Raw genomic sequence first — 57,459 nt, 5'->3', positions numbered from 1 at the left:
GTGAGCCGCGATCTGTTCAGCCTGATCACTGAAGCCGCTGTCACTATACATCAGCGCGCGGGTGACGGGGGCCAGCGCGGCGTCGGTCAGAACCAGACTGCCAGACGTGCCATCGACGCCTATGCGTGTGATATCTGAAGCCTTGTACCCCGTGCGCGCCAATTCCGTCATCTGAGCGCCCAGGCAGGTGACAGTCGCGGCCCACCAGCATTCTGGGTCACGGTAATCGTCTGGTGCAGGGCCATAATCGGCGCGCGCTTGGGCCAGAACCGCTCCCGTCGCGTCCAGCACAGCAGAACGGACACCGGATGTGCCCAGATCAATCCCCAGGGCCAGCGCCGTCATGCCCGCGCCGCCAGCGCCTGACGGTATTTCTCGGCGTCCCAGTTCAGCAATTCGGCCTCGGCCGCGGTCCCGATGGGCTGGGGCGTCCAGTCGTCGGGCAGGCGGGCCATCAGGTCGGACAGGCAGCGCAGCATGGCCTTTTGGGATGGGGTCGCCCCGTCGCGCAAGGCCACGCCCTCGCCCTCGATCACGATGGCGGGCGGGTTGCCTGCATGGTCGGACCGGGGCAGTGCAGGGCCAAGGAAAACGACGTGATCGGGGTAGTATGAGCCGCCCGTGACCAGCCGAAGGGCCGTTGCATCACGGGCGATCCAGCTTTCATCGGCCCAGTCGAACCCGGTCGGGGGAGTGCTGTCCGGTTTATGGGCGGTATCGTGCGCAGGCAGGGCAAGGCGCGCTTCGACGTCCTCCATCAGGTCGGACGTGGCCTGAACATCGGCCCCGCAGACCACCAGCCCGTGATTGGCCAGGATGATGACCTGCGTGCGCGGATCAATCCGCGCGAGGATTTCGCGCGTCAGCGGCAGGCCCGGCTTGGCATAGGGCACGCAGACACAGGGCAGACCCGAAAGTTTGTCGCGTGCAGCATCCAGCCCCTCTGGACTGACGGCATGGGCCAGCGTGGCGATGGAATGGGTATGCGCCACCACAGGCCAGTCAAGAGCTGCGTGAAATGTGGTCTCGATGGACGGGCGTAGCGTGCATGACGGGTCCAGCACAGTCGCCTTGCACGACCCGTCCCCACTTTTGCCATGAGCCTCTGCCAAAGCTGCGGCACGGTCTACGGCAAGGAAAATATCCGCTTCCTCTGCCTGCGCCAGTTCGGTGCCCGAGGCCTTGATCCACATCACACTTCCGTCTTTCAGCGAAGTGTTCCCGCCGGGTCCCTGAACCCGCAGCCGGTTCTGGCCAAGCTGGGCAGAGAGGGTGCGGAAAACATCGAAATCGGTTGGGGTTTTCATGATCACCTCAGGGTTGGAAGCGTGAAATTGGGCAAAGAGCAGCCCTGCGTGCTGCACAGCGCCTGAACCGTCTGGAGTGGATCAGCCGGATCGGCGAAGGCCGCAGCGTGCAGTCCGCCCTCGACAAAAGCCGTGGACCATCCTGCAGATGCCGCGCCATCAATGTCATGTTCAAAGCTGTCACCCACCATCAACAGGCGAGCGGGCGCAACATCCAGCGCCAATGCGACGGCGGCAAAGACCAGCCGATGTGGCTTGCCGTAGAAGATAACCCGCCCTCCAGCCTGCGCATAATCATGCGCCAGTGCGCCCGGAGAGGCGACCGTCACCCCGCCTGCACGCGGCGACGCGCGGTCGGGATTGGTGCAATAGACCGGGAGCCCTCGCCTTAGCGCGTCTTGCATCAAGGTTGCGGCGCGCGGGCTTACCTGATCAGGCAGTCCCATCAACAGCATGGCCTGAGCGTGGGAAGGGTCATCGACCAGCATGATATCCAACCCTTCGGCCCAGCGTCGCGCGTCGCCAACTGCCGCTTCTACCGGGCAGAACACCCGTTCGGGCACGGCATCGCTGTGAATATCGCGCCACAGCGCCTCGCCCGAGGTCATGATCAGATCGAACAAGTCTGGCGAGAAACCCATGCCGGCAATCCGACAGCTGTTCGGTTCTGCGCGTTTGCCGGAATTCGACAAGACTGCAAGCCGCACGCCAGACTGACGCAACTCCGACAGTGCATGGATCGCACCGGGATAGGGCGTGGTGCCATCATGCAGCACGCCCCACTGATCCAACACGATGGCATCAAACCGAGGCGCGATATCCAGCAGGGAGTCGATCCGCGCTACCACAGCTTAATTCTCCGCCATGTCCTTCGGGTGCTTCAGACCCGCAAGATAGGCCTCGACCTCGTCAGGTTTCATCGCTGGGGCGGCTTTTGCGGCCGTGCCGGGTGGCATGTCGCCGAAATAGAATTTGAACCCTGGAATATGCTGCCGCCGCTTGCGCAGGGGCATTCCGTCATAGGGGAAAACGTCCGAACGCGCATTCGCCTCGTAGTCATGGCAAGGCAGGACGTAATCGGCGCGCTTGTCGATCTCCTCGACCGATTTCCAGCCTTCGTAACTGTTCACGAATCGCGCGGGAACCCAGTATCGCCAGCCTTCATCGGGGTTGGGTTCCAGATTGCGCTCCACGAAGATCGCATCGCCTGCAATGACGATATCGCCCATTGCCGTGGCGACCGTTACGCCCATATGGCCGACTGAATGGCCCGGTGTGTGGAACATGGTGATGCCGGGCAGGACTTCGCATTCATCCGCCACGGCTTCGAACACGCAGCCGGTATAGGCGGGCTCGATCCCCAGATAGCCGGATTCATAGGTGCGATAATACAGCGGCAGCGGGTTGAACGCCATTTCGATTTCTGCCTTGGGCGCGATGTAACGGGCGTTCTTGAACTCCTTCATGTTCTGCACGTGATCCCAGTGCAGATGGGTGAAGACGATGGCGTCGATTTCATCGGGATGCACGCCCAGTTTCTGCTGCAGATGTTCATGCACCTGCAGGCAGCCGCGCTTGTCGCATTTGTGGTGGTATTTCGATGCGCGTTCCGAATCGCACAGGCCAGTGTCGATCAGGATCTTGTGCGTGCCGGTATCGACATAATGACAATAGACCGGGTTCCAGTATTTCCTGCCCGCGGGGCCTTTCCAGAAGATATAGGTTCCCAGATCGGCTTCGAGCCAACCTGTGTTGATCGGATAAATTTTTGTTTCCTGCACGCCCATGCGACTCTCCGTATGCGAGATGTAATCTTTGCATACAAAGATATCAGATTGCATCCAAATGCAAGTGATTTTGGTGCGTCGACGTCAGTTCAATGCAAGGGTTTGAAGGAAGCTTGCGGTCATATGTTCGCGCATCCCGTCGACTGCGGCCTTTGAATCCTCGGAAAAAATGCCTGCGATCAGCGCTTCGTGGTTTTCGGCAGAGGCGACCAGATCGGCCTTGGTGGCGAATTTCTTGGCCCGAAATGGCCCGGTCCGCCGCCGGAAATCTGATGCGAGTTCGGCCATGTAGGTGTTTCCGGTGGCGCGGTAGATGGCCATGTGAAAGGCTTCGTTCGCACGCATATAGGCTTGCAGATCGCCTTTCTGGGCGGCAGCCACGCATCTGTCCTGCGCTGCCCGAATTTCACCACGCACCAGCAGCGTCAGGCGTTGGGCGGCCATCCGGGCGCAGGCGGCTTCGATTTCATGCATGGTTTCAAAGATTTGCGATAACTCTTCGCGGGTGTAACTTGCTACCCGGACGCCGCGCTTTTCGCCTGGAACTAGAATGCCCTGCGCGGTCAGCCGCCCCAAGGCTTCGCGCACGGGCGTTCGGGATACGCCGAATCGTTCGGTCAATGTCACTTCGTCCAGCCGTTCGCCCGGAGCAAGGGCGCCTACGGCGATGTCATCCATCAAGGCCGCCTCGATGCGCTGGACCATCGAACTGCGTGCCTGTGTCTTGTCGTCCATGACCGCTTCCCGTCACTGTTCCCTGACCTCAGATATATATAATTTCATCCTGAAAGGCAATTTTGGATATTTACATTTATTCCTGTATACATAAAGTCTGACGGACTGGGAGAGAGGGAATCAATGCCGCGTATTCGTCTTGAAGGTCTTGTCAAACGCTATGGCGCGGTTGAAGTGCTGCACGGCATCAACCTTGATATGGCCGAGCATGAATTCACCGTGCTTGTGGGGCCGTCCGGCTGTGGCAAGTCCACGACATTGCGGATGATCGCGGGGTTGGAGGATGTCTCGGAAGGCGAAGTCTGGATGGGTGACCGGGCGATTTCACGGCTGGACCCCAAGGATCGCGACATCGCGATGGTGTTTCAGGACTATGCGCTTTACCCGCATATGAATGTTGCGAAAAATATGTCGTTTTCGCTTCGCTTACAGAAGCGCCCCACCGCTGAGATCGACCGCAAAGTGCGTGACGTTGCCGACATGCTTGGTCTGTCGCCGTTTCTGAACCGCAAGCCGGGTGAATTGTCGGGCGGACAGCGCCAGAGGGTCGCGATGGGGCGCGCACTGTGCCGCGATGCCAGCACGTTTTTGTTCGATGAACCGCTGTCCAATCTGGATGCGAAACTGCGCGGGCAGATGCGCGCGGAACTGGCGCTGATGCGCCAGGCCGTACAGAAGAATATGATCTATGTGACCCATGACCAGATCGAGGCGATGACGCTGGCTGATCGGATCGTGGTGATGCATGGTGGCCATATCCAGCAACAAGGCACACCGTCGGAACTGTTCCGCCGCCCCGCGAACAAGTTTGTCGCGGGCTTTCTGGGTGCGCCGCCGATGAATTTCCTGGAGGCGGAACTGGCGCAGTCGGATGACGCCTTGTTCGCGCAGGGCCGTGATTTTTCGCTGCGGCTGCCGGATGATCTGGCTGCGCGCGCCTCACGGTTGGCGCACAGCAAGGTCACGCTGGGCCTTCGCCCGTCCGATCTGGAATTTGCCGCCGACGCCCCCGATGGCGGGGGGCTGAACCTGAACGTGATCGTGTCGGAATATGTCGGCGCGCAATCCGTGTTGATCTGCACCTGTGGCGATGCGCGGGTGACGGTCGAAATCAAGTCGGAAACGCCGATCGCATTGGGCGAGACATTGCGTTTCGCTGTGCGCCCTGAAGGGCTGCACCTGTTCGATCCGGCAAGTGAAGAGGCCATCTGACAACTGCAATAATAGACTAGCAACCGGGAGGAAACGGACATGCTGACTACTCTGAGAAACAGCACCATCATCGCCACATTGGCGTTGGGGACGGCTGCACTGGCACAGGATGGGCCTTATGCGCCCTATGCGGGCACGACGCTGGTCGTGAACTTCCCTTCACATCCCCATTACAATGCGGTGATGGAGGTGTTGCCGGAATTCACCGCGCAGACCGGCATCAATGTCGAAGTGGACATGCTGCCCTATCTGGACATGCGCGAGCGTCAGACGCTGGAATTGACCTTGAATGAGGGGGCGTATGACCTGATCGCCTATGTTGTGTTTTCCAAGGCTGATTACGTCTATGCTGACCAGTTGGAAAATTTGGCGAAATATTTCATGAACCCACGCTTGGCAGATCCCAATTTCGACGCAAAGGACATAATCGACGGCTATCTGCAAAATATAGGTGTTGCCGGGGGCGAGAAGGGTTATCTGCCGGGACCGACCGGATCGCTGTTCGGGCTGCCGTTCGGGTCTGAAACCTCGGTTCTGTTCTACCGCAGCGACATCTTCGAAAAGCATGGGCTGAGCGTACCGGACACCTATGATGAGCTGCTGGAACTGGCCTGCAGCATCCCGGAACTGGAACCGGGTATGGGTGGTGTCGCCAGCCGCGCAGCATCCGGCCATCAGGCAGCGCATGCGTTCCTTCTGCACCTTGCCCCACTGGGTGGGCGCGTGTTCGATGACGCGTGGCAGCCGCGCATAAACGACGCGCAGGGTGTGGCAGCAGCTGAGGCACTGAAACGGATCGTGGATTGTGGCCCCGAGGGCTCGTCCGCCTTTGGCCCAGCTGAAGCGGCCAACGCCTTTTCGCAGGGGCAGGCGGCAATGTTCCTCGACACCATCGCCTACGCACCAAATTTGGAAGATTCGAGCCGGTCAGCGGTTGCGGGTAATGTCGGCTATGCGATGCACCCGATGGGTGTAACCCGCGCCAGCCAAACGGGTGGTTTCGGTCTGGGCATCCCCGCCAATGCCGAAAACAAGGAAGCAGCGTTCCTGCTGATGCAGTGGCTGACCTCGAAAGAAGGCGATCTGGCAGTGGCCATGGCGGGCGGCAACCCGTCGCGGTTCTCAACCTATGCCAATGAAGAGCTGAACGCGCAATATCCATGGTCGGCCACCTTTGGCGCGGCGCTGGAATATGCTGATCCTGACTGGCGTCCGATCATTCCAGCATGGGGCCGTATCAATGCCGATATTGGCACGACCCTCAGCCAGGTTCTAACTCAAGGCGTTGATATTCAGGAAGCACTGGACGGGATCGCAGCCCGTACCCAGACGCTGATGGAAGAACAGGGCTATTACATCTGGGACTGATACGATTTTAAGCTTTGCGTCGCGCGGTATCCTCTGCCGCGCGCCGCCCTATTTCGCACGTAAGCCGGGGGCATTCGCTCGTGAACCGATTTTCAGCCAATCGCCTGACACCATACCTATTCATGGCCCCGGCGGCCTTGGTCATGCTGCTCGCGCTATTTTATCCCATCGCCTATATGATCTGGGGCAGCTTCCGCTCTTGGGACCCAAGTCAGAGCATCACAGAAACCGACTTTGTGGGGCTGGCAAATTATATGAAGCTGCTGGCGGACCCTGCCTTTCATGAAAGCTTCTGGGTTACACTGGTCTTTGCTTTCAGTGTGGTCAGCGTCGAGATGGTTCTGGGAGTCGGCCTTGCCCTTCTGCTAGACCGCAAAATTCGGGGCATGTCTTTGCTCCGGACACTGTTCATCTTGCCCATGATGATCGCGCCCGTCGTGGTCGGTCTGGTCTGGCGTTACATGTTCCACCAGACCTACGGCACGTTCAACCGGATGCTGGACGCGGTCGGCCTGCCACGGGTAGACTGGCTGGGCCAGAATCCGCTCTTGTCAGTCATCATTGCCGATATCTGGCAATGGACACCGTTCATCTTCATCCTGTCACTTGCAGCGCTGCAATCACTGCCCCGTTCCGCGCTGGAAGCGGCGCGGATTGACGGCGCGACACCCCTGCAACAGATCTGGCATGTGAAGCTGCCGCTGATGGCCCCTGTTCTGATCGTGACGTTACTGCTGCGGCTGATCGACGCCTTCAAGGTTCTGGAGGTGATCCTCGTGCTGACCGGCGGCGGGCCGGGCTTGCAGACCGAAATCCTGGCGCTGCGCATTGCCCGCACGGCTCGCGAATTCCGCGAACTGGGCGAAGCGGCAGCTATGTCCAACATGCTGTTAATGCTGTTGATGGTGCTGACATTAGGCATGTTCGCCTTTACCCGCTGGCAGGAAGCCCGCGCCCGCCGCTTGCGATTCACCAATCAGGAAGAGAGCTGAGCGATGTCGAATACAACCTATGAGCGGCAAAACCCGGCCTTCTATGTTCTGATCGCGATGCTGATCTTCATGTCCATAGGACCGGTCGGCATCCTCCTGATCAATTCCCTTAAACTGGATGTGAATATCACCAGCGGGGCGGGTGGCCTGCTGTTCATGCCGACGATCCGAAATTATGAAACCGCGCTTTGCGATCTGCTGTGGTATCAGCCCGATCACCTGCGCTTCTGCCGCATCCGTTTTGGCGGAGCCTTCATCAACTCGCTGATCATTGCGCTGATCTCGACTGCGCTCACATTGGTCATGGGAACAATGGCGGCCTACGCGTTGGTGCGATTCCGCTTCATGGGCAGGGATACCATGTCGTTGTCCACCCTTGCCGTGCGGATGATCCCGCCTGCTGTGCTGCTGGTTCCCGTGTTCGGGCTGTGGAACAACACGTTCTGTATCGGGCGCACGACCATGCTGGGCGAATTTATTCGCGACACCTTTGGTGGGCGTGGGGATATTTGCCTTGCGGGCACGCATTCCGGTATCATCCTGATTTATGTCGCGATGAACCTGCCATTTGTCATCTGGATTCTGCAAAGCTTCATCGTGCAGGTCCCCTACTCATTGGAAGAGGCGGCGCGCGTCGATGGCGCGGGGCCGTTCCAGACCTTCTTCATGGTGGTGCTGCCGCTGATCAAGCCGGGGCTGGCGGCGGCCGCGATCTTTACTTTCCGGATTGCATGGAACGAATATCTGCTGGCGTCGGCGCTGGCCGATCGCAATACGATGACCGTGCCCATCCTGATCGTAAACAATGCCAGCGAATTCGACGGGTTGGGGACGATATTCGCGACCGGAATGTTGCTGGCCATTCCGCCGATCCTGTTCACGCTGTTCGCATCGCGCCAGATCATCACCGGCATGACGGCAGGCGCGGTCAAGGGATAAGGCAATGGCGCGTGTCCTGCTGATCGGCACGAAGGAGACAAAGGGCGCAGAACTTGCCGCCCTGACCAAAGCCTTGCAAGCGCATGGGCTGACGGTTGCATTGATCGATATCTCGCTCGGAGCAGGCGGTGTGGTGCTTCCAAGCGCTGATAAGCTGGCACTGATGTCGCAGCGCACCGCCGAGGTCGCAGTGAAGGCGCGCGCCCTCGCACCCGAAAGCATTGCCGCCTTGGGGATCGGTGGCGGCACAGGTGGTGAAATTGCGCTGGATGTCTTGTGTGGCTTGCCGTCAGATCTGCCACGCATGCTGATCACAACACTTGCCTTTGATCCTCGTGCCCGTTTGGCTGACAGTGCGATCACGCTGGTTCCGACCTTATGCGATATCGAGGGTATGAACCCAACACTCGCCCGGGTCTTTGCGCAGTCCGCCGCAATGATCGCAGGGGTTCAGAATATCCGCCCAGTGGCCCCCAGTGACCGCCCCGCGATTGCTGTCTCCACACTGGGGGCAACCGGCCCCGCTGGAATTGCCATCGCACGGACGCTGGCCGGGTATGGGCTGGAATCAACCATGTTTCATTCCAACGGCTATGGCGGTGCAGCCTTCGCTCGGTTTGTCCGCGAAGGCAACGCTTCCGGCGTGATCGACATGAACCTGCATGAACTTGGCCGCATGAACCTTGCAGGGGTCTGTGTGCCCATGGCTGACAGGTTTACCGTGGCAGGTGGTCTGCCGCGGGTCGTGCTGCCTGGGGCGCTGAACTTCCTGGGTTTAGGTGCCATCGAGACCATCGACGCTACCTATCTGGCCCGCCCGCATTATCGCCATTCGGGGTATTTCACCCATGTCAAGTTGACCCAGCCCGAGATGGAGCATCAAGCGCTGGCCTTGGCAAACGCGCTCAATCAAGCAACCGGGCCGACCTGTGTTCTGGTTCCCATGGGCGGATTCAGCCATGAAGACCGCCCTGGTGGTGCGATCGAGGATCTGGCTTTGCGCGAGATTACCGCTGACACTCTGCAAAGCAATGGTCGTGCGTTCGACGTGGAACGCCTGCCCTATCATATCAATGCCCCTGAGACGGCCCGCTCCGCCGTGGATGCCCTGTTACAAAGGATGCCTGATGTCTGACCTTTCCCGTTTTCCCGATCTGCCCGAAAAGATGGATGCGCTGATTGCCAGCGCCCGTCGCTGCTTCGATCTGCGTTTGCAAACCAACGCTGGCGGCAATCTATCGATGCGATTGGCGACAGGGGACGCAATTGTCATCAAACCCTCTGGTGTGGGTTTTGCAGAATGCACCCGAGATAATCTGCAGGTTGTGCTTCTGGATGGCACAGTTTTGTCCTCAAGCCACAAGCCATCCAAGGACCTTGGATTTCATCTGGACCTGTATCGCATTCGCCCTGACATCAATGCGATTGTCCACTGTCACAGCCCTTGGGCTACTGGCTATGCCAGTGCAGGAATAGAAATCCCTTGTTTGACAGTTCAGACCATCGAAAAGATCGGGCGGATGCCCCTGATACCGCTGTCTGCAGCAGGCGGGCCACAAACCGAGGAAGATATTTCGCCAGTGTTCCGTGACCCGTCCATCTGCGCTGCTGTTCTAGCTAATCACGGTACAATCGGGGTTGGCAAAACAATAATGGCCGCACAATATCTGGCGGAAATTATAGAAGAGACGGCTCAGATCGCATTTCTGCGTGATACGCTGTTGACTACACATAGCAAAGCGACGGTTAGTCTGCCGCGCTTCGGAACCGCTGCAGATGCGACGTCGTCGAACTAAATTTCGAACGGCGGCTTTCATAAGTCTCTGAAGGAGCAACGCTGCGGGACCTACAGGCAGCGTCCCGTCCCAAACGTCAGGGGCAGAAGACATGCTGCGCTCAATATGACCGTCCGCAAAGAGGCTGTCTGCTGTCGTATGCTGCGGCATTCCTGAGCGACCGCTTTGACGAACCCTATGCAAAAGGCCGACCGGTCGGTTTGGGCCGGGCACGTCGTTCGCCCGCGACGCCTTCGCAAGGGGCGGAGAGCCGCCTGTGACCTTGCAGCATTGCGTGCGCAGCATTTTAGGAAAGCGGCCAGTCGTCGTGTCGCCCTACGCAGCCAGATCGCCAGATCGGCGCTCTGATCGACGATGGCGGCAGTACGATCGAGGCCCTGGACATCGACCGATCCACCAAGGCACATCTGATCGAATTTGAGAGCCTTGCGGGCCGCAGTGCCCAGAATGCTATCGAGCAGATGGAATGGGAATGACCGTCTAATTACATTGCCATGATCGAAGCCGTTAGGAATGTCGCAAGGTACTGCTCGCTAAACAGGGCAGAAGGGCTGAAATTGCACCAGCGCGCCAGTGGGAAGATACTCAACCTCGGCGGGCAGATATATCAGCCCGTGTGCAATCGGCAGGCGGCTTACACACCCGGAAAGAGTCGCGGCTTCGAAATCAACTATCTCGCGGCCATCGGCATCTATCCCGCATAGGGTCGCCAGCCTGAGTTCAACACGCCCCGGCTTGCGGTGGATGGGCGCGTTTGTGATGACATGGCGGCGTGCCGATACGGGCGCTGTCTCGCCGATCAATCCCTTCACAAGTGCTCTGCCAAAGACGTTCCACGTGACATAGGCCGATAGCGGATTTCCGGGCAAGCCAAGCCAGAATATGGTTCCAATGCGCCCAAAGGACACCGGCTTTCCCGGCTTGATCGCCACGCGGCTGAATATCATCTCACCGTCCAGACCGGCGAACGCTGGAATGACATGATCCTCTTCCCCGACCGAGATCCCGCCAGTGGTGACGATTAGGTCGGCCTGCTCTGCCAGTTCTTTCATTTGCGAAGCGAGCCGCGCACAGTTGTCGGCACCCTGCACAGTTGCGACAATCTCAAGGGCCTTTGAGTCCATGGCTGCCGCAAGCATCGGCGTATTCACATCCCATATCTGGGCGGCCGCCCGCTCCCCCCCGGCCTCGCGAACCTCGTCACCTGTGACAATAAGTGCGACCCGAAGCCTGCGCTGGACATGGACGGTGCCCGCACCGGCGGCGGCACCGGCGGCGATTTCACCTGGACCGAGCCTGTGGCCCTTGTCCAGTATGGTCGCGCCCTTTTCCATATCACTTCCTGCTCGCCGGATATTCTGTCCAGCCGCAGGCCGTCTGTGAAGCTGAACAGTATCACCGACACGCGTGACGTCTTCCTGCATGACAACTGCATCAGCGCCATCAGGAACCGGAGCGCCGGTAAAAATACGCACAGCGCACGGACCCGAAAGCTTCTGCGTCGCTTCATGCCCCGCAGGAACACGCGCTATGACCTTCAGCATCCACGGCCCGTCCCCCGTCAAGGAAGTGGTTGCAACCGCGTAGCCGTCCATTGCGGCGTTGTCGAAAGAGGGCGCGCGGCCTTGTGCGCGAACTGGCTGCGCGAGGATGCGACCCAAACCCTTACTCAACGGAACTGTGTTGGCTTCATCAATCGGGGTGACATGCGCTGCAATGCGCGCAAGGGCTTCGTCAATGCTGATAATGGCTTTCAGCATGTCCTGCGCGTCGCAGTCGCATCCAGATCCCTCCTTGGGACGATGGATATCCATGATGCTTCCCCTCTCAATGCGTTGCAGCACTCATTTCGGGCAGAGGCCAAAAACCATCAGCCAAATGGGCGCCATACTCAGTCTTCCTGCGCCTTGTTCTCTGCCGCCTCGATCAGCCGCGCGGCAAGTTTGCCGTAGATCACCGCAATAGCGTCATCCCCCAGCGCAATGGGCCTGCCTTCATCCCCGGACAGGCGCACATCGAGGCTGATCGGGATTTCCGCAAGAAGTGGCATGCCCAGTTTCGCAGCCTCGGCGCGCACACCGCCCTGACCAAAGATATGCGCCTCATGCCCACATTCGGGGCAGATATAGCCGGACATGTTCTCGATCAGGCCAATCACCTCGGTCCCCAGTTTGCTAAACGCCACCAGCGCCTTTTGCGCATCCAGCATCGCCACGTCTTGGGGGGTAGAGACGACAATCGCACCCGTCACGTCGAAATAGGTGCAAAGCGTCAGTTGAATATCGCCTGTTCCCGGCGGCATATCGACAATCAGCACATCCAGACTGCCCCAGCGCACATCGTTCAGAAGCTGCTGCAACGCGCCCATCAGCATCGGACCGCGCCAGATCACGGCTTCATCCTTGGGCAACAGCACACCAATCGACATGAACTTCACCCCATGCGATTCCAGCGGGATGATCTGCTTGCCATCGGGCGACATGGGCGGGCGATCCAGCCCCATCATGCGCGGCTGGCTGGGTCCGTAGATATCGGCATCAAGCAGGCCCACCTTCCAGCCCTGCCGCGCCATCGCCACTGCAAGGTTCGATGACACCGTAGACTTGCCGACGCCGCCCTTGCCCGAACCGATGGCAAGGATGCGCTTGACGCCGGGAATGGTTTTCGGTTCCGGCTTGCCTGTGGGGTGGCGGCCGATTTCCAGCTGTGGCGGCGCGCCTTGCCCGGCAGGGGGTTGTCCTTTGGACTGATGCGCGGTGATGGCGATCTGCACTTCATCCACACCATCCAGCGCGCGCAACGCGGCAGTGGCGGCTTGTTGCACGGGGCCAAGCCTTTGCGCGCTGACTGTATCCGGCGCTTCCAGCACGAAACGCACCTTGCCGCCTTCGATCTGCAACGCACGCACCATGTCGGCGCTGATCAGGTTGCCGCCATCGGGCAATGGCACGGTTTGTAACTGCGCAAGGATGGTATCTTTGGTGACGGACATGCAGAGTTCCCTTGTCGGTTTCAGGTTTTGTGTTTCCGGCGCCGCCAGAGCGCAAATGGCAGCGGCAAAGCCACTGCCGCGAACAGAAGCGCCAGCCATTCCAGTGCCGCGCGCGCACCTGTCGGTGGGTGCTGCGCGTATAGCCAGTCGGCAATCACCCCGTGTTCACCGGCTTCGACGCCTGCGCCGTTGAGCAGATCCATGCGCCAGACCGTAGCACGCCAGCCCAGCCAGCCCAGATCGGCTTGCCTGTAGGTGTCTGCGCTGTGGCACGTCGCGCAGCGCAAATCGACCAACTGTTCTCCCACGGGGCGCGCAGCAAGACGCGAGGCTTCGGCCTCTTCGGCGGCGCGGCGGGCTTCGGCTTCTGCCTCAGCACGGGCGCGGTCTGCCGCGATCTCGGCGGCAATGCGCGCGCGCAGGGCTTCGGCCTCTTCGGGTGTCAGGTCAGCGGGCGGAACTTCGTAGTCGGAAGGGTCCATTTCGGCCTGCGTGGGAGCGGCCAGAAGACACAGCAGAAAGACAAGGCTCAGGCGGGTCATCAGCCCCTCAGGCCGCGCGGTCGCGGCATTGCGCGACAGCCCATGACGCAATGACATCCGGGTCAGCGGGCAGATCCTGCGCCATACCGTCCGCGAATGCGTGAAACGCTCCGTGGTTGAGCGGATTGACCCCGACCAGAACCGGCAGCTCCCGCGCCAGGGCTTCTGCGATCACGGGCACGAAGCCACGTCCTTCGGCCTCTTGCTTGCCGAATTTGTTGACCACCAGCAATTCCGCTTGCTCAAGCCTGGCCAGCGTTGCCACCACGGCCGCTTCCAGCACCCCTGCATCCAACCGGCATCCGCGCGCATGTGGGCCACGATCCTCGCTGATGCGCAGCACCGGCCCATCGGGCAGGACATGCACGTCCATATCGCATTTGGGCCGATCCGCGCGCTGCGGATTCGATTGCACCGTACCTGCCAGCCGCAGACCCCGCGCCTGCATCAGCGCCACGGCCTGCGCAAGGCAGGCGTCGGTCAGTCCCTTCCCCGCAATGGACACACAGGCGAGGGTCATGCCCGCACCGTGTCCGTGTCGCCTTGCGCGCAGCGGGCGGTGAAGACGTCTTGGTCCCAAGCCTCGTTTGCGGCGACATGATCCCAGGCCAGCCCTGCCTGCTCCAGCCGGTAGGCGACTTCGGCCAGATCTTGCGCGGTTACCTCACCCAGGCCCCGCGACGAGCCTTGTGGCAAGTCTGCGCCCGCGGGCAATGCCTCGATCGGGGCGCCAGCGCGGGCCTGCTCGATCGCGAGCCACAGGATGCGGGCCAGATGCGCATAGGCGCGGTTCAGGCCATGCTCGGCACAGGCCTTGTCCAACTCACGCAAGAAAGGACTGCACCAGCGCACCGGATAGCGGGCGATGAAGCTCTCGGCCTCGGCGATATAGGCGCGCGCTTCCATGTTTTGCGCGGCCTTGGCGTAATCGCCTGCGCGACCGTAAAGAAAGGACAGGAATTCAAGTTGCAGTGGCACGGCATCGTGAAAATCGCGCATGGTGTCGTTTTTTGTGATCCCGTGGCGGGTATAAAGCGCACGCAGATCCTGTTCGATATGACCGGTCTTGCCGCCCTCCATGTAAAAACCCGCATTCAGCACCACAGGCGCAGGCGGTGCGATGAAGAGCTTGGAATAGAGGCGTAGCAGATCCATGCCTTTTCCCAGCCTGGCGGCGTCGATGCGCAGCGCGGCGATGTCCTCATGCGCAACCAGCCCGGTTTCCTCGGCAATCGCTTGCAGGTCATCCGCCAGATCCTGCGCGAATACATCACGGAAACCGTCGCCTTCGGGCTTGTCGAAGGCGCGTGCCAGACACAGCCACAGGTCGCGGCGTGAATATGCGTCAGTGGCAGTCGTATCGGTCATCTCAAAATCTCCCCAGCGCCTGACATACGACAGGGCGGCATGGTGCCGCCCTGGCTTGCGTTGTGTCAACGGTTCATGCCGCAGCAGTTGCACCCTCGGGCGCGGGTTCGGCGGGCATGTCCGACAGGTTCAGGAACCGCTCTCCAGCCGCATAAAGCGCGAACAGCATGGCAGATCCCATGATCGTGAGCGCCCATTCGGTCATTGACGGCGTGTACTGGATCAGGCCCCATTCCCACGTGCCCCGGAACAGCGGCACGACCTGCCCGCCGACCACGAAGAAGTAGCGCTCAGCAAACAGCCCCGCGAATACCGCTATAGAGACCAGCACCTGCATGGAAGGATTGCTGCGCAGCCCTGCGATCATCATGATCACGAAGGGCGCAACAATGCCGAGCCAGAGCGACGCCTGATAGACCGGCGAGGCGAACAGGAACTCGCGCCAGACCACGCTGATTTCGGGATTGTTGGTGTAAACGCCTGTCACGGCGCGCACGGCGATGAACAGCACCGTCCCGCCCAGCACTGCGGCGAACAGCTTGGGCATAGGCCCTTCAAACATCGCTCGCGTACGTTCGGGCATGGCAGCGCGGTTGAAACCGTAGGCGAAATAGGTGAAGAACACCACTGCTGCCAGTCCGCTGGCCACTGCCGTCAGGTAGAAGTAGATCGGCATCAGCCCGTCAAACCAGAAGGGACGCATGCTCATCATCCCGAAGATCAGCGCCAGATTGCCGCTGGCCAAGAGCACGGCCAGAAACGAAGCGATCCCGATCTGCTTGCTGGTCTTGCTGTCCCATTCCTGTCCTTCCATCTTCTGGAACTTCCACAAAAGGAAGATCAGATCAGCGACATAGAACACACCCATCCAGAACATGGCCGACTGGATCTGCATGTTCAGCGGGATCACCCAGAGCATGCGGAACACATAACCCAACTCCATTGCCAGCACTGCCATGCCCGCGATCAGGATGACAAAGGACAGAAAGATCGCGCGCTTGGCGATGGGCAGAAATTGCTTGAACCCGAACACCAGCGAAAGTGCCGCGATCATGCCCAGCCCCGATGAGGCCAGCGCAAAGTAGAGATAGGTCGCAATGGGTTGGCCCCATGGGATTTGCGAAGTGGTGTTGAAGCTGCGGTGACCCACGGACGAAAGGTCCATAAAGGCGTAGCCGAAAGCGGCGAGTGCCACGATGGCTGATACGACCATCAGCCCCAGCCCCATCGGCCCTTGCAGGATGTTACCCTTGTTCATCTCTCAGCCCTCCTCAGCTTTTCTTTGGGGATTGGTAGGCTGGCACATCCGCGCCAGAGCCAAGGTAATAGACCTGCGGGCGGTTGCCGGTATGGTCTTTCAGTCGGACCCCGCGCTGGTCCGCGATCAGGCGGTTTACCTCGGATTCGGGATTGTCCAGATCGCCAAAGTAGCGCGCCTTGGGTGGGCAGGTGCGCACACAGGCGGGCGTGTATTCCTTGGTTTCCGGGTTGTCCTCATCCAGATCGGCCACGCCTTCGGGGGCTTTGGACACCTTGTGGTAGCAGAAGGTGCATTTCGATACGACGCCCTTGGGCTGGATGCCGATCCCGCGCACCGAGTCGCTATCCGGCCCCTGATAGGGTGGCGCGTGCAACTGTCCGGTGCCCGGGAACACATCGCGCACATCGGGCTCCACAACCGGCTTTTCATCGGCATAGAAGCGCACGCCGTAAGGGCAGGCGATCATGCAGTATTTGCAACCGATGCATTTGTTCCAGTCCACGAACACGATGCCGCCTGCATCCATGTCCTTGTAGGTCGCCTTGGTCGGGCAGACCGCCACGCAGGACGGGTTTTCGCATTGCATGCACGGGCGCGGCAACCATGTCAGCTTGGCGGTCGGATAGCTGCCTTCGCTGTAGTACAGCACATCCTGCCAGTTTTCACCGGGCAGCGTGTTGTTTTCCATAGCACATGCGGTCGTGCAGGCCTGACAGCCGGTGCATTTGTCGAGGTCAATGACCATTCCCCATTTCGTCATGTCGTATATCCTTTTCGATGCTGGGGATCAGACCCGTTCCAGTTTGACCTTGCCAGTGTAGTAGCTGGCCAGCCCTGAAATCGGATCGGATACATTTGCAGTGACATCGCCGGAATGGCCCGGCAAGCGGCCTCGAGCCCAGCGGCCATGCGCCCAGTGGCCATGCTCCATCGGCAGAACGATGGTGTCGCGGCGGTGGCCGGGCATGAAGCGGCAATAGGCCTCGATCGACGCCACATCAGAGGTGATGCGCACACGGTCGCCGTCCCGAATGCCGCGCGCACGGCCAGTGTCGGGGTGGATTTCCAGATAGACCGTGTTCTTGCCGCCGACGATGGGCTGGTGAATGGCAATCCCGTGGGGGATGTTGCCGCTGCGACCTTCGGCGTGCATCGGCGTCTTGGGGCTGACGAAATACAAATCCCCGCCACCACCAGTATGCACAGGCGGCACCCACTGGATCAGCCCCGCGCGATCTGCCGGAACGCCCATTTCGCGCTCGATATAATCGGCGTGGGCTTCCAGAAAGCCCGACGCGAATTCGAACTTGCCCGATGGGGTTTTCAAGAGTTTCGCCTTCACATCCTCGGGCGTCATCTCGACATTGTAGCCTTCGCCATCCCATTCGTAGAATTTGCCGCGACGGTGGTGCCAGTGATAGGGCTTCTTGTACCACACGCCCTTTTCGGCCCAGCTCTCGAAACTGTTCACCCCATTGTCGCCGGGATTGGCCTCGAATCCCTTGGCGCGGTGGCGCAGGATGTTTTCGACATTGTCGATCTCGCGATAATAATCGCCCATCGGCCCGTTGATGCGCTTGCCGATCTCGATCAGCATGTCTCCGAAATGCTTGGTGTCATAGATCGGCTCTACTGCAGGGACGCGCAGCGCCGTCATTGGCCAGCCCTCGAACGGATAGGTCGGGCTGTCCTGCCAGCGTTCCAGATAGGTGTGCTCTGGCATGATAATATCGGCATACATCGCGGTTTCGCTGGGGAAGGGCGATGTTTCGATGATGAACACATCCTTCAGCGCCTCTTCCCAGACTTGTGGGTTCGGGGCCGTCCAGATCGGGTTGGTGTAGTAGAACATGGCCGTGTCCATCTTGTAGGGATCGCCCTTCAAGTGGTTTGGCCCGGCTTCCTGCATCATATGCGATGCCATCGGCCATTCTTCGGTGCGCGCCTTGTCGATCCGCGGATAGTCCTTCCACGCGCCGTTTTTCGCCCAGTCATCCATGTAGTCATCGGCATTCACCGGCAAGCCGCCATAGGGCACGCCCATCTGGTAGAACATCCCGCCCTTTTCGGCATAAAGGCTGCCCACCAGCGCATTGAGCGCGTGAATCGCCATGCCCGCATAGGTGCCGTTGGTGTGCGAGGTCGGGCCGCGCTCCATGATTGCCATGGCAGGGCGTGTGGTGCCGAATTCTCGCGCAACCGCGCGGATGGTAGATGCGGGCACTTCAGTGATTTCCTCGGCCCATTCCGGCGTGCGGTCCTTCAGCTCCTCGTTCCACCAGCGGGCGATGCCATGGGTCCACAACTCGACAAACCCGCTGCCCTCAGGCGCAGCCTGCGTGACCTCGCCGGTTTCAGGGTCGGTGACAGGCTCGGGCATGACGGCCGCTTCAATCGGCTGGCCAGTCACGAAATGGTTGCGGCCATCGGCGAAGTCACCGACGAATTCGCGGTCCCAAAGTCCCTCGGTCAGGATCACATGCGCCACGGCCAACGCCATTGCGCCATCGGTGGCCGGCTTGATGTAGACCGCCCGGTCTGACGCGGCCATGGTCGGGCTCATGCGCACATCGATCGAGGTGATGCGCGTCTGTGGGCTTTTTGACCGCATCTTGCCCCACATCTGCATCAGATAGTTATAGGGGCGGAAGGCCTCGAGGAAGCTCGCGCCAAAGTTCAGGATATAGTTGGTATTGGCGTAATCATAAGAGTTGTAGGAGTTATTCCCGTCGGTCGCCTGTTTCGCACGTTTCGACCCTTCGGCACACATGGACGCGTGGCCAATCGCCGAATTGGGCGTGCCATAGAGCTTGCCCCAGTCACCATAAAGCCCCGCATCGGTCGGGCCCCAACCACGGCCATAGAAATGCGCAAAACGGTGGCTTTCGCCGCGATCGCGCAGATCGTTGAGGCGATTGGCGACAATGTCCAGCGCCTCGTCCCAGCTGATCGGCACGAAACCGGGGTCTTCATTGCGGCCTTTCTTGGGATTGGTGCGCTTCATTGGCCCCTTGAAGCGGTCGGGATCATACAGGAAGTAGGTACCCAGATGCATTTTCGGGCAACCCTTGCCGTTGGCAATCGGGTTCCCAGTGTCGCCATAAATGGCATGGACGCGGCCATCGGTGGTATAGACATCGATCCCGCAGCGGGCGGGGCATTGCGCGCAGATATTCTTGGTGATCTTGGTATTGGGCATCGCAGCCTGTGCCTGCGCAGCAGTGTTTTCCACCCCTGTGCCTGGCAGGCCGACTGTCACCGCCGAAACGGTCAACGCGCCGGTTCCGGTCGTGGCCAGAAACCGCCTGCGGCTGATCCCGGTGTTTATTTTGTCCATTTCTGGCTCCTCCCTTTCTCAAGTCGTGCTGCAACGCCCGCCTGGGCGCGTAAGGGTCAGGCCCCGTAGGGCACTTGGGTACGCCGCATCAGCCCAAAGGCCGAGGCAGCAAGATCGTTGTCTTTATGGCAGCCATCACAAATCCGCTGGTCGTCGCGCGGGGCGAAGCGGCGCAGACATTTGGGGCAATCAGCCATCGCCTGGCGGGCCAGTGTGACCGGCCCTGTGTAGTGGCCCTCACCCTGCGCATGCAGGCGGATCGCGCCTGCTTTCTCGCAATCGCCACAGGCCAGACACAGCGCCGCGTCAAAAATCAGCGCATCCGCGTCAGGCATCTGGGACAGGCTGAGCGCATGGGTCGGGCACAGGCTTGCCGCAAGGCGCATGTCGGGGGTGCCAGTGCAGTCAAGCGCAGGGAACAGCGCGGCGGGCAACGTGTCGGTGCCATGCAACCTGCGCAAAGCGTCACGCCGTTGGATCAGCGCGGGTGCGTTCACCTTCCCGCTGAAGGGCTGATCTGCCGTCACGCTGCGGCGATCCGGGGTCGGTGTCGGAGTGGTCAGCCTTTGAAACAACTGGCGGCGGGAATAGGATTGTTGCCGGGGACGGCGTGGTTGTGGCGCGGGCCGCGCGCGGGATTCGGGTATGGGTGCCGCAATGACCTGCAGGGCCGCCGCGTGATCGCCCAGATCGGATTCCACCGATTGAACCGCATTCGCCCAGGGTTCCGCGCAACCGCCAGAAGGGCATATTGCGCACCAGCCACGATCAACCAACGCGATCTTCCCATGACCGACAAGGCTTTCCAGAAGCTGGCTGGCGGTCAGGCCACCCAGACAAGGAACAATCTGCGTGTCGCACTGGCGGTCGGCCTGAGCGACACGGCTGCAATCAAAGGTCAGGACATCTTCGGCTTTGGGGTGCGGCGCAGGCAGCGCCATGGCCCCTGTCGGACACGCTGCCACACACCGCGCGCACCCTGTGCAGAGATCATGATCCAACTCGATATCGCGGGCATCAATTGTGATGGCTTGCGCGGGGCAGATATCCGCGCAGGCGCTGCAGGCCGCATCGGGGCGGCGGATCGTCAGGCAGGCCATCGTATCCAGCGACAGCTTGTCTTGCAGATCGGTCTCTGCACTCTGTGTCACAAGGCCCCCCCTTGGCTGGAATTGCTGCAAGATGCGCGCGATGCGACCATGCAGCAGATTCTGGCTCTCCTGCTTGACGATACCGCAGCCGGCATACCAAAGCATGCGACGGAGGCGGAAAAATGCGCCGCGCAAGTATCTGTTTTTATGATATTTTATTTCCTGTTCGGATTTCCGGACAGGCTACTGCCTGCCTTGTTCGGGTTTCCGAACATCCTCATCAGGCCGCGCGATACCCAGCTTTTGCATCTTTTCCCAAAGCGTTGTGCGCCCCACACCCAGCAGCTTTGCAGCTGCCATCATGCTGCCTGCGCACTGGTCCAGTGCGCGCTGGATCTGCACACGCTCAGCCTGGTCTCGCGCCTCCGCCAGGGTGGCAAAGGCTGTCTCTGATGTCGCTGCCATATCAGGGAACAGATCGGCAGGCATTATCATGTCGCCCTGTGCGAGTGCCATGGCCTGCGCCAGCCTCGCGCGGATTTCACGGCCATTGCCGCGCCAGTCATGGCGCAACGCGATGGCTTCGGCCTGTGTTGATATCCCCTTGAGTGGTTTGTCGCGGCGGCGGTTCATACCGTCAAACATACGGGTCATCATCCAGAGCGCATCCTCTGGCCGTTCGCGCAAGGGCGGAATGGTCAAGGTCAACGGGCTTAGGTGAAAGTACAGATCGGGCCGCAGCTTCTCGTGCGCGTTGTTGTCTTCGGTTGCGACGAGGCGCATACCGTCCCTGCCTGCCTCCCAGATCGAGGTTAGAAGCTGTGCCTGAACCGCGTCACTGGCCTCACCCAGACGTTCAAGCAACACGATCCCCTGTCCCGCCTGTTCCATGGCCCCGCCTTGGTCAAACAGGCGCGCGGCGTGCTGGTCGCCCGCAATACGCGACAGATCGACACTTATGAAAGGCGCTGCCGACCGTTCAGAGCGTGCATGAAGACGCTCCGCCGCCGCCCTCTTGCCCGTGCCGCTTTCGCCAAGGATCAGCACTGGCCCCTCTGCCTGCGCAAGCCGCACGATCATTTCGTCAATCTGGCGCGCCGGTTTTGACGGGCCAAATTCTGGCCCATCCCCTTCAAATCCCGGCGCAATCAGCAGCGACAGGCGTTCCAGCAATTGCCCCATGTCAAAGGGCTTGGTCAGATAGTCGGCTGCGCCGGAGCGCAACAGCCGCACCGCCTGATCAGCGCTGGCCTGCCCGGTCATGAACAGAAACGGCGGCGGAACGGTCGTTTCGGCCAGCTTCAGGAACAGGTCCTCGCCCGAGCCATCGCCCAGGCGGATGTCGCAGATGACCGCATCAAACGGGCGGTGTGGTGTTCGCAGCCCGCCAAGCGCACGCTGATACCCCTTGAACCAGACCACGCGTGCGCCCTCTAGCCGCAAGCGTTGTTCGAGTGAACCGCCCATGATCTCATCATCTTCAACCAGGGCTATGGTGCGGCCCTCAAGCATCCTGCCCCCTAATACCCGAGCAGGGTAGATGCACCTGAACTTCCTGCAGGCCCTGCGCCGATTGCCCCAGTGTTATGCGCCCGTCAGCGCCCTGAACCAACTCGCGCACAAGCCGCAATCCGACGCCCCCGCCTGGCTCCAGGGGCGCATCGGATAACAGGCGCGATTGCAGATGCTCGGGCAATCCAGGCCCACTGTCTTGCACGGCCAGCAAGGCAGAATTGCCTGCGCGATCCAGCGTTAGCCCTATTTCACCACCATAACCGGCGACCGACGACGCGTTCAGTAGCAGGTTCAGAACAATCTGGCGCACCGGCCCTGCGGGCAGATGGGCCACGCAGTCTTCAGGAAGGATGATATCCCAATGCAGTTTCTGACCGCGCCGTTCGGCCTCTGGACGGATCAACAGGTTGAGATCCTCCAGATCGGCCATTGATAACGGCCTGCGTTCAGGCGCATCGCGGTGAACGTCCAATGTCGCGCGCACCACATCGCGCATGTGGCGTAACCCGCGATCCAGCAAATCCGCCGCGCTTTTAACCACATCGGCGCGATCGGGATAGGTGCGCAGCGTATCCACAGTGTTCAGCAAGCCACCAAGCGGGTTGTTGACTTCATGCGCCAGCGTGCCGGCAAGCCGCCCAAGACTGACAAAACGCTCGCGGTCCGCCAGACGTCTTGTCGTGGCGTCACGCTCTGCAACCGCGCGGATCAATCCGTTATAGGTGTCATAGAGTTTCGCTACTTCGGGGTTTCGGCGCGGGATCGCAGCATCTGGAATGGGTGTGAGCGCATCACTGCTGCGTCCCATCTCATCGGTCAGCCGCGCGACAGGGCGCAGCACGCGACGCATGAGCCAGAAGCCCAGAAGTGCGGCAATCAGTGTTGCGCCCGCGTTCCCGGCAATCAGAAAGCCTGTGGTGCGCGCGCGTTCGGCAACAAATCCTGTTGTATCGAAGGCGATGACCAGTTGCCCCAGCGGTCGGCCCTGATACTGCAAAACCTTCGAGAGCGCGATCTCGCCGCCGCTCAGGTCATAATGGTCAGCCGCAACCGGGGTCGCGGTCGCGATCATGTTGGCCTTCTGCGTGCCAATGGGGTTCACTTCGGGTGCGGTTGAGACGATGACGCGCCCCAGCGGATCAATAAGTGTTGCCTGCAAGGGTTGCAGTGCGCCCTCGCGTTGGGTGACGCGATCCAGCAGGTCGAACATTTCCCAGATATCATCGCGCACCACGAAAGGGCCGATTGTCGCCTCGACGCCAGCGAATTCCAGCAGCGCCATTTCGCGCAAATGGCGTTCCTGTGTATTCACCAGCGCGCGCAACACCAGATGCGATGCCAGAATGCCCACCAGCACCAAAAGCCCGGCCGCCAGAAGCGGCCCCTTGACCATAACAGGAAGGTGAAACCCGCGCACCCGCTCAGCCCCGCTCTGCCACAATCCGCATCCGCGCGGCGATCTGATCAAAGCTGTTGGCGTCAGGCGCAGCAAACCCGTCAAGCTGCAGCATATGCAGCGCGGCCTGCCCTGCATCGCTGTCTTGCATGGTGGTCAGCGCGGAAAAGAAGCCTTGCACGGATTCGCTATCCATGGCCTCTCGGGCCACCACGATTGGCGGAAACCCGAAGAGTTCCGATTCCCACACGACACCCGTATTCGCCACCAGTTCGGGCTCTGCCCGTTGCATGGCATCATAGACATAGCCGTCCACGCTACCCGATTGTGCTAAACCACGCGCGACCGCACGCACGACATTGCGGTGCCCATAGGTGAAGAAGCTGCGGGCAAAGAACGCTTCTGGGCGATGGTTCTTTCGCAAAAGTTCCGAAACAGTGACGAGATGTCCGGAATTGGAATCCGGGTCGGAATATGCATGGATATCACCACGCAGATCTTCCAATTCCTGTACCGCGCGCCCAGTGCGCGTGATGATCTTTGCGCTGTAATTCGGTTGCCCTCGCCAAAGCGGCAGCGCCAGCGCAGCCAGGCGATCGATATTCTGAAGCAACGGATACCCACACAGCCACGCTGCATCAATCTCACCCATCAACAATAGGGCAGTCACTTCCTTGTAAGTGCGGCGCTGAAGGAACTCGACCGGGCGCCCCATTTTTGTGCTGAGATGTGTGCGCAGCAAGTCCAGCAACTGCCAGTCATTGTCGAGAAACACTGGGGTCAGTCCAAACCGGAAGGGCATAGGCTGCGCGCGCAGTACAATGGGCGTCGCCAGCAGCGCCGCGCCTGCACCGACCAAGACCTTGCGTCGTTGAAGCCGCATCATTTAACAACGTCCCCCCAGATCAAACTATCCTTTGCCGTAGCGCACTGTAAAGCTGCGTTGCATATAGGCGCGAAGCGCCTACGCCGTCGGAGACCTCAAAGCTCTAAACGCGCGATCTTGTCCCTGATCTGATCGCGTGCGGTACGGAAGGCCGCGATATTGCCAGACGCTGCGGGGTCGGTGACAGGCCAGTGCAAGCGTTGAACAGTGCCGGGCACATACGGACAGACCTCTTCCGCACAGAGCGTCACGATCAGATCGGCGGATTCCGGTGCGACATCTTCCAGTGGTTTTGACCACTGCCCAGAGATGTCGATATCGATCTCCGCAAGCGCCTGTACCGCCAGCGGGTTCACCTGAACGGGTGCGGAGCCAGCGCTGGCGATCTCGACATTCTTGGGCAGCATCGCGCGTGCCAGGCCTTCGGCCATCTGGCTACGCGCAGAATTGGCAACGCAGAGAAACAGGATCTTCATGATATTACGCCTTCTTGTTTTGCAGGGGCACCACCAACACCGGACGGCGCGCGATTTCGCACAGGTTGGTTGCGGTCGATCCGATGGTCCGGCTTTCGACCCAGCCCTGTCCCTGCTTGCCGATGACGATCAGATCGGCATCACGATCTGCCGCGGCCTTTGCGATCTGCTCTGACGGCTTGCCCTCTGCCAGATGCACCTCGACCTTGCCACCAGCGGCGGCAATCTCTTGCGCAATACTGCTCAAGGCGGCACGCGCCATCACGGGCCAGCGCGTGTATCGGGCAGTTTCTTCCGAGCTTGTGACATGCAACAGATCTACACTACCCGCATGGATGGCCAGTTTGGTGGCGGCCAGTTCTGCTGACTGTGCTTGCGGCGAGAAATCCGTGGCAACAAGCAACCTGCGCAGACCCGCATGACACGTGCGCACGCAGGCGTCTTCGCCATCCTTGTCGGTGGCTTCAATCCATTCCAGCCGCACGGCCAAGGGGCTGAGGCGGATCACCTCGCGCGCGACCGAACCGAGGAACAGGCCCCGGATCATGTTCTGCCCGCGAGAACCGATCACGATCAGGTCCGCGCCATGCTCAAAGGCGGCGTCAACGATGTCCCTGGCGACCTTACCAGCCGCACGAATGTCGATTTCAACATCCAGACCCGCGTCGCGCAGCGGGGTCGCGCGGGATGTAAGCCAGTCTTGCAGAATATCTTTGTTGCCAAAGCCCGCACCCTGGCTATAGCCAATCTGCACCACATGGATCAGGATCACGCGCGAGACCCCCATATCGCGCAGGTCAGACAGACAGTCGAGCAGCGGGCCCTGGGCGGCGGAATGGTCAAGTGCAATCAATGCTGTTTGTGACATCAGCTCTGCTCCTTCGTTTTGGCTGTGCGGATCGGCGTCTCCTCAGCCGGAAACCAGTGCTTGGTGCGGTTGGCGAACCACACGAGACTGAGCATCACCGGCACCTCAACCAGCACGCCGACCACAGTGACAAGGGCCGCAATAGAGTTCAGACCGAACAGGCCAATCGCCACTGCCACTGCCAATTCAAAGAAATTCGACGTACCGATCATCGCGCAGGGGGCCGCGACCTTATGCGGCACGCGCCACGCCTTCGCCGCCCAATAGGCGACTGCGAACATCCCGTAAGACTGGATCAAAAGCGGGATCGCGATGATCAAAATGATCAGCGGCCGATCAAGGATCACCTCGCCCTGAAACCCGAACAAGAGCACCACCGTCGCCAGCAACCCGATGATCGAGAAGGGCTTGATCTGTGCCGTGAAGGCGGCCACCGTCGCCTCTCCTTCGGCCACGTTCCGCGCGTCGCGTGTCATGTACATCCGCGTGATCACACCTGCGGTCAGCGGAACGACGATATACAGCACCACTGACAGCACCAGCGTTTCCCAGGGCACGGTGATATCCGTCACACCCAGCAGCAAGGCCACGATCGGCGCATAGGCGAAGATCATGATCACATCGTTCAGCGACACCTGCACCAGCGTGTAATTCGGATCACCCTTGGTCAGTTGCGACCACACAAACACCATCGCGGTGCAGGGGGCCGCCCCCAGCAGGATCATGCCCGCGATATACTGGCCTGCGGTGCCCGGCTCGATAAACGGCGCAAAGACATACTCGAAAAACAGCACGCCAAGGGCGGCCATGGTGAAAGGCTTGATCAGCCAGTTGACGGTCAGGGTGATGATCAGCCCCTTGGGGCGTTCATGCACGCGCCTCAGCGAGGTGAAATCCACCCCCACCATCATCGGATAGACCATGAACCAGATTAGCACTGCGACCACGAAATTGATCGAGCCGTATTCGAGGCTTGCAAGGAAGTTCACGAATGCGGGCGCGATCTGGCCAAGCCCCAGCCCCGCGATTATGGCAAGGGCGACCCAGACCGACAGATAGCGTTCAAAGATAGGCATGTTTGGTGTCTTCCTTAAGTGTTCAGACCAGTACGGGTTCCGGGCGGACAAGAGCGCGCAGACGCGCAGCACCCACTGGGTCTTTGGCTTGCATCGGCACCACGGCATAGCGTGTGGCAAGATTTTCGCGGACGGAAGCGATTTCAGGCGCCTCGGAAGCGGCGCGGGCGGCGAGAATGGGATGCGTGGTTCCTGTTGCCGCAAGACTGGCGTTGACCACCCAGCCATAGGGCTCGATCCCCGCGCGACGCAGGTCATCCTGCAGGTGCGCGGCTTCCAGAACCGGCGTGGTTTCGGCCAGAGTGACGATCAGCACCTTGGTTTTGTCCGCGTCCTGCAGCCGCATCATCGGCGTGGTCATATGGCTGGCCTGCTCGCCCGCGTGGCGCAGCACGTCGCGGTGGTAAGACCCGGTGGCATCCAGCAGCAAGAGGGTGTGGCCCGTGGGGGCCGTATCCATCACCACGAATTTGCGGCCCGCTTCGCGGATAACCTTTGAGAAGGCCTGAAACACAGCGATTTCCTCGGTACAAGGCGAGCGCAGGTCTTCCTCCAGCATCGCGCGACCTTGCGCGTCGAGGCTCGCGCCCTTGGTGGCAAGGATATGGTCGCTGTAGGCTGCCGTCTCTGCGGCTGGGTCGATCCGGCTGACGCTCAGGTTCGGCACATCCCCCGCCAGCGTCTCGGTCAGATGGGCGGCAGGGTCGGTCGTGGTTAGCAGCACCTCATGCCCGCGCGCGGCAAGCTCAACGGCAATAGCGGCGGCAATTGTGGTCTTGCCGACGCCGCCCTTGCCCATCGTCATGACCAGCCCATTTCCAGCGGCTTCGATCCCGTCCACCACTGCGGACAGTGGCGGCAGGTCGCGGACAGCGGTGCGCGGCGCGGCCCGTTCAAGCGCTACAGGCGCGTTCACCCGGCGCAGTGCCGCAAGGCCCACAAGGTTCTCGGGTCTTAGCGCAAAGCGGCTTTGTGGAAGGGCCGCCAGATGACTGTCCATTCCGTCGATTGCCGCAGTGTCGCGCTTAATCAAGGCTGCTGCCAAATCATCGCCCAGATCCTTGTCCGGCATCAGCCCGTTGATGGCCAGATGCTGGTTGCCGATGCCGATATCTGCCAGTTCCCGGCTGGTGCGCGCGGCCTCGGTCAGCGAACTGGCACGCGGGCGCGTGACAAGAATCAGGCGCGTGCGGACACCGTCAGACAGGCTGTCCACAGCGGCTGCATAGCGGGCACGGCTTTGCTCCAACCCGGTCAGCGGGCCAAGACAGGACGCATCGCCGCCTGATTCCAGAAAGCCCGACCACGCACCCGGCAGTTTCAACATGCGGATAGTGTGGCCGGTGGGCGCGGTGTCGAAAATTATGTGATCGTAGCTGGTTGTCACCGCATCGTCGGTCAGAAGCGCCGTGAACTCGTCAAAGGCCGCGATCTCGGTCGTGCAGGCCCCGGAAAGTTGTTCTTCGATCCCTTTCAGTGCCTTCTCCGGCAGCACACCACGCATCGGCCCGACGATCCGCTCGCGGTATTCTGCCGCGGCGCCCTCTGGGTCAATCTCCAGGGCGCTCAGCCCCGGAACCGTGGCGATAGGTGTGATGTGATTGCCAATTTCAACACCAAACACCTGGCCTACGTTCGAGGCAGGGTCGGTCGAGACAAGCAGAACCTTTTTGCCCGCATCGGCAAGGCTCACGGCAGTGGCGCAGGCCAGCGAGGTTTTACCAACACCGCCCTTGCCGGTTAGAAACACATACTTCGGAAGGTCGGTGAACATGATCTCTCCTGTCGCCGCGCAGAGTCTGCGGGCGTTGTCTTTGCGCAGCATTGCGCAAGTATCTTAGTAAATCAGCAACGCTGGCTTAGCAGCACGCGCCCTGTTTCGGCTCTGCGTTGGCAGGGCCACAGCAACAGCCGCCTGGTTTTGAACGCCGCATCTCTTGGGCGAGTGCGACACCTGCCCACGCTGCCAGCTCTGTACGATCGGGATAATGCGCTTTTGCAACGAGTTTGCCATCCACCACAAACGCTGGCAAATCATCGCCGCCCGACGCCTGCATCAGATCGCGGATCTGGTCATTTACAACGAATTCAGCAGGTTCCCGGCTTAGCCCGAAGCGCTGAACCTGAACGCCTTGGGCGCGCAGCCAGTCCAGATCGGCTGCCAGAGTAATCAGCTTCTGGTCAATATCAGTACCACAAATGCCCGTTGAGCAGCACATGGCAGGATCATAAACAGTGAGTGTGGTCATTGCGTGACGTCCTTTGGAATGCAGCCGGTGGGGGTATAACAGCAAGGTGCCTCAGCGCTGTCTGGCCCCCGCGCTTCGATTTGTCCTATCAAAATGTGGAGAGGGCCGAGCGCGCTCGGGTCGAGTGAATAGCAAATACGGGGCCGTTCAATTGTGCCGACAACCAGACCTGACGCTTTCAAGATGCGCAAATGCTCTGACACAGTGGATTGCGCCAGCCCAACCTCGTCGACGATATCGCCCCCTATGCAACCGGGCCGCGACAGCAGAAATTCGATGATCCGCACACGGGCCGGATGGGAAAGTGCCTTGGCAACCCGCGCGATCTGCTCGGCATCGGTATCGGCGATTGTGCTTGTTCTCTGATCCAGCATACTAACCTCTGTAGATCGTCGATATACGATATAACAATCGTTGATTGACGACGCAAGCATATATTGCCTCCAAGGGTAAAGAAGTTCGTACCTGAAAGTTGCACAATCCGGATGGGCAGCGGCATCAAGGCTGCTGCGGTTCTACGCTGCACTTGGCCTGAGTGGCTGCTTCGGAGCAAGCAGCACGACTTTCCGACCGACTGTTATGGGCCGATATGGGCCGTGGCTACTTTGCGCCAAACTTACCAAACATTGGGCGCGACCTTGCCCAGAGGGCATCCTCAACGTCTTGAACCAACGATGCTTCCGCCACTCCGCGAACAGGAGTGACTTCTACATTTATCCTGTTCTCTGCATCCGGACACCATAGATGCAATTTTAGCGCATACGTGCCGTCGGCACTGGTGTGCAGATGTTGATGAAGCCTCGACCCGATATCTCTTGAACTGCCAACATAGACGGTTCTGCTATCAACGACATTATTGTTTCGTGTAAGCTTGAGCCCGGCTGGTGGCCTGAACTGTTCGAAAGCCAGTCGTAGCATATCCGCTGCAGCCTGGTCATTCACGGTGAGGCGGTAGATGGCCGCACAGCTGATGTCATCGCCGAGCAATGGCCTGATCAAGTCGCGAATCTCTCCGGGCTCGAACCCCGCTCTTATCTTGTGGAACGAGAAGGCTTGCTCGATCACGTCCCCGAACGCCGCATTATTGAGAGCGGAAACTCGTCTCTCGAGATCATTGCGAGCGAAACCCAGCAGTTCATCATCAATCAAATTGCCGACCTTTCGTCTGATGGATCAGGAGTTTCAATTATCCGAACTTCCGAAGGAACACTAGGGTCTGTGGACATTCATCGTGAAGCGATGATGGCAGCCGCGAGATGCCAATTGGCGGCGTAGCTGGACGCTGTCTTTTCGTAGCGGGTCGCTATGGCTCTGAATTCCTTGATCTTTGCGAAGAAATTTTCGATCAGGTGTCGCCACTTGTAGGCGTGTTTATCGTAATCACGCAGGAACTTGCGGTTCGCTTTCGGTGGGATGATCGCGGTGGCACCGCGCGCATCGAGTTCTGTGAGAAGCCAATCGGCATCGAACGCCTTGTCGGCCAAGAGAGCATCGAAGGCAACTCCATCGATGAGCGGTTCGACGCCCTTCATGTCGTGAGCTTGACCGGGCAGGAGAACGAAGTTGGCCAGGTTTCCGAGCGCGTCGACCAAAGCAACGATCTTGGTGGTCAATCCGCCGCGCGAGCGCCCGATGGCTTGATTTTGAGTCCCCCTTTTGCGCCGCTCGCCTTCTGGTGAACCTGAACAATCGTGCCGTCGATCATTGCGTATTCGAAATCAGGAATGCCACTGATTTCCTTGAAAATTCGCTCGAATACGCCACCGTCAGCCCATCTGCGAAACCGTCGGAACACGCTGTTCCAGTTGCCGAAATCAGCAGGCAGGTCGCGCCACGGTAACCCAGTCCGCACACGCCATAGAACTGCTTCCAGAAACAGACGATTATCCTTGCCCGACGCACCTGCATCGCCCTGCTTGCCAGGCAAGTGTGGCGCAAGGCGGACCCAGACCTCATCTGTCAAAACAAACCGCTCTTCGTTCATTCAAACCTCCATTTTGGAAGCTTGAATCAGACTTCAGCGAGCTTGGGAATCCTGAATGTCCACGGGCCCTACTCAAGCCTTAGAATTGGTGCTCCTCTGAGGGTCCGGAATGCGGGCTGCAACTGCAGCATCTTGTTGGCCCCGCGAATGTCCGCAGAGGGCCGGGCACGTCGAACAGAATGTCGCCTTCGCACCGGGCGGGATGCGGCCTGACTGCAGGAGCTATGCTTGAATTTGGGTGACGCGCATTTTCAGGCGGCGCGGCTTGGTGCGTCAAAAATCACTTCGACGCCGTCGTTGAATGTGATTCCTTCGATGACTTTTGGCAACTGATTTCTGCCATTGAGGCGCAACCATTTCTTGGACGCGGCCTGAATGAGGGTAAAGACCATCAGTTTCGCGGTCTTTTGCGAGAGCGCACCCTTTGTGCGAACCGTTCTGTGCCGAACCGTGGCGAAGACGCTCTCAATGGGGTTCGTCGTGCGCAGATGGCCCCAGTGATCAGCCGGGAAGTCGAAGAAAGCCAGCAAGGCGTCACTGTCCTTGGTCAGGCAATTCACGCCTTTTTCGTATTTCTGCTTATATTTCTCACTGAACAGATCCATTGCGGCCTTCGCTTCCGCTTTCGTAGCGGCATGCTGGATATCATCGAGATCAGATTTCACGGCTGCGGCCATCTGCTTGGGAAAACAGTTCAGCACATTCTTCACCTTATGAACCCAGCAGCGCTGGTGCTTCGTGCTGCCAAATGCCTTGTCCAATGCATTCCAGAACCCCAAGGCGCCATCGCCCACCGCGATCTTGGGGGCGACAGACAGGCCCCGAGCCTTGAGATCGCTCAGCAATTCATGCCAGCTCTGCGAGCTTTCCCGAAGCCCAACCTGAAAGCCGATCAGTTCCTTCTTGCCCTCCGGTGTGGCTCCGATGATCACCAGCATGCATTCGGCATTTTCTTCCATGCGCGCCTGCAGATAGACGCCATCTGCCCATATGTAGACGTAATTGCGCGCAGACAAATCACGCCGCGCCCAGGCATCATATTCTGCCTGCCAACCTGCGGTCAGGCGGGATATGACACTCGGAGACAGGTTGGGTGCATCGGGGCCCATAATGGCTGACAGCGCTTCCTGGAAATCGCCCGTGGAAATGCCCTTCAGGTAGAGAACGGGCAACAGCGCGTCCAAGCTGACCGAGCGGCGCGCCCATTTCGGCAGTATATTCGAGGTGAAGCGGATCTTTTGCGCAGGATCGAGTGCCGCCATCCGGTCACGCACTTTGGGGCGCTGCACATTCAGAGCGCCAATGCCCGTCTGGATCTGACGTTCAGGGCCAAGTCCATGGCGGACGATCCGCTGGCGGCCATCGTCCAGCTTCTCGTCCGCAAAGCTGGCCACAAATGCATCAGCTTCGGCTTTCAGCGCTTCCGCCAGCATCCGGCGTGCGCCTTCCCGTGCCAGTTCTGTCAGCGGGTCGACGATAGTTTCTGATTGGCGAAACGGTAGAATGGTTGTATCGTTCTTCATAGGCGTATTGCTCCTCGTGAGGTTCTGGCTGGCTTTGACACCCGCCACAATACGCCGCCTTTCAATTCATGCCATCACCCAAATTCCCGCATAGCTCTGACTGCAGTGCGGCAAGGCACCTGCGGCAGGCCTCGGAAAGCGGTCTTCACCTTTTCGAAGCTCTCTCGAGCGTGAGAAGTAGATCGGCAGCCAGATCGGCTCGAACAGCGCCTTGATTTCGTGTTTGATTATTGAGCGTGGGTGATAGACGGTAAGCCTATGATGGTTGATATTTCTTCGGCGCGGTGAACAGCGATGCATATTAAGACAAGCGGGACTGCCATCATTCGGCATAAGGACACCGGTCAGGTGTTCGAAATCGAAGCCAATGAAATTTCAGACCTCTGGGATAGTGTCGGAGCCGATGAGGAGCCAATGGGCACTCGCACTACCTGGGAGGCATCCATCGAACTCCCCGAGCTGGGCACCTTGACTTGGCAACTGTGGGAATACCCCAATGGTGCATTAAATGACACCGATACAGACGTCGATGGCCACGAACTGGTGTCGGACTTCCAGATCACCTTGGAGCACGATCCGGAAGACAGCGACAATCGAGAAGCTGACGAAGCTGCAATCGAGGAAATGATCGAGTGGTTCTACCAGAGGTATGAGGATCCGGCGAACCGTGTGCCCTACGAGTCAGCAGAAGGCGGCTATCAGTGGATATATGGTGGGCCGGAGACGCCAGAAGAGGCACTCGGTGAAAACTTTGGCTCTGTGTATCGCGACGACCTAATCGACCAAGCAGCTACAAAAATCACAGACGATTCCGGGATATACGACTGGAGTCCTATTCCGGGTGCCGACTGGGGTGGCGACGATCAGCCCGAAGACGACGCTCATGTGGAAAGGCGGAAGAGGCTGGCAGCTGAGATTGCGGCAGACGCCGCGAGCATCCTGCAAACCCTGCGCCCCCTAGTAGAAATCGAGGAGAATGCTCGCGAAGATCGTGGGGATGGATTAGCCGGTATCGGCCACAACAATCCTCCCGAACCAATTGAGGAGCTGGGCTTCCCACCCGCTTTCTTCGCTGAAATGTCGAGGGCAACGTCGGAAATCGCCGCCGGCGTTGCGGAGGTTGACGCGGCTGCTGAACAAAGCGCCGGAACAGCTGAGGCACTTCGTGAAGTTGCTGCAGCGCAACGAGAAAATACGGCTGCGATCAATGCGAACACAGAGGCCCTGCAGAAGCAAAGCGAGGAGATCGCCAAGGCAGCAACGACCGGGAAGTATGCGGTTGGTATTTACGTTGCAGACAAGGTCTTGGGCGAGGTTCTTGCAAAGATCGGTGAAGGGCTCGCGTCTTGGAGCTTTCCAGTGATGAGAAGTGCAGCGGAAGGCCTTGGGGGCTATCTCCTCGATGTCGCTGCTTCGGTTGGAGCTTTCGCAGGAAAGGTGATTGAATACCTTTCTATGTTTATGTGATTGCGGCATGCGGCCCGACAAATCACCAGTGTTCGCAGGCTATCCTGCAGGCGAGTGCGCAGGGGGGGCAGGATGCCTGCCTATAATCCGTCATTCCACGCCAAGCGAAATGGTCAAGTTGCGCGCACAGTCCCGGAGCGCAAAGTCATCGGTATTGTTCTTCGCGGCAAAATAATCGCAAATGGTGTCGGCTTCGCCATATTGATTCACGAAAGTGGTGAGGCTGTGGCTCATCCTTTTTCCCATCAGTGGTGCGGCTTAGAAATATCAGCATTGCCCACATAGCCAACATTTTACACGTAGCAATGTTGCACCGAAGACTGAACGACCGCTTCTAGGATGCTGCATCGCGGCGCAGCGCCGTGAACGTACGGCGGCTTCGGGCCGGGTGTGTCGATGGTCGAGCTTGAAGAGTCGACGGGCCATGCTGCACCGCCGCAGGGCGGCTTGACTTGTAGGTTAGCGATCGCTAACTTTACTGTTATGACCCAAGACCAACCATTTGTTCATGCCACAGACGCTCCTGGGAAGGCGCTCATCCTTCAAGAGGGGCTACGTCTTTTCGCACGAAAAGGGCTGTCTGCGACATCAATCAGAGACATTGCCCAAGCCAGCGGGTTAAGCAATCCGGCACTATACAAGCACTTTGCTACAAAGGACCAACTGGCCTTGGTCTTGTTCGAACGGCTGTACCGCGCCCAGTTGCAGCGCGTTTCGCTTACAACAGGGCAATCGTCTACATTCCGCCTCAAGTTTCGGGCATTTCTTGAAACCGGGTTACGCGCAGTCGATGAACATCCCGAAGCGACAGTATTTGTAGCGGACAATCTAAGGACGCTTTGGCCCCATATGCCGGACGGCCTAAAGTCCCGAACAATTCTTTCTATACTGCGGGACATTATTCAGCTGGGTCGATCAGAAGGAGACGTGGAGTCCTGCGTTGACGAGAACATGCAGCTGGCTTTGGTCGTTGGCATGCTTGAGAACATCACGCGTCAGATATTCTTTGGGTCACTGGCGCACCCAGCTTTGGCGCAACTGCACGACGCGGAGCATCTTCTCCGTAAGGCTCTTCGGTAAGTTTTTTGCATTGCAGGTTAGCGATTGCTAACCGTTTAGTCTGGCACTATGCGCACAACGCAACCACCCAATAGGAGATCCATCATGAAAATCCACGGAATCGAGACAGGGCGAGTCAAAGTCACTGAACGCTGGCGGGAGGGTGAGGGCAAAGGAATAAAACGTCTTCTGAATGCGGTATTCGACAAGAACATGACGGGCTGGCTGCCAATCCATGTCTGGATTATCGAGCATCCTGAAGGCCTCATTGTTATAGACACTGGTGTTCCATCTGACGCCAATAAGCCGCGATATTTCCCTCCCTACATGCCACTGTTGCAACGGGCAGCCATCTTTGATGTCTCGCCAGAGGATGAGATCGGTCCCCAAATACAAAGGCTTGGCTTGAATCCAGACGACGTGCGTTGGGTTGTGATGACCCATCTACATCAGGATCATGACGGAGGCTTGCACCATTTCCCGAACGCCGAGTTCGTTGTTTCGCGAGATGAATGGAACTTCGCCTCTGGGTTCAAAGGACGTATGAACGGCTACCTCAATCAACGCTGGCCTCGGAGTTTTAGTCCAACACTCGTGGATTTTCAGAAGACGCCATTCGGGCCGTTCGCAAGCCATGCAAAACTCACCCATGCGGGTGACGTCACGCTTGTTCCAACGCCCGGCCATTCACCAGGGCATTTATCCGTACTTTTGAATGAGGGCGACACGACTATTATGTTTGCTGGTGATACGTCTTATACGGAACGTCATCTGGTTCAGCTGATGGCCGACGGGGTCGGAACTGACATTGCTGCGGAAATAGAAACACACCGCAAAATCCTTGCGTATGCCGCTGAAAACCCCACGGTGTATCTGCCCAGCCATGATCCGGATGCGCTTCAACGATTGGCTGACCGCGCTATAATCAAGATGCAAGAATAGGCGACCGAGGGTATTGCATTGAAAGCAGCCCTTCGCGCAGCCGCAGCCAATGAACCCTTTGTCCGCATCAGCGACGTTCAATAGCAAAAAATGCTGCGCGATGCACGATTGGCCGGTTTGGTGAAGCCGCACTGCAGCGTGCCACCGACGCTGACTGACCGCAAAGGGCCGGGCACGTCGAGGCTGCCCTCGCCGTCGCACAGGGCGGAGCCGACCGTGACCTTGCGGCATTGCAAACGCAGCATCTTGCAATAGCGGCCGGTCGCCGTGCCGCCTTCGACCGAGCAGCCGGCCTCGCGAACGGACTATTCATCTAGCCCGGGCCGAGTATTCCAAAAATGACCATGACTTCACAGGAAAGCAGCCAATCAACGTTCGATAATCTGCGTTCAACCCAAGCTTTGGCGATTCAATTAAGATAAGGGTCAAATACCAGTGGCTTGGACCATCGCAACGAGGCGGCCCTGAAACTCCCTGCAGATTGGACTGGGATTGCCGCCTCGCCGTAAGGCAAAGCCGACCGTCCGAAGTGCCGAGGCATCATCCAGCTCAACTGCGCACAGCTCCGAATCAATCGTGCGCGTTGCAAGTGCGGGCAAGATCGCTGCGCCAGCCCCGGCACGCACCAAGGCCAGAAGCGAAATGACATTGCGCGCGCTCAGCGCCGACACGCCATCTGGAGCATCCGCATCAAAGCCGGAAATGCCTGCGGTCGAGTTGTTGCTGATCAATCGATGCGGACGCAAATCTTGTCGGGTCAGTGGCCGTTCGTGTCGGGCAAGCGGATGGTCCTTGCGGCACACCAGCCGGAACGGGTCATTGAACAGCGCGTCAAAATGCAGGCCACTATTCGCTGCGGGCCTGCCGCCGATCCCGACTTCGACTTCGCCAGTCTCGACCAGTGCATGCATGCTGGCGCTGTCGGTATCCACAAGTTCGATTCTGATGCCAGGGAATTCGCCCAGCATCGCGCTGAGTATCTCGGGCAAAAGCTGCGCCGCGACCGACGGGACTGCCGCGACGCGTAACACGCCCTCGCGTCCGGCTGCCAGTGCATGGATGCGCTCGATGGTGCGGTCATGTTCGCGCAGCAGGTCGCGCGCCAGTTTGCGAACCTCGAGGCCAAGCGCAGTCAAGCTGTGCTTGCGGTCGCTTTCGAACAGAGGTGCGCCCAATGTGGCTTCGAGCTGTTTAAGCGTCATCGACACCGCAGAGTCGGTCCGACCCAGCGATTTGGCCGCGTCCCGGATATTGCCACAATCGGCGGTGGTGACGAAAACGCGCAGGGCTTGGGTGCGGATCATGTTGGCTCACTACAGAACTTCTGAAGTTAAATCAAAGTAAATTCGATTGCATTGAAGGTGTCACCTCTTAACCTGTCGAAAAGGGGAAAGCATGACGGACACAACACTGACACTGGGCGAAGTCGAAGCGCTTGCCTTCAGCACATTGCAGGGCGCGGGGGCTGCGGCGCATCAGGCGGCGGCGGTGGCGCGCTCGACACGTCTGGCCGAGCGCGATGGCATTCGCAGTCATGGGCTGATGTATGTGCCGATCTATGCCGAGCATTTGCGCTGCGGCAAGGTTCTGGGCGCGGCTGTGCCCACAGTCGCACGCCCGCGCCCTGCGGCGGTTCAGGTCGATGCGGCACATGGGTTTGCCCATGCCGCGATTGATGCAGGCTGGGCGCAGTTCGACGCAGCCGTGCGCGAACAGGGCGTTGCTGCCATGGCCGTTTCGCGATCCTATAATTGCGGCGTTCTGGGGCATCATGCCGAACGGCTGGCCGAAGCCGGGCTTGTCGGCCTGTGCTTTACCAATGCGCCCGCGTCCATGGCCCCGATTGGCGGAACAAAGCCGGTGATCGGCACCAACCCTTTCGCGCTCGCGGTGCCCGATGGCGCAGGTCACGCGCGGTTGGTCATCGATCAATCAGCCAGCGCGATTGCGAAATCCGAGATCATCCTGCGCGCCCGCAAGGGCGAGCTGATTAAACCGGGCTGGGCGCTCGACGCGGATGGCCAGCCCACCGAGGATGCAGAGGCCGCCCTTGCGGGCTCGATGCTGCCTGCGGGCGGGAAAAAGGGTTTCGGCATGGGCTTGATGGTCGAGATTTTCGCGGCCGCACTGTCAGGGGGCAATCTGGGGCTGGAAGCCAGCCCCTTTTCCGGCCCCAAAGGCGGGCCACCGGGGACGGGGCAGTTTTTCGTTGGTATCGATCCTGCTGCGTTTTCAGGTGACGGGTTCCACGCCGCGATTCTGCGCCTGACGGGCGCAATCACCGCTCAGGACGGGGCGCGGCTGCCCGGTGCGCGCCGCGCTGCCAATCGCCTACGCATAGAGAGAGAGGGTGTGCAACTCGATGCCGCCCTGATGAACAGGATCAAAACCGCCTGAATGGCGCAAAGGAATAACATGCAACTTGAAACGCGCAATTATATCGCTGGTGAATGGCTGAACGGGGCGGATGCTGTGGAAAACCGCAATCCGTCAGACCTGTCCGATGTGATCGGTCATTTCGCGCAGGCCGATGCCGCCCAGCTTGGCGTTGCGCTGGATTCCGCGCGCCATGCACAGGTCGAATGGCGCGCAACTGGCCCGCAAAAGCGCCATGATGTGCTCATGGCCATCGGCACCGAAATGATGGCCCGCGCCGGGGAAATTGGCGCGGTGATCGCCCGCGAAGAGGGCAAGCCGCTGGCCGAGGGCAAGGGAGAGGTCTACCGCGCAGGCCAGTTCTTTACCTATTTCGCGGCTGAGGCGCTGCGCCAACTGGGCCAGACCGCTGACAGCGTTCGACCTTACATCGAAATCGATGTGCGCCGCGAACCTGTGGGCGTCGTGGCGATCATCAGCCCGTGGAATTTCCCCGTGGCAACGCCCGCATGGAAAATCGCGCCCGCGCTGGCCTTTGGCAATGCTGTGATCTTGAAGCCCGCGAACCAGACCCCCGCCAGCGCCGTGGCGCTGACGCAGATCATCGCCAAGCAGGACTTGCCCAGGGGGCTGTTCAATCTGGTCATGGGCGCGGGGCGTGAAATCGGGCAGGCTTTGGCGGAAAGCGCGCGCGTCGATGCGATCAGCTTCACCGGATCGGTGCCCGTGGGGCGCGGTATTGCGCTCGCGGCGATTCCCAACATGACCAAGCTGCAGATGGAAATGGGGTCAAAAAACCCCATGGTCATCATGGAAGATTGCGACCTCGATCTGGCCGTGGCCCACGCCACCAACGCAGCTTTCGGCGGCACAGGTCAGAAATGCACCGCCGCCAGCCGCTTGATCGTGCATGAGCGCATCCATGATGCCTTTGTCGAGAAACTGGTTGCAAGCGCTCAGGCCTTGAAAGTCGGTCACGCGCTGGAAGAGGGCACCCAGATCGGCCCGGTGGTGAGCCGCGATCAGCTTGCCGTTAATCTGGACTATATCGAGACTGGCAAGCGCGAAGGGGCGGACCTCCTGTGCGGCGGCACAAGGCTGGAGCGCGCGACGGAAGGCTATTTCATGGCCCCTGCGGTTTTTGCGAACACCCGCAACGATATGGTCATCAACCGCGAGGAAATGTTCGCGCCGATTACCTGCATCCTCAAGGCTGGCAGCTATGACGAAGCGCTGCACATCGCCAATGACACCGAGTTTGGCCTGACTGCGGGCATCATGACCCGCGATCTGGCGCGCGCCACGCATTTCCGCCGCCATGCGCGCGCGGGCTGTGTCATGGTCAATCTGCCGACCGCAGGCACGGATTATCATGTCCCCTTTGGTGGTCGTGGTGCTTCCAGCTACGGCCCGCGCGAGCAAGGCCGCTATGCGGAAGAATTCTATACCATCGTAAAGACCTCCTATATCCATTCGGGGGCGCCCGCATGAGCCCGCGCATCGACGCGCTGCAATATGCCAACTGGTCGGAAAAAATCTTCCGCCAGATGCGCGCGGGCGGGGTTGATGCGGTGCATGTCACGATCACCTATCACGAGAATTTCCGCGAAACGGTGCTGAATATCGAGCGCTGGAATCGCTGGTTTGAACGTCACCCGGACCTGATCTTTCAGGGCTACACCGCAGATGACATTGAACTTGCGCGCGCGACCGGCCGCACGGCGATCTTCTTCGGGTCGCAGAACCCCTCCTGCATCGAGGATGATATCGGCCTTATCGAAGTGCTGCACCGGCTTGGCCTGCGCTTCATGCAACTGACCTATAACAACCAGTCGCTTCTCGCCTCTGGCTGTTATGAGGCCGAAGACACCGGCCTGACCCGCATGGGCCTCGAGGTGGTGGCGGAAATGAACCGTGTCGGCATGGTCATCGACATGAGCCATTCGGGCGAACGCTCGACGCTGGACGCCATCGCCCATTCCGCCCGCCCGATTGCCATCACCCATGCCAACTCGGCAAGCTGGCATCCGGCCCTGCGCAACAAATCTGACCGCGTGCTGCGCGCATTGGCGGAAAGCGGCGGGATACTGGGCTTCTCGGTCTATCCGCACCACCTGCGCGGCGGCGGCGATTGCACTCTGGTTGATTTCTGCACGATGGTCGCGCGCACCGCCGATCTGATGGGCGTGGATCATATCGGCATCGGCACGGATCTGTGTCAGGACCAGCCCGACTCCGTGGTCGACTGGATGCGCGCAGGCCGCTGGACCAAAGCGCGCGATTATGGCGAGGGCAGCGCCGACAATCCCGGCTTTCCACCCATGCCCGACTGGTTCCACGACAACCGCGATTTCGGGACAATCGAACAAGGCTTGCGCGCCGTCGGCTTCTCTGCCGCAGATGTCGCCGCCGTCATGGGCGGCAACTGGGCACGGTTCTTTGCGCAGAGCTTCGGCGCTCTGGAAACCGCACAGCAAGAGGCCGCGCAATGAGTTGCGAGGGTCTGAACCCCATGCCGCAGGCCCGCGCCTTCCGCCGCAGCCCCGACGAGGTGATGCGCCTTGCCCGCATGGGGTGCAGCCACCCCACCCGCCTGTCCTTCTTGCGCCAACTCTTGCGGCGGATGCAGGCCGAGGGCTGGCGCTTTGACCGGCCCGTCTGGGAGATCGACGCCAAGGGCGTCGGCCGCGCCGTTTACCGCGCCATCGGCCCCGAGCGGACCTACAGCCTTGTGGTCTTCGCCCATGACTTGCCGCCAGAGGCGCGCTCGGATCGGGTGATCGCGACCGCATGGGACGCCACATTCGCGCTGTTTGACGGCACGCCCGATGCTGCCGGTCTGGACCGACTGGCCGCCAATGTGCCGCTGCAGGAAGCCGGGCGCATTTCCCCGCGCGAACTCAGCTTAAGCCGCGCCAATCGCTCGGTGCGGCTGTTCGATCATGTCGTGGAACGGCTGGCGGCCGGGGCGCAACCCGATGTCGCGTTGCTGCTGGAAACCGGCTATCTGATGCGCACCACGGCTGTATACGGCTCTGGCAAATTCGGCGCGGCGGATCGCGCCGCGATTGCACAGCGCCCCGAACTGAGCGCGCCGTTTCAGGCCGAAATGCTGTCCGTCTGGCTGACGCGGGCCTTCACTGTCGATCTGGTCGAACATCTGGCCCGCGCGCGCGGCGGCGACAAAGCTGCGCGGCTTGCGCCAGACCTGAAACGCGGCCTTGGCGTTGGCAATTCCACCGGGCTTGGCATGGCCCCTTTCGTGATCCGCCATCCGGTGCTTCTGAACAACTGGATGCTGGCGCGCGAAGAGGCTTTGGCGCGGGTGCGTGCCCAAACCGGCGCGGCGGAACTGGCGGGGTTTCAGGCGGCGCTGGATGCGGCGCGCCACAATGCGGACCTCTGGACCAGCGCGCATGACATCCAGCGCGCGAAACTTGCCGATCTGCGCGATGGCCTTACGCGCCTTGCTGCCCATGTCGCGCAAGGGTGGGATAAGAACGCCGCTCATCCCTGGGATGACCTCTGGCGCTGGGGGCAGGACGCCTTGCCGCTGGAAGCACAGGAAGCCCTGCTCGCCGCGATGCTCGAGCCGCATGGCGATCTGATCGACGGGCTTGGCGATTGCATGGATGCCGATGAGGACGCCTATTTCCCGATTAACGGAGCCATGAAGCTGGGCGAATTGCGCGCCATAATGCAGGCGCATTACGGCTGGGCGCTTGGCGTTGACTACAGCACGCGCAACCAATGCGCCCGCTTCTGGTATGTGTCCGAGGACAAGCTGGAGCCGCGCCTTGGCGAGCGCCATGAAGAGCCGGGTGCCGAGCGGGAGTTGCCGCTCGATACCGGACGGCAGGCCGCAGCACTCTGGCAGGCGTTGCAGGGCCAGCCCGATGATCTGCCGGTCGCGCATCTGCTGCTGGCCGCGCCAGAGCATCGCCCGGCGGTCAGGCGCGCGCAGATCACCGCGCGCCACCCGTTTGCGGAAATCCGCGACAATCTGATCGCGGATGACATGCTGCCCATCGACATATTGCGCTGCAAGCTCGCGTTTTTCGGGGCGACGCGCTTTGATCCGCGCTCGGATCGCTGGGTGCGCATCAGCCTGTTTCAGGGCGCACCCTATCCCGATCAATTGGGGGGGATATCCGCGAAGATGCCGAAAGGGCGTATCACTCCGACAGGACAGTCACGGCGTGTGAATGGCCAGCTGACGACCGGGCTGTCATTGTCCGAGACCGAGGCACTATGTGCCAAGGCTGTTCGCGGCGCAGGGTTCGAATGGGGATTCGCGCAAGAGGCCGCGCGCGCTGCAACCTGGCTGACCGCGCATGGCGTCGCAGGCTGCACCCTGCTGCTGCGGTGGTTGCAGATGAACCCAATCAACACGGCATCGCCGCGACCGGATGACTGGCAGTCCAGTTCATTGAAATGCCCTTTGCACGTCGGTGTCGCACTTGTTGATCATGTCAACCTGCCGGAACTGACGATGCAAGACAGGCTTTGTGTGATGAATGTTGTCCTGCCCGGCTTGCTGTTGCCACTGATAGCGCTTTCTGCGCAGCGACGCGGAGGCGGCGGGGTAACGGTTGCCATGCAGGACACATCTATTCAGCTGCATGCACTTGGGACTATCGCATCGGCTGCGGCATTGGCGTCATTTTGCGCCAAGCCAGTCGGCGACCTGACCCTGACATTCGACCACAGCACACCTGCGCCAGACACGATAGCGCCACGCTTGCTCAGCGCGCCAGTGAATGACGCACATGCGCTGAAAGAACTGGAAGCGTTGGCGCTTCGGGTGACCGTACCGTCATCGGGCCGGTCCTTAGGTGGCGCCGGCGGACAAGGTGGCGACAATGACTGAACAGGTGACCACGCCAGCTTGCGCCCCCTCTATGTGTCGCAAATCGGCAAATAGAGGGCGCTTTCACCCCCCCCCCCTTGCCGCCAATGCTTCGCAAGGATGTTGCAATGTGTTTGAACACATCAATGGCGCGGAAGACGCCAATCACAATTATCGACCAAGGGATCAGGAATTTCCGCTGACCCGAAACACAACAGAGAGGGACAATCATGGCCATAAAGCCACCGTTTACGGATGTTGATATTCCAACAGCCGAGCAGGGTTTCTATGAGGGGCATTCGATCCCCATCGCGACCATCTCCAAGGCCATCATGGTCGGGATCGTGCTTTGGGCACTGATCTGGCCATTATCAGCCGGTGCGCAGCTTTCCAGCTTCAAATGGACGTTACTCGAAGGGTTCAACACATTCTACGTGCTTTCTGTCGGCATGTTCACCTTCTTTCTGTTTGTGATCGCGCTTATCCCGCAAACAGGAAAGCGCGTGCTCGGAGAGGAAGGTGAAAAACCCGAATTCTCGACCTTTTCATGGTTCGCGATGATGTTCGGGGCCGGTCTCGGTGTCGGGCTGATGGTTTTTGCCACCGCCGAGCCATTGGGGCTTTGGGGGTCGAACCCCGAAACCGTGACTGGCAATGTCGAAGGCAACACGGTCGAAGGCCTGCAAGCAGGATACCGCTACACGTTCCTGCATTATGGCTTTCACGCATGGGCCATCTATGTCGCCACTGGCCTGAGCCTGTGCTACTACGCCTACACACGGGGCATGCCGCTGACTATCCGCACTGCCCTGACACCGCTGTTTGGTCGTTTCATCAACAGTCCGTTTGGCCATGTGGTCGATGTGGTCGGGGTCGTTGCCACGATCCTGGGGGTGTCCGTGACTATCGGCTTCGGGGTCAGTCAATTCGTGGACGGGCTGTATGCGATCACCGGTATGGAATGGATGATGAACATGACCGGGGATGCACCTGCACCCGCGACAGTCGGGCTGATCGCTGGATTGGTCGTCATCATGGGCCTGTCTATTCTGTCTGCCGTCTCGGGCGTAGGGCGCGGGATCAAGTGGTTGTCGAACGCCAATCTGGTGATGTCATTCATCCTGATCATGACTTTCGTCATCTTCGGGTCGTTCGTTTTTGCCATGACAACCTATGGCACCGCGCTGGTCGACTATATTCTGAACTTCCTGTACCTGAGCTTTGGTGCCCACGCCCCGCAATCTCTGGAAGCCTTTGCCGCCGCACCTGCTGTGCTGCAATCGGGCCTGAGCGGTGAGGATCTTGCTGCGGTATATGGCGGGGCAACCAATGCCTGGGGCTCGCTTGACGGCTTCCGCGACAGCCTGCCAGCCTCAATGGCAGAACTACCCGCCGAAACTTCGGCGGCGCTTTATGCCGCAGGCACCGATGGCCGCCTGTTCGGATGGCAGGCCGGCTGGACCACCTTCTACTGGGCATGGTGGATTGCATTTGCGCCATTCGTGGGCCTGTTTCTGGCGCGCATTTCCCGTGGCCGGACGATTCGCGAGTTTGTGCTCGGTGCCGTCATCGCGCCATCACTGGTTTGCTTTGCCTGGATGACCATTCTGGGTGGCACTGCAATTGATCTGGAATTGTCAGGCGTCGCCGATGGCAGCATCATCGCTGCCTCCAACACGGCAAAGCTGTTTGTCACCCTCGGTCACATGATTGATGGCGGTTTGTTGACCGGGATCACGATCATGAGCGTGGTGTTGATCCTGACTTTTCTGGTCACGTCGGCAGATAGCGGCATTCTGGTCATGAACACCATCATGTCCGGCGGTCAGGCGGAAACCGGCATCCGCCACCGCATCATCTGGGGGGTCATCCTGACCGCGGTGATCGCTGTGCTTCTGATCGCGGGCGGTGGTGGCATGGATGCACTGTCGGATGCCATGATCATCGGCGCGCTGCCGTTCACGATAATCATGGTGTTGATGTGCATCTCACTGGGCAAAGCGCTGTTCAATGACCACCGGCGCACAAAGCATGGTGTCGCTGAACCAGCAGAATGATCAAACGCTCTAATGCAAGGCCGGGCGCAGACAATCTGTCCTGCCGCCCGGCCGGAACCCCACCAAAGGAGGTCTGAATGTTTTCAAGGATAATGGTGCCAATCGATCTTGTTCACCGCGACACTCTCAGAAAGGCTGTTGATCTGGCTTGCGGCATGGCACGCGATCACAAGGCAGAACTATGCTTCGTCAGCGTGTCAGGAGAATTGCCATCCGAGATAGCGAAATCTTCCAGCGAATACGGCGAAAAATTGCAGGAATTCGCGGACCGCAAGTCTGAAGAATATGCCATTTCGGCAACAGCGCTCAACCTTAGTTCAGCCGATCCAGAGGCCGAGGTCGACCGGAAGCTGTTGTCTGCAATCGAGCAGGTCGGCGCCGATCTGGTCGTGATGGCCAGCCATCAACCCGGCTTGATGGAATATATCTTTTCTTCGCATGGGGGGTATATTGCGGCCCATGCCAAAGTGTCGGTTTTCGTCGTGCGCTAAAGAAAACCGCATTGGGCAGTTTACTTGTGCCCAATGCGACCCAGTGCTTTCGATCAGACACGGCCAGGGCACCAACAGCAAGGGAGGGCTGTTTATATGCGCTTTATTCCATTGGCTCTTTGCCTGTGCCTGATCCCTGTTGCGGGTTTGTTTACGATCTATCAGCCGTTTTGGGGCGGAGTGTTGGTTGCGCTGGCGGCCTGCGCCTCGGCCATTGGCGTTTATGATTTCACACAAAACAAGAGCGCGGTGTTGAAGAACTACCCGCTCTCGGCGCGGTTGCGATTTCTGTTCGAGCATTTTCGCCCTGAAATCCGACAGTATTTCCTTGAAAGCGACCACGAGGAAACCCCGTTCTCGCGTGAGCAACGCGCCTTGGTTTATCGCCGTGCCAAGGGGATGGAGGGGCTGCGCCCCTTCGGCACGCTTCGAAATGTCAATGAGATCGGGCATGAATGGATCAATCACTCGATGGTGCCCAGCCATATCGACTCGCAGGATTTTCGTATTCGTATAGGGGGGCCGGATTGCCAGCAGCCTTATATGTCATCGGTGATGAATATCTCGGGGATGTCTTATGGAGCGCTATCGCCCAATGCGATCGAGGCCCTGAACAAGGGCGCAAAACTCGGCGGTTTTGCCCACACCACTGGCGAAGGCGCGATTTCACGGTTTCACCGCGAGCATGGCGGCGACCTGATCTGGCAAATCGGCAGCGGATATTTCGGGTGCCGAAACCTGGACGGAACATTCGCGCCTGAGAAATTCGCGCAGACTGCGGCGGATGATCAGGTCAAGATGATCGAGATCAAGCTCTCGCAAGGGGCCAAGCCCGGTCATGGCGGCATTTTGCCCGGCGCGAAAGTCTCCGAAGCCATCGCCGAGGCGCGCGGCGTGCCTGTCGGGCAAGACTGCATCAGCCCCGCCGCACATTCCGAATTTTCCACCCCATTGGAATTGTGCGCCTTTATTGGCCGCCTTCGTGAACTGGCACGTGGCAAGCCGGTGGGTGTCAAACTCTGCGTGGGCCACCCGTGGGAGTTTTTCGCCTTCGCCAAAGCCATGCGCGAGACCGGTAGCATCCCCGATTTCATCACCATCGACGGATCAGAAGGCGGTACCGGCGCGGCCCCTGTCGAATTCGCTGATCACCGTGGCGCACCCATCCGCGAAGGTGTGATGCTGGTTCACAACACATTAACCGGCATCGGGCTGCGTGACAGGATAAAGCTGATCGTGTCAGGCAAGATCATCAGCGCTTTTGACATGTGCCGCCTGTTCGCGCTGGGGGCAGACGGCTGCAATGTCGCGCGCGGGTTCATGTTCGCCATCGGATGCATTCAGGCGCAGGTTTGCCATAGTGGCAAATGCCCGACAGGGGTCACCACGCAGGAGCCGGGGCGCTACCGCGCCTTGGTCGTCGATGATAAGTTCCAACGCGTGGCCAACTACCATCGCAGCACCTTGAACGCGCTGAAAGAAACCATCGAATCCGCAGGACTTGGCGCACCTGCCGATCTGTCGCCACATCACTTGATGATCCGCGTCAACAGTCGCGAGGTACGCTCGGCCGCCAGCCAGTATCTGTGGGTTGACGCGGGCGAACTGGATCGCACAGAATTGTCGCACCCGGCCTTTGCCAAATATTGGCCGCAAGCGAATGCACAAGGCTTCGCGCCTGCTCTGACGCTGGCGTCGTGAGCCGTGACGTCCCCCGTACAGAGTGTTTGGCCAACATGGGCTGCGCTCCACAGAAGCGGCACGAGACACCCCGAACCTGGGGTTGTAACATTTACGAAGGGAAACTCGATGGGCAAATCTAGGAAAATCAGCAACAAGAAATACGAGGCCGAATTGCAGCGGCTGCAGATTGAGTTAGTCAAGCTGCAGGAATGGGTCAAGCAGACGGGCCAGCGCGTGGCGATCATCTTCGAGGGCCGCGATGCCGCTGGCAAAGGCGGCACGATCAAGCGCATCACCGAAGCGCTCAATCCGCGCGTCTGTCACGTTGTGGCCCTGCCAGCCCCGACCGAACGCGAAAAGACACAGTGGTATTTTCAGCGCTATGTGGCGCATCTGCCCGCCGCGGGCGAGATCGTCATCTTCGATCGCTCCTGGTACAACCGCGCCGGGGTTGAACGGGTCATGGGGTTCTGCACTGATGACGAATACCGCGAGTTCCTGCGCAGCTGCCCCGAGTTCGAGCGCATGCTTGATCGCTCAGGGATCCAGTTGATCAAATACTGGTTTTCCGTCAGCGACGAGGAACAGGAGCGCCGGTTTCAACAGCGCCTGACCGACCCCACGAAACAGTGGAAACTCAGCCCGATGGATCTGGAAAGCCGCAAGCGCTGGGTCGAATATTCCAAGGCCAAGGACGAGATGTTCGCCCATACCGACATCAAGCAGGCGCCGTGGTATGTGGTGGCCTCGGATGTCAAGAAACACGCGCGCCTGAACTGCATTTCACACCTGCTGTCCCAGATCCACTATAAGGAGATCAAATCCAAGCCCCTAGTACTGGAAGAGCGCCCGCCGCAAGGCCCATATGTTCGCCCGCCCATGGATGATCAGACCTTCGTGCCCGAAGTGCATCTGAACCACCTTTAAGGTGCGCTATACACAGCCCTCGCCGCTTTCCCGATCACGGCCTTGTGTTTGGCAGCAGTGTCAGTTCAAGCAACGAGAAGTGCAGTCTCAAGCCTCATATCCTTAGCGAATGGGTTTTTTGAGCAGAAGTAGAGCTGGGTGCATTTGACAGCACGGTTCTGCTGCGCCGGATACGAATGGCCGCTTCGGTGAACACTGGGCGCCAGACCGACTGGCAGCAAAGGGCCGACTGCCGCCGCTCGAGAATCGCATGGAGACCGGCCGCTTTCATGATATGCTGCCTGCGCAATACCGTAAACTCGTACGCCATTTTTCGCCTCTCATCTTGATTGTCGCGCGGCAGACAGTCTTGCATCAGCTGCGAAATATCTGTGCGCGATGCAGCGCCCGGTAGAGTGGTCGCTCTTGATCGCTGCCTATCAGAGGCGGGCTATCGCGGCGGGATCTTCCGAAAAGCTGCACGACCAGTGACGTGCTCAACGCAGCCTGTCACTCCCGCTTCTCCTTGCTAAACTCGCGCGCGAGAACAGCCCGCGCATGCGCGATGCCTTCAGGTGTCAGGGAAAGTGATTTCGCCTTGTTTTTCGGATCGTAAATCAGGCCCTTCTCGAAAAGCCTGTCAGTTATGTTCCAAGCGACGCCTTTCCAGACCCGATCGCCATTATGCAGCGTGAGGCTGAGGATCGCGAGGGCCGCATCATCTATTTTGTCGGTATCGAGCGTCATAATTGTTTTTAAGCTTCAGGTTGTGTCGGCATGCGCAGCTCACGCATATCCCCGCCGCTTTTTCACGCATGCGAGCTTCATAAGTGCGGTCACAGCCTGCCCTTCATCTGCATAGGGCTCGGTCATCATCTGCCCGCGATATCCGATCCGGCCCCATTCGCGCAAAAGGCTGGCTCCACCGAACAAGTCAGGCTGGACGCTCATCCGATAGAAGCGGCGCATATTGCGCGCAACATCTATCCGACGCATCTGCAGGTCGGTCGGGAACACCTCGAGCTGGGCAGTGGTGTCAAACATTTCATGATCCAGTTCATGATCGAGCGGGGGTTGGACCAATATATCAGGTGGACGAGCCCGCTTCTACCATGTTTGTAGCCCAGTATGGTGTACGGTGCGGGCATGAGCGGCTATAGTAACTTCAGGAACATTATGACGAGTGTGCCTAGCTTTTTGGCCGTGATAGTATTTCCCTGAAGGCCGGCTGTGTCCATCGCAGGTTGGCTGCGGGCACCCCCCCCTGCCCTCTCGCGCAGTTTCAAAACCGATTGGAATCAATCCAGCGCGACATCAATTCGCGGCTGCGGAAGCATTCATCGGGAACGGACCGCCGCTTGGCCCGTGCGAGCCGCTCGGCGAATGAGACCTGTTTCGATGTGGGGTAATCGGATGCTGCAGGAATCATTCGAGACTGCGCATCAATCCACTGGCTCAGCGCGCGTCGATCCTGCTGGACCTCCCAAGGCAGGATAACCTGATTTCTCAGGGCCAGTTTGCGCGCGAAAATGAGCTGCTTCTCGGTTGCCGGAAGAGCGTGCGGTCGGTCCAGCGTTTCGGTAGTAGACATGGCAATGCCCCCAAAATTGATGAGATTGATTTATGGCATAAAATCGAGAAGTTTTCAATGATATTGTGTCTTTTTGCAGCGCTGGCACCATATATGGTATGCGGAATCGTATATATCCATATCGCCCACGCGCCCTGCCCTACTTTCAGTCATGAAGGCTGAGATATGCTCCACGTCATTCTGCCGAGTTGCGATCCGGGCAGGTTTATTCGTTTGCACAAGCTGTTGAGCCGTTTGCTGTGCTCTTTGTCCGCGACACGGCCAAGCCCCCTGCCCTTTCACTTCGCGTACGGTTTCGAGAACACGCGTGTTGAGCACACGGCTGAGACTTGTGTCGACCTAGCAAGCGACGTGCCGATCATCGACGGCACGCGCCACTGTTGAGCGACAACCACCTTGGCCGGTAGCGACAACCATCTTGGCCGGTGGCGCTGATCGGAGGGCGGGCTTGCCCGCCTGGAGGTCAGCGCCACCGGCCAAGATGATTTTGGGTTAGGTGCTGGTCGCTGCGGGTTGATAAGCCGGAAGCCTCTACGTTCCAACGGAGGACCCCGGTTGGCCTATCAATCCATCACCGACCAGCAATTGAGATTATACATGACCGACCTCAAAAATCACAGCCAATGCACATCAGCCGCCCGTGCCGTGTTCAGCGAAAGAACCGCTCGGCGATTTGATGCAGATCCAACGCCCCCTTCACAGCGCAAGATTGTTCACGGGCGTACAGTATCCGATCCTCTTGAAGGGTATTGGGAGAATGACATCCTTCCTGTTCTGGAGAACGACAATGCCCTGCAGGCCGTGACGTTGTTGCGTCACCTCCAGGGTCTACATCCTTTGGCTTTTCCAGATGATCGCATCCGCCGAACCCTGGAGCGAAGGGTCCGGCAGTGGCGCGCGCTTAAAGGCCCGGAGCGCGACATCATTTTTCGCCAGACACCAGAGCCAGGCTATATGGCACAGTCCGACTTCACCCATGCAGCCGAGCTGGAAGTGACCATTGCAGGCGCACCATTCCCGCACCTGCTTTATCATTTCGCAAGGCTCAATTGGCGTTAATTATGCGTGCCTTGAGATAGGCAGGATTCCTGCGGCGGCGGCGAGTATCGCGCGGGGAGTTTGGTGTTTTGGAATGACTGCAAGTTGAAACCAGCGCAGGTAGCTGTCCAAGTACTTGGTTGCGATGCCGCGATGGCGCCGCAGGAATGTCTTGAGCCGCTCATGTCGACTGTTCACGGTTTGAATGTGCAACTCCCCGCGAACACGTTGTCCTGCAGTCTGGTTGAGGCTTTCATGGCTGATGCCCATTGCTGCTGCGCAAGGCGGGTAACTGGTGCAGCCATCAGTGACCAAGAGCGCATCAGGATCGAGAAGCGGCTGCAAAACCGCCTGCAGATGTGCGGCCGTCACTGCTGGCAAGACAGCACTTATGGTGGTGCCGGATCGGTCGGCTGCGACCAAGACCGGAACCTGCTCCTCCGACAAGCCGCGTTTGGCGGCCTTGCCGCCACGTTTACGGGCCTTACGATCAAGGTTTCGTTCACCTTTTCGGCTGCTCAGAAAGAAGGTCTCGTCGGCTTCGACGATGCCGCGCAACTTGATCGCCCCAGCCGTCACCGCCCGAAGAAAACGATGACGCCAACGAAAAGCGGTCGTGCGCGCCACCATGCAACGCTCAGCGGATACCTTTACCGTTTCGCCGTCACGTAACGAAGCAGCGAACTCTGCCCAACGGCCCTTGTGGCGCAGGCGCGCCAGCGGAGTACCGGTCAACGCGTTGAAGGTTTTGCCGCAGCCTTTGCAAAAGAACCGGGAAAGGCCACTTGCATGACCCCTGATGATAGCTCCTTCTGAAGCGCAGTGCGGGCAGATACGGTCCTCACGAACCTTTGCCTCAAGGAGATCGACCACCGCCTGCAATGACGGAGACCCAGAAAGGATCCGACTCGCCTCGGCGCGCTGGTCCGGCGAGAGGTTATCCGTCTCATTGAGCCAAACCAGAAAGATGTCGTGGTCCATATATACCCCTCCACACAGTATGTTCACTATATGTTCTATCGCACATGGGCACGCATAACAAACGCTAATTGAGCCTTTCGCAATGGTCTATAGCCGCTGGGAACATGTTGGTGTTGTCTTGGGCGGGGAGAGCTTTACGGCCTTGGCCGAGAACCTCCAGCAGGCGTTGTGGGCCTTGGGGGGTGTTCCACAAAACCATCGTACGGATAGTCTTTCAGCCGCATTTCGAAATCTGACGCGTGACGAGTGTGAGGATATTACCAAGCGCTATGAAGCGTTCGTCGGTCATTATGGTATGGATGCCAGTCGCAACAACCGTGGTGAAGCCCATGAGAATGGCGCCGTGGAATCGCAGAACCGTCACTTGAAGAAGGCCATCGCACAGGCACTGATCCTGCGCGGCAGCCGTGATTTTGCATCTGTGGCCGAGTATCGTCGTTTCATTGATATGCTGGTGGCGCGGCGCAATCGACAGCGTATGGAAGCGGTTGAGGTAGAACAGCTGCATCTTAAACCTTTGCCGCCGCGGCGCACCACAGACTATACGGAAGTTATCGTGCCGGTCACAAGAATGGGCGGCTTCAGGGTCAAAAGCATCTTTTACAGCGCGCCGTCACAGCTCATCGGGCAGCGTTTGCGCATCCATCTATATGATGACCGCCTCGACGCATTCTTGGGCAGCACCCTTGTCGCAACGCATCCCCGTGGCCGAGGCCGTAACGATGGCCATCGTGTCCATGTCATCAATTACCACCACGTTATCCATGCCTTGAAGCGCAAACCACAGGCTCTTTGGAGCTCGATCTACCGCGATGGCCTCTTCCCCCGCACCGAATACGCGCAGGCCTGGGAAGTGCTACAGCACAGCCTGCCGCGACGCGACGCCTGCCGCCGCATGGTCGCTCTGCTCTTTATTGCCCACGATCAAGCCTGCGAAGCGGAATTGGCACGTCTTCTTGCTGACGATCTCGGCTCTGGTTTGATACCGGACCCAAAGACGCTCGCGACACAGCTCACCCCTAAACACGCGGTGCTGCCAAAGGATGTTGTGGTTTCTCATCCGTCGCTGGACAGCTTCGATGCGCTGCTGGAGGTACGCGCATGACCTCCCGGGAGATCGACATCCACACGCTGCCCAGCATGCTGAGCGCCCTGCGCTTACCCAGCTTCCACAAGCTATGGCAGGAAATCGCCACACGAGCCGATACCGAAGGCTGGCCGGCTGCGCGCTTCCTGGCCGTGCTGGCCGAATACGAACTCGCCGAGCGGGACATGCGCCGCATGCGCCGTCATCTGAATGAATCCCAGCTCCCAGCTGGAAAGACTTTGGCAACCTTCGATTTCAAAGCTCTGCCTACCTTACCACGCGCCCGGGTCGAAGCTCTGGCTGCGGGAGATTGGTTGGACGGCGGCGCAAACCTGATCGCCATTGGCAACTCCGGCACGGGCAAGACCCACATTCTCTGTGCCATTGGCCATGCCCTGATCGAAGCAGGCCATAGGGTCTTCTATACCCGGACCAGCGATCTTGTCCAAAGACTGCAAGCCGCACGTCGGGATCTGGTGCTCGAAGCAGCTTTGGCCAAGCTCGACAAATTTGACCTGATCATCCTTGATGACATTACCTATGCCCACAAGGATCAGGCCGAAACCGGGGTGCTCTTCGAACTGATTGCCCGGCGATACGAATATCGCAGCATCGCCATCGCGGCCAATCAGCCGTTCAGTGGATGGGATCAAATCTTTCCCGACAAAGCCATGACCGTCGCGGCCATCGACCGACTTGTCCACCATGCCAGCATTCTTGAGATGAATGCGCAAAGCTTTCGCCAAAGAAGCGCTGCGGCCAACATGAAAATGCAAAACGAAGCCTCAGCGACAACCAAAAACGACAACCAAGAAGAAGGAAAAAACCTGACCTAAAGACAGTAAAAAACACAACCCCGGCGGCCGCTATAACCGGCCAAGGTGGTTGTCGGCACCGGACAAGGTGGTTGACGCGCTACACGCCACGGCACTGTCTTTCAGATCCGGTGCTTGCGCAGGCAAATAGACCTGCCGGACCGAGGCCTCAAGACAGCCGCCGGACGCCGTCCCCGCGCTGTGGAACGTGTCACCCACCAGCTTCATCAAGAGCAGCGTGAGTGCAACATCGGGAGACCGGCCAAGGGCCTCGCGCAGAGCCAAGGTGCGATGCGCAGTCAGTTCCTGAACCAACCGCTCGGGCAGTGGCGTCAGAGCACCATCATCCTCGTCCTCCGGCAGACCAGCCCCGAGCGGCTGCCCGCCCGATGTGATGATGGTCCCGACATAGGCCTCGGCATCACTGCCATCGTGGCCCAAAGCCGAAAGCCCGCTATCACCCCCCTGCCCCATCTGCACAGCGCCAGCCTCGCTGCCATCCTGGACCGTGGTCTCTGCGCGCGGCTCATCTTCAGAGCGGACATAACCGCGGTAAACTGACAGCCGGCCCGAACGGTCAAGGGTCACAAAGGCCCCTGCCCGCGTGACCTCGCACGGATCGAAGATCAGCGGCCGCGCCTCGATGGCTTCCATGGCCTGCTCGAGCTCTCCCAGACGGGCGTCGACCTCTTCGGGGATTTCATCGTGACCGGCATACTCACCCTCGAGCGCGCGGTACTCAGCCAGCAGCGCAGCATGGGCTGCGCTCTCCTCATCGCTCATTGGCGCCGGATCACCGGACAACCGCCGCAAACCGTGGCTGTAGCCATAGGGCAAGTCGAGCGCGACCTCGATCCACTTCCAGCCCTCGGAGGAAATCGCCTCGGCCTCGGCCTGCAACCGCTCTGCGACAAGCCGATCGAGCAGCGCCACATCTTCAAGCCAGCCGCCATCATCGCCCTGAAACAGATCGCGCAGAACCGTGCCGCCTGCGGCTTCATAAGCCTCAGCCCCGACAAAGACTGCACGCCGATCCGAGGCGCGGACCGAGGTTTCCGTCAGCATCCGCCGGATCTGAAACGGCTCTTTGTTCCACGAGGATGAGATCACATCCCAGACCTGCATCTGGCGGGCGTGATCGGGATTGACAGTGAAGGCCATGAGCTGCTCGAGGGTCATGCCATCTTCGGCATAGACATCCAGAAGGGCAGGGGCCACAGAGGCCAGCTTCAGCCGCTGCTTCACCACTTGCGGCGTGACAAAGAAGGCCGCGGCAATCGCTTCATCACCTTGCCCCTTCTCGCGCAGCATGACAAAGGCGCGGAACTGGTCGAGCGGATGAACAGCGACGCGCTGCATATTCTCGGCCAGTGAATCATCTTCCGCCAGAATGTCAGACCCAGCCTCGCGCAGGATGCAGGGAATGGGCGCTGTCCTGGCCAGGCGCTTCTGCTTCACCAGCAAAGCCAGCGCCTGAAACCGCCGACCGCCTGCGGGGATTTCACACATGCCGGTCTCGGTGCTATCATCATCCAGCACCGCCCGGACGCTCAAGCCCTGCAGCAATCCACGCCGCGCGATATCCTCGGCCAGTTCCTCAACAGACACACCGGCCTTGATGCGCCGCACATTGGACTGGCTCAGCATGAGCTTGTCGAAAGGGATGTCCTTGGATGCGGACAGGGTAATTTTTGAGGCAGATTTCGCCATCAGATCATCTCCACAACGGGCGCCGGAAGCCACTCTCCCGATCTCACTTCCCGTCACCCTCAAACCAACAACCCTTTCACTCTCATGGTACTTCTTGACCGCGGTCAAGAAGCTTATGTAGGAGCAAGTTGTGTGCGTAGGATCCTTACAAAATAAGCGCCAGGGTTTCTGATCGTGTCTGCTCTTGCTAACAGGTAGTCGAAGACGAGAAGCAGTTTGCCAGCGCCAGCTTTCTGGATTCCATGCCTCAGTTCGTCTTGGTTTATTCTTAGCAATCGACCGAGGTCGTATAGAATGCGGGTAAGGGCGTCTCCTGTGCGTGGAGGTTCTGGGAAAAATGCCGCAACATGGGTGAAGTCTTCCCATGCCATGCGTGCTGTGTCTCTGTTGATCGTGGGTTTGGTTTTTGCGGTTTGTTCACCGCGATTAACCATAGCCGTAGCAATCTGTTTAATATCTTTTTTTATAGACTCTATCTGCCGGACATTTTGTCCGTTTGTGGCGGGCAGATCGTTGGATTCTGGTGCATGAGGTTGGTGTTCGACAGCTTGGGAATTGTCTTCGAAACCAGCTTTTGCTGCGGCATGGTGTTCACCGTAGCTTGCGTCGGTACTGGCTCCGAGGGCCCTAAGTTCTGAGATAACGTTCAGGACTGTATCAACGGTTAATGTTGCTCGACGCAGGACATTTCTGATCAAGTTGAGGGTAGACAGCTTTGCTTCATCGAAGCGTGTCTGTTGGAGAAGCGAAGCACGTAGGGCTAAAGCCTCAGCTTTCAGTGAGCGCAAGCGCTCGCGTTCTTCGGTGAGCTGCAAGGCTTGTGTCGCGAGCGCGTCGTGCCTTTGGATCAAGGGCTTCAGGTCGATACCGAAGGCATCTCTGATAACGCCTCCATAACGCAGCGGAAAGCGCTTGCCATTTGCTGAGCTCTTTCGCTCGATCAGTTCAGCAGCTAAGAGGCGTCCTAGGCTGCGTCGAAGTGTTCTCTCGTCGAGCCCATTGGCGCGCTCTGACAGAGAAGCGTTCGATGGGAACACGACAGTGAGCGTAAGTCGCTGGCTGTCCTGAATCTCGCGTTCTTTGCGGGGCAGGAAGCTAATGAGCGCGGTCAGAACGGCGAGGTCATTGGCTGTGAGACCGAGCTCCTTCTTCAGTACGCGAACGGGGCCCAGAAGCTCATAGGGGTTAGGGCAGGGCCAAAATGTCCGTTCCGCCAAGGCGGTTGTTGTTTCAGTTGCATGTCTCATGGTGTTTCGGAAGAAAAAGCTTCCCCGTTCACCGCAAGCGGTGTTGAAATCAATTCGTTTTGGGGGTATCAATCAGGTGTCGAGACTGATTGAGGCCCTTCGGAAGCATCGCTTTCGGGGGGTCTTTCTTTTTCTAGCCGGTCCTCCTTTCGTTTTCTGCTCGTTGCTTTTGATGTCTTGACCGCGGTCAAGACACGGGGTCGTCACTCTGGCCTGTCTTGACCGCGGTCAAGAAGCTCCGTGATCAGCTTCCGGACTGCATCCTCAACACGAGGGACAAGATCAGCGTCCACATCGATGGTAATGCGGTTGCCTTTTCGGCCGATCTTCACGCGCTCACTGGGATGTGCCTTCTGCGTCGACGTTTTGGTGGCAGTCAGCAAGGTAACCGCCGCTTCGAGACGGTCGGGGCCCGGGATGTTGCGAGGGATTTCGTCTGCAACTTCTCGCGCTCTCGCGA

General features: G+C 59.4%; 53 protein-coding genes and 2 pseudogenes (1 of these 55 only partly in view). 20 read left to right on the top strand and 35 right to left on the bottom strand.

The features are described from left to right. The 5 genes from BD293_RS21945 to BD293_RS21925 all read right to left on the bottom strand — a co-directional run. Positions 1-345: the beginning of an FGGY-family carbohydrate kinase gene (locus BD293_RS21945; RefSeq protein ID WP_142085936.1), read on the bottom strand. It extends 936 nt beyond the left edge of the window; only the first 345 of its 1,281 coding nucleotides appear in the window; its start codon is at positions 343-345; the stop codon falls past the left edge of the window. Then, on the bottom strand, positions 342-1,307 hold the full coding sequence (locus tag BD293_RS21940; RefSeq protein WP_142085935.1) for a class II aldolase/adducin family protein: 966 nt from the start codon (positions 1,305-1,307) through the stop codon (positions 342-344). The genes BD293_RS21945 and BD293_RS21940 overlap by 4 nt, the downstream gene beginning before the upstream one ends. A 2-nt stretch (positions 1,308-1,309) precedes the next feature. Then, positions 1,310-2,155, bottom strand: a complete 846-nt coding sequence (locus BD293_RS21935; RefSeq protein WP_142085934.1) for a TIGR01459 family HAD-type hydrolase — start codon at positions 2,153-2,155, stop codon at positions 1,310-1,312. A 3-nt stretch (positions 2,156-2,158) separates the two neighbouring features. Then, on the bottom strand, positions 2,159-3,094 hold the full coding sequence (locus BD293_RS21930) for an N-acyl homoserine lactonase family protein (RefSeq protein WP_142085933.1): 936 nt from the start codon (positions 3,092-3,094) through the stop codon (positions 2,159-2,161). Between the two features lie 84 nt (positions 3,095-3,178). Continuing rightward, positions 3,179-3,829 carry a GntR family transcriptional regulator gene (locus BD293_RS21925; protein ID WP_142085932.1) on the bottom strand — a complete coding sequence of 217 codons (651 nt, stop codon included), beginning with the start codon at positions 3,827-3,829 and terminating at the stop codon, positions 3,179-3,181. 123 nt (positions 3,830-3,952) lie between these two features. On the opposite strand from BD293_RS21925, the gene BD293_RS21920 reads away from it, so the two are divergent. The 6 genes from BD293_RS21920 to BD293_RS21895 all read left to right on the top strand — a co-directional run bounded on the left by BD293_RS21920 (position 3,953) and on the right by BD293_RS21895 (position 10,136). Further along, entirely contained in the window at positions 3,953-5,041 is a 1,089-nt protein-coding gene (locus BD293_RS21920; protein WP_142085931.1) for an ABC transporter ATP-binding protein, read from the top strand. 39 nt (positions 5,042-5,080) lie between these two features. Next, entirely contained in the window at positions 5,081-6,409 is a 1,329-nt protein-coding gene (locus tag BD293_RS21915) for an extracellular solute-binding protein (protein ID WP_142085930.1), read from the top strand. An 80-nt stretch (positions 6,410-6,489) separates the two neighbouring features. After that, positions 6,490-7,401, top strand: a complete 912-nt coding sequence (locus tag BD293_RS21910; RefSeq protein ID WP_246086445.1) for a carbohydrate ABC transporter permease — start codon at positions 6,490-6,492, stop codon at positions 7,399-7,401. A 3-nt stretch (positions 7,402-7,404) separates the two neighbouring features. After that, positions 7,405-8,340 carry a carbohydrate ABC transporter permease gene (locus tag BD293_RS21905; protein ID WP_142085929.1) on the top strand — a complete coding sequence of 312 codons (936 nt, stop codon included), beginning with the start codon at positions 7,405-7,407 and terminating at the stop codon, positions 8,338-8,340. A 4-nt stretch (positions 8,341-8,344) separates the two neighbouring features. Then, positions 8,345-9,475 carry a Tm-1-like ATP-binding domain-containing protein gene (locus tag BD293_RS21900; protein WP_142085928.1) on the top strand — a complete coding sequence of 377 codons (1,131 nt, stop codon included), beginning with the start codon at positions 8,345-8,347 and terminating at the stop codon, positions 9,473-9,475. A gap of 31 nt (positions 9,476-9,506) precedes the next feature. Then, positions 9,507-10,136 (top strand): class II aldolase/adducin family protein, encoded by a 630-nt coding sequence (locus tag BD293_RS21895; protein WP_246086444.1) that lies wholly within the window; start codon positions 9,507-9,509, stop codon positions 10,134-10,136. 533 nt (positions 10,137-10,669) lie between these two features. Here the strand turns inward: BD293_RS21895 and BD293_RS21890 are convergent. The 21 genes and pseudogenes from BD293_RS21890 to BD293_RS21790 form a co-directional block, all read right to left on the bottom strand. Further along, positions 10,670-11,950 carry a molybdopterin molybdotransferase MoeA gene (locus BD293_RS21890; protein WP_142085926.1) on the bottom strand — a complete coding sequence of 427 codons (1,281 nt, stop codon included), beginning with the start codon at positions 11,948-11,950 and terminating at the stop codon, positions 10,670-10,672. 77 nt (positions 11,951-12,027) lie between these two features. Then, the gene (locus tag BD293_RS21885) at positions 12,028-13,128 is read right to left on the bottom strand and encodes an Mrp/NBP35 family ATP-binding protein (protein WP_142085925.1); all 1,101 of its coding nucleotides are present in this window, start codon (positions 13,126-13,128) and stop codon (positions 12,028-12,030) included. Positions 13,129-13,148: 20 nt separating this feature from the next. Continuing rightward, positions 13,149-13,727, bottom strand: coding sequence for a hypothetical protein (locus BD293_RS21880; protein ID WP_142085924.1), 579 nt, complete (start codon positions 13,725-13,727; stop codon positions 13,149-13,151). Beyond that, complete coding sequence (locus BD293_RS21875) at positions 13,678-14,190, bottom strand: DUF2478 domain-containing protein (RefSeq protein WP_142085923.1); 513 nt, start codon at positions 14,188-14,190, stop codon at positions 13,678-13,680. The genes BD293_RS21880 and BD293_RS21875 overlap by 50 nt, the downstream gene beginning before the upstream one ends. After that, positions 14,187-15,038, bottom strand: coding sequence for a TorD/DmsD family molecular chaperone (locus BD293_RS21870; RefSeq protein WP_142085922.1), 852 nt, complete (start codon positions 15,036-15,038; stop codon positions 14,187-14,189). The genes BD293_RS21875 and BD293_RS21870 overlap by 4 nt, the downstream gene beginning before the upstream one ends. Positions 15,039-15,111: 73 nt before the next feature. Further along, positions 15,112-16,296, bottom strand: coding sequence for an NrfD/PsrC family molybdoenzyme membrane anchor subunit (gene nrfD, locus BD293_RS21865; protein WP_142085921.1), 1,185 nt, complete (start codon positions 16,294-16,296; stop codon positions 15,112-15,114). A 13-nt stretch (positions 16,297-16,309) separates the two neighbouring features. Next, a complete protein-coding gene (locus BD293_RS21860) occupies positions 16,310-17,059 on the bottom strand; it encodes a 4Fe-4S dicluster domain-containing protein (RefSeq protein WP_211841115.1) in 750 nt (249 codons plus the stop codon). Between the two features lie 27 nt (positions 17,060-17,086). Next, positions 17,087-19,636, bottom strand: coding sequence for a molybdopterin-dependent oxidoreductase (locus BD293_RS21855; protein WP_142085920.1), 2,550 nt, complete (start codon positions 19,634-19,636; stop codon positions 17,087-17,089). Positions 19,637-19,692: 56 nt separating this feature from the next. Further along, entirely contained in the window at positions 19,693-20,787 is a 1,095-nt protein-coding gene (locus BD293_RS21850) for a 4Fe-4S binding protein (protein ID WP_170207296.1), read from the bottom strand. A gap of 183 nt (positions 20,788-20,970) precedes the next feature. Beyond that, positions 20,971-22,239, bottom strand: a complete 1,269-nt coding sequence (locus BD293_RS21845; RefSeq protein ID WP_142085918.1) for a sigma-54-dependent transcriptional regulator — start codon at positions 22,237-22,239, stop codon at positions 20,971-20,973. After that, positions 22,232-23,683 carry a sensor histidine kinase gene (locus BD293_RS21840; RefSeq protein WP_170207295.1) on the bottom strand — a complete coding sequence of 484 codons (1,452 nt, stop codon included), beginning with the start codon at positions 23,681-23,683 and terminating at the stop codon, positions 22,232-22,234. The genes BD293_RS21845 and BD293_RS21840 overlap by 8 nt, the downstream gene beginning before the upstream one ends. Next, a complete protein-coding gene (locus tag BD293_RS21835) occupies positions 23,664-24,524 on the bottom strand; it encodes a PhnD/SsuA/transferrin family substrate-binding protein (RefSeq protein ID WP_142085916.1) in 861 nt (286 codons plus the stop codon). Before BD293_RS21835 ends, BD293_RS21840 begins: the two co-directional genes overlap by 20 nt. Positions 24,525-24,619: 95 nt before the next feature. Continuing rightward, on the bottom strand, positions 24,620-25,000 hold the full coding sequence (locus BD293_RS21830; RefSeq protein ID WP_142085915.1) for an arsenate reductase ArsC: 381 nt from the start codon (positions 24,998-25,000) through the stop codon (positions 24,620-24,622). A gap of 4 nt (positions 25,001-25,004) precedes the next feature. Further along, entirely contained in the window at positions 25,005-25,868 is an 864-nt protein-coding gene (locus tag BD293_RS21825; protein WP_142085914.1) for a universal stress protein, read from the bottom strand. Continuing rightward, positions 25,868-26,944, bottom strand: coding sequence for an ACR3 family arsenite efflux transporter (gene arsB / locus BD293_RS21820; protein WP_142085913.1), 1,077 nt, complete (start codon positions 26,942-26,944; stop codon positions 25,868-25,870). The genes BD293_RS21825 and arsB overlap by 1 nt, the downstream gene beginning before the upstream one ends. Positions 26,945-26,966: 22 nt before the next feature. Further along, positions 26,967-28,718 (bottom strand): arsenical pump-driving ATPase, encoded by a 1,752-nt coding sequence (gene arsA / locus BD293_RS21815; RefSeq protein ID WP_142085912.1) that lies wholly within the window; start codon positions 28,716-28,718, stop codon positions 26,967-26,969. 85 nt (positions 28,719-28,803) lie between these two features. Continuing rightward, positions 28,804-29,193: an arsenite efflux transporter metallochaperone ArsD gene (gene arsD, locus BD293_RS21810; RefSeq protein ID WP_142085911.1), complete on the bottom strand. Its 390-nt coding sequence runs from the start codon at positions 29,191-29,193 to the stop codon at positions 28,804-28,806. Beyond that, positions 29,190-29,567, bottom strand: a complete 378-nt coding sequence (locus tag BD293_RS21805; RefSeq protein WP_142085910.1) for an ArsR/SmtB family transcription factor — start codon at positions 29,565-29,567, stop codon at positions 29,190-29,192. The genes arsD and BD293_RS21805 overlap by 4 nt, the downstream gene beginning before the upstream one ends. Positions 29,568-29,793: 226 nt before the next feature. Then, positions 29,794-30,342: a hypothetical protein gene (locus BD293_RS21800; RefSeq protein WP_142085909.1), complete on the bottom strand. Its 549-nt coding sequence runs from the start codon at positions 30,340-30,342 to the stop codon at positions 29,794-29,796. Between the two features lie 77 nt (positions 30,343-30,419). Continuing rightward, positions 30,420-31,177: pseudogene (locus BD293_RS21795) on the bottom strand (IS5 family transposase). A 251-nt stretch (positions 31,178-31,428) separates the two neighbouring features. Beyond that, complete coding sequence (locus tag BD293_RS21790; RefSeq protein WP_170207122.1) at positions 31,429-32,700, bottom strand: IS256 family transposase; 1,272 nt, start codon at positions 32,698-32,700, stop codon at positions 31,429-31,431. A 294-nt stretch (positions 32,701-32,994) separates the two neighbouring features. Here BD293_RS21790 and BD293_RS21785 point away from each other — a divergent pair, with 294 nt between their 5' ends. Then, on the top strand, positions 32,995-34,167 hold the full coding sequence (locus BD293_RS21785; protein WP_142085907.1) for a hypothetical protein: 1,173 nt from the start codon (positions 32,995-32,997) through the stop codon (positions 34,165-34,167). A gap of 90 nt (positions 34,168-34,257) precedes the next feature. On the opposite strand, the gene BD293_RS22890 is transcribed toward BD293_RS21785, so the two are convergent. Next, on the bottom strand, positions 34,258-34,401 hold the full coding sequence (locus BD293_RS22890; RefSeq protein ID WP_170207294.1) for a hypothetical protein: 144 nt from the start codon (positions 34,399-34,401) through the stop codon (positions 34,258-34,260). Positions 34,402-34,563: 162 nt separating this feature from the next. On the opposite strand from BD293_RS22890, the gene BD293_RS21780 reads away from it, so the two are divergent. Both BD293_RS21780 and BD293_RS21775 read left to right on the top strand, forming a co-directional pair. Continuing rightward, positions 34,564-35,247: a TetR/AcrR family transcriptional regulator gene (locus BD293_RS21780; protein WP_142085906.1), complete on the top strand. Its 684-nt coding sequence runs from the start codon at positions 34,564-34,566 to the stop codon at positions 35,245-35,247. An 84-nt stretch (positions 35,248-35,331) separates the two neighbouring features. Beyond that, on the top strand, positions 35,332-36,168 hold the full coding sequence (locus BD293_RS21775; RefSeq protein ID WP_170207293.1) for an N-acyl homoserine lactonase family protein: 837 nt from the start codon (positions 35,332-35,334) through the stop codon (positions 36,166-36,168). 425 nt (positions 36,169-36,593) lie between these two features. Here the strand turns inward: BD293_RS21775 and BD293_RS21770 are convergent, their stop codons facing one another. After that, positions 36,594-37,472 (bottom strand): LysR family transcriptional regulator, encoded by an 879-nt coding sequence (locus BD293_RS21770; RefSeq protein WP_142085904.1) that lies wholly within the window; start codon positions 37,470-37,472, stop codon positions 36,594-36,596. A 91-nt stretch (positions 37,473-37,563) separates the two neighbouring features. Between BD293_RS21770 and BD293_RS21765 the strand changes: the two genes are divergently transcribed. The 8 genes from BD293_RS21765 (at position 37,564) to ppk2 (ending at position 48,551) form a co-directional block, all read left to right on the top strand. Beyond that, entirely contained in the window at positions 37,564-38,565 is a 1,002-nt protein-coding gene (locus BD293_RS21765; protein WP_142085903.1) for an Ldh family oxidoreductase, read from the top strand. A gap of 18 nt (positions 38,566-38,583) precedes the next feature. Continuing rightward, positions 38,584-40,035, top strand: coding sequence for an aldehyde dehydrogenase family protein (locus tag BD293_RS21760; RefSeq protein ID WP_142085902.1), 1,452 nt, complete (start codon positions 38,584-38,586; stop codon positions 40,033-40,035). Next, positions 40,032-41,036, top strand: a complete 1,005-nt coding sequence (locus BD293_RS21755; protein WP_142085901.1) for a membrane dipeptidase — start codon at positions 40,032-40,034, stop codon at positions 41,034-41,036. Before BD293_RS21760 ends, BD293_RS21755 begins: the two co-directional genes overlap by 4 nt. Further along, on the top strand, positions 41,033-43,414 hold the full coding sequence (locus BD293_RS23475; RefSeq protein ID WP_142085900.1) for a DUF3726 domain-containing protein: 2,382 nt from the start codon (positions 41,033-41,035) through the stop codon (positions 43,412-43,414). Before BD293_RS21755 ends, BD293_RS23475 begins: the two co-directional genes overlap by 4 nt. 209 nt (positions 43,415-43,623) lie before the next feature. Then, positions 43,624-45,450, top strand: a complete 1,827-nt coding sequence (locus BD293_RS21745; protein ID WP_142085899.1) for a BCCT family transporter — start codon at positions 43,624-43,626, stop codon at positions 45,448-45,450. A gap of 77 nt (positions 45,451-45,527) precedes the next feature. Then, positions 45,528-45,941, top strand: a complete 414-nt coding sequence (locus BD293_RS21740; protein ID WP_142085898.1) for a universal stress protein — start codon at positions 45,528-45,530, stop codon at positions 45,939-45,941. A gap of 96 nt (positions 45,942-46,037) precedes the next feature. After that, the gene (locus BD293_RS21735; RefSeq protein ID WP_142085897.1) at positions 46,038-47,642 is read left to right on the top strand and encodes an FMN-binding glutamate synthase family protein; all 1,605 of its coding nucleotides are present in this window, start codon (positions 46,038-46,040) and stop codon (positions 47,640-47,642) included. 108 nt (positions 47,643-47,750) lie between these two features. Continuing rightward, a complete protein-coding gene (gene ppk2, locus BD293_RS21730; protein ID WP_142085895.1) occupies positions 47,751-48,551 on the top strand; it encodes a polyphosphate kinase 2 in 801 nt (266 codons plus the stop codon). A 489-nt stretch (positions 48,552-49,040) separates the two neighbouring features. Here ppk2 and BD293_RS21725 read toward each other — a convergent pair whose 3' ends face one another. The 3 genes from BD293_RS21725 to BD293_RS21715 form a co-directional block, all read right to left on the bottom strand. Next, a complete protein-coding gene (locus BD293_RS21725) occupies positions 49,041-49,277 on the bottom strand; it encodes a DUF6429 family protein (RefSeq protein WP_142085446.1) in 237 nt (78 codons plus the stop codon). Positions 49,278-49,316: 39 nt separating this feature from the next. Beyond that, complete coding sequence (locus BD293_RS21720) at positions 49,317-49,574, bottom strand: WGR domain-containing protein (protein WP_142085893.1); 258 nt, start codon at positions 49,572-49,574, stop codon at positions 49,317-49,319. Between the two features lie 238 nt (positions 49,575-49,812). Further along, the gene (locus BD293_RS21715; RefSeq protein ID WP_142085891.1) at positions 49,813-50,121 is read right to left on the bottom strand and encodes a hypothetical protein; all 309 of its coding nucleotides are present in this window, start codon (positions 50,119-50,121) and stop codon (positions 49,813-49,815) included. 555 nt (positions 50,122-50,676) lie between these two features. On the opposite strand from BD293_RS21715, the gene BD293_RS21710 reads away from it, so the two are divergent. Then, complete coding sequence (locus tag BD293_RS21710; RefSeq protein ID WP_142085888.1) at positions 50,677-51,180, top strand: hypothetical protein; 504 nt, start codon at positions 50,677-50,679, stop codon at positions 51,178-51,180. Here the strand turns inward: BD293_RS21710 and BD293_RS21705 are convergent, their stop codons facing one another. Then, complete coding sequence (locus BD293_RS21705) at positions 51,181-52,140, bottom strand: IS1595 family transposase (RefSeq protein ID WP_142079320.1); 960 nt, start codon at positions 52,138-52,140, stop codon at positions 51,181-51,183. An 82-nt stretch (positions 52,141-52,222) separates the two neighbouring features. Here BD293_RS21705 and BD293_RS21700 point away from each other — a divergent pair, with 82 nt between their 5' ends. Beyond that, entirely contained in the window at positions 52,223-53,245 is a 1,023-nt protein-coding gene (locus tag BD293_RS21700) for a Mu transposase domain-containing protein (RefSeq protein ID WP_142085886.1), read from the top strand. 35 nt (positions 53,246-53,280) lie between these two features. After that, positions 53,281-54,063 (top strand): IS21-like element helper ATPase IstB, encoded by a 783-nt coding sequence (gene istB, locus BD293_RS21695; protein ID WP_246086342.1) that lies wholly within the window; start codon positions 53,281-53,283, stop codon positions 54,061-54,063. A gap of 84 nt (positions 54,064-54,147) precedes the next feature. Here the strand turns inward: istB and BD293_RS21690 are convergent. The 3 genes and pseudogenes from BD293_RS21690 to BD293_RS23000 all read right to left on the bottom strand — a co-directional run. Continuing rightward, positions 54,148-55,752: pseudogene (locus BD293_RS21690) on the bottom strand (ParB/RepB/Spo0J family partition protein); the annotation flags it as partial. 113 nt (positions 55,753-55,865) lie between these two features. After that, entirely contained in the window at positions 55,866-56,999 is a 1,134-nt protein-coding gene (locus BD293_RS21685) for a helix-turn-helix domain-containing protein (protein ID WP_142085882.1), read from the bottom strand. A 203-nt stretch (positions 57,000-57,202) separates the two neighbouring features. Next, positions 57,203-57,459: hypothetical protein (locus BD293_RS23000; protein ID WP_211841114.1), on the bottom strand; the 257-nt coding region annotated here is incomplete at its 5' end.

The sequence above is a fragment of the Roseinatronobacter monicus genome (genome assembly GCF_006716865.1).
GTDB lineage: Bacteria > Pseudomonadota > Alphaproteobacteria > Rhodobacterales > Rhodobacteraceae > Roseinatronobacter > Roseinatronobacter monicus.
The sequence above is the reverse complement of the archived record's forward strand: the minus strand, read 5'-3'. Positions and strand labels throughout refer to the sequence as shown.

Excerpts from the sequence above, each read along its gene's own strand:
- BD293_RS21785 (WP_142085907.1), top strand. The coding sequence starts at position 32,995 with ATGCATATTAAGACAAGCGGGACTGCCATCATTCGGCATAAGGACACC.
- BD293_RS23475 (WP_142085900.1), top strand. The coding sequence starts at position 41,033 with ATGAGTTGCGAGGGTCTGAACCCCATGCCGCAGGCCCGCGCCTTCCGC.
- BD293_RS21725 (WP_142085446.1), bottom strand. The coding sequence starts at position 49,277 with ATGACGCTCGATACCGACAAAATAGATGATGCGGCCCTCGCGATCCTC.
- BD293_RS21920 (WP_142085931.1), top strand. The coding sequence starts at position 3,953 with ATGCCGCGTATTCGTCTTGAAGGTCTTGTCAAACGCTATGGCGCGGTT.
- ppk2 (WP_142085895.1), top strand. The coding sequence starts at position 47,751 with ATGGGCAAATCTAGGAAAATCAGCAACAAGAAATACGAGGCCGAATTG.
- BD293_RS21760 (WP_142085902.1), top strand. The coding sequence starts at position 38,584 with ATGCAACTTGAAACGCGCAATTATATCGCTGGTGAATGGCTGAACGGG.
- BD293_RS21825 (WP_142085914.1), bottom strand. The coding sequence starts at position 25,868 with ATGTCACAAACAGCATTGATTGCACTTGACCATTCCGCCGCCCAGGGC.
- BD293_RS21775 (WP_170207293.1), top strand. The coding sequence starts at position 35,332 with ATGAAAATCCACGGAATCGAGACAGGGCGAGTCAAAGTCACTGAACGC.
- BD293_RS21870 (WP_142085922.1), bottom strand. The coding sequence starts at position 15,038 with ATGACCGATACGACTGCCACTGACGCATATTCACGCCGCGACCTGTGG.
- BD293_RS21705 (WP_142079320.1), bottom strand. The coding sequence starts at position 52,140 with ATGGACCACGACATCTTTCTGGTTTGGCTCAATGAGACGGATAACCTC.
- BD293_RS21770 (WP_142085904.1), bottom strand. The coding sequence starts at position 37,472 with ATGATCCGCACCCAAGCCCTGCGCGTTTTCGTCACCACCGCCGATTGT.
- arsB (WP_142085913.1), bottom strand. The coding sequence starts at position 26,944 with ATGCCTATCTTTGAACGCTATCTGTCGGTCTGGGTCGCCCTTGCCATA.
- BD293_RS21745 (WP_142085899.1), top strand. The coding sequence starts at position 43,624 with ATGGCCATAAAGCCACCGTTTACGGATGTTGATATTCCAACAGCCGAG.
- BD293_RS21885 (WP_142085925.1), bottom strand. The coding sequence starts at position 13,128 with ATGTCCGTCACCAAAGATACCATCCTTGCGCAGTTACAAACCGTGCCA.
- nrfD (WP_142085921.1), bottom strand. The coding sequence starts at position 16,296 with ATGAACAAGGGTAACATCCTGCAAGGGCCGATGGGGCTGGGGCTGATG.
- BD293_RS21895 (WP_246086444.1), top strand. The coding sequence starts at position 9,507 with ATGGATGCGCTGATTGCCAGCGCCCGTCGCTGCTTCGATCTGCGTTTG.
- BD293_RS21925 (WP_142085932.1), bottom strand. The coding sequence starts at position 3,829 with ATGGACGACAAGACACAGGCACGCAGTTCGATGGTCCAGCGCATCGAG.
- BD293_RS21875 (WP_142085923.1), bottom strand. The coding sequence starts at position 14,190 with ATGACCCTCGCCTGTGTGTCCATTGCGGGGAAGGGACTGACCGACGCC.
- BD293_RS21880 (WP_142085924.1), bottom strand. The coding sequence starts at position 13,727 with ATGTCATTGCGTCATGGGCTGTCGCGCAATGCCGCGACCGCGCGGCCT.
- BD293_RS21805 (WP_142085910.1), bottom strand. The coding sequence starts at position 29,567 with ATGCTGGATCAGAGAACAAGCACAATCGCCGATACCGATGCCGAGCAG.
- BD293_RS21755 (WP_142085901.1), top strand. The coding sequence starts at position 40,032 with ATGAGCCCGCGCATCGACGCGCTGCAATATGCCAACTGGTCGGAAAAA.
- arsA (WP_142085912.1), bottom strand. The coding sequence starts at position 28,718 with ATGTTCACCGACCTTCCGAAGTATGTGTTTCTAACCGGCAAGGGCGGT.
- BD293_RS21830 (WP_142085915.1), bottom strand. The coding sequence starts at position 25,000 with ATGAAGATCCTGTTTCTCTGCGTTGCCAATTCTGCGCGTAGCCAGATG.
- BD293_RS21700 (WP_142085886.1), top strand. The coding sequence starts at position 52,223 with ATGGTCTATAGCCGCTGGGAACATGTTGGTGTTGTCTTGGGCGGGGAG.
- BD293_RS21720 (WP_142085893.1), bottom strand. The coding sequence starts at position 49,574 with ATGTTTGACACCACTGCCCAGCTCGAGGTGTTCCCGACCGACCTGCAG.
- BD293_RS21860 (WP_211841115.1), bottom strand. The coding sequence starts at position 17,059 with ATGACGAAATGGGGAATGGTCATTGACCTCGACAAATGCACCGGCTGT.
- BD293_RS21930 (WP_142085933.1), bottom strand. The coding sequence starts at position 3,094 with ATGGGCGTGCAGGAAACAAAAATTTATCCGATCAACACAGGTTGGCTC.
- BD293_RS21940 (WP_142085935.1), bottom strand. The coding sequence starts at position 1,307 with ATGAAAACCCCAACCGATTTCGATGTTTTCCGCACCCTCTCTGCCCAG.
- BD293_RS21685 (WP_142085882.1), bottom strand. The coding sequence starts at position 56,999 with ATGAGACATGCAACTGAAACAACAACCGCCTTGGCGGAACGGACATTT.
- BD293_RS21905 (WP_142085929.1), top strand. The coding sequence starts at position 7,405 with ATGTCGAATACAACCTATGAGCGGCAAAACCCGGCCTTCTATGTTCTG.
- BD293_RS21790 (WP_170207122.1), bottom strand. The coding sequence starts at position 32,700 with ATGAAGAACGATACAACCATTCTACCGTTTCGCCAATCAGAAACTATC.
- BD293_RS21855 (WP_142085920.1), bottom strand. The coding sequence starts at position 19,636 with ATGGACAAAATAAACACCGGGATCAGCCGCAGGCGGTTTCTGGCCACG.
- BD293_RS21715 (WP_142085891.1), bottom strand. The coding sequence starts at position 50,121 with ATGTCTACTACCGAAACGCTGGACCGACCGCACGCTCTTCCGGCAACC.
- arsD (WP_142085911.1), bottom strand. The coding sequence starts at position 29,193 with ATGACCACACTCACTGTTTATGATCCTGCCATGTGCTGCTCAACGGGC.
- BD293_RS21735 (WP_142085897.1), top strand. The coding sequence starts at position 46,038 with ATGCGCTTTATTCCATTGGCTCTTTGCCTGTGCCTGATCCCTGTTGCG.
- BD293_RS21900 (WP_142085928.1), top strand. The coding sequence starts at position 8,345 with ATGGCGCGTGTCCTGCTGATCGGCACGAAGGAGACAAAGGGCGCAGAA.
- BD293_RS21765 (WP_142085903.1), top strand. The coding sequence starts at position 37,564 with ATGACGGACACAACACTGACACTGGGCGAAGTCGAAGCGCTTGCCTTC.
- BD293_RS22890 (WP_170207294.1), bottom strand. The coding sequence starts at position 34,401 with ATGAGCCACAGCCTCACCACTTTCGTGAATCAATATGGCGAAGCCGAC.
- BD293_RS21845 (WP_142085918.1), bottom strand. The coding sequence starts at position 22,239 with ATGCTTGAGGGCCGCACCATAGCCCTGGTTGAAGATGATGAGATCATG.
- BD293_RS21915 (WP_142085930.1), top strand. The coding sequence starts at position 5,081 with ATGCTGACTACTCTGAGAAACAGCACCATCATCGCCACATTGGCGTTG.
- BD293_RS21890 (WP_142085926.1), bottom strand. The coding sequence starts at position 11,950 with ATGGATATCCATCGTCCCAAGGAGGGATCTGGATGCGACTGCGACGCG.
- BD293_RS21740 (WP_142085898.1), top strand. The coding sequence starts at position 45,528 with ATGTTTTCAAGGATAATGGTGCCAATCGATCTTGTTCACCGCGACACT.
- BD293_RS21780 (WP_142085906.1), top strand. The coding sequence starts at position 34,564 with ATGGTCGAGCTTGAAGAGTCGACGGGCCATGCTGCACCGCCGCAGGGC.
- BD293_RS21835 (WP_142085916.1), bottom strand. The coding sequence starts at position 24,524 with ATGATGCGGCTTCAACGACGCAAGGTCTTGGTCGGTGCAGGCGCGGCG.
- istB (WP_246086342.1), top strand. The coding sequence starts at position 53,281 with ATGCTGAGCGCCCTGCGCTTACCCAGCTTCCACAAGCTATGGCAGGAA.